Origin of the sequence: Vibrio aerogenes (genome assembly GCF_024346755.1) — a bacterium.
In the GTDB taxonomy this organism is placed as follows: Bacteria; Pseudomonadota; Gammaproteobacteria; order Enterobacterales; family Vibrionaceae; genus Vibrio; species Vibrio aerogenes.
This window is the reverse complement of record NZ_AP024862.1, coordinates 922,746-980,416: the sequence shown is the minus strand read 5'-3', so window position 1 is coordinate 980,416 and position 57,671 is coordinate 922,746. Positions and strand designations below refer to the sequence as shown.

General features: G+C 43.8%; 47 protein-coding genes, 2 tRNA genes and 1 pseudogene (2 of these 50 cut by a window edge). 27 read left to right on the top strand and 23 right to left on the bottom strand.

From position 1 onward, the window contains the following. Positions 1–1,000, top strand: partial view of a sugar porter family MFS transporter gene (locus OCV29_RS21865; protein ID WP_073604930.1) — the 3' portion only. It extends 395 nt beyond the left edge of the window; 1,000 of the gene's 1,395 nt are visible here — the last part of the coding sequence; the start codon falls outside the window, past its left edge; it ends in the stop codon at positions 998–1,000. A gap of 58 nt (positions 1,001–1,058) precedes the next feature. On the opposite strand, the gene OCV29_RS21860 is transcribed toward OCV29_RS21865, so the two are convergent. Next, entirely contained in the window at positions 1,059–1,277 is a 219-nt protein-coding gene (locus tag OCV29_RS21860; protein WP_073604929.1) for a hypothetical protein, read from the bottom strand. Between the two features lie 295 nt (positions 1,278–1,572). Here OCV29_RS21860 and OCV29_RS21855 point away from each other — a divergent pair, with 295 nt between their 5' ends. Then, entirely contained in the window at positions 1,573–2,598 is a 1,026-nt protein-coding gene (locus OCV29_RS21855) for an IS630 family transposase (protein WP_084193431.1), read from the top strand. 136 nt (positions 2,599–2,734) lie between these two features. Here the strand turns inward: OCV29_RS21855 and OCV29_RS21850 are convergent, their stop codons facing one another. From OCV29_RS21850 to ovoA, 5 genes are all read right to left on the bottom strand, one after another. Next, entirely contained in the window at positions 2,735–3,244 is a 510-nt protein-coding gene (locus OCV29_RS21850) for a hypothetical protein (RefSeq protein WP_139281644.1), read from the bottom strand. 455 nt (positions 3,245–3,699) lie between these two features. Then, the gene (locus OCV29_RS21845; protein ID WP_084193430.1) at positions 3,700–4,635 is read right to left on the bottom strand and encodes a DUF4225 domain-containing protein; all 936 of its coding nucleotides are present in this window, start codon (positions 4,633–4,635) and stop codon (positions 3,700–3,702) included. Then, positions 4,580–5,074 (bottom strand): Hcp family type VI secretion system effector, encoded by a 495-nt coding sequence (locus tag OCV29_RS21840; RefSeq protein ID WP_073604924.1) that lies wholly within the window; start codon positions 5,072–5,074, stop codon positions 4,580–4,582. The genes OCV29_RS21845 and OCV29_RS21840 overlap by 56 nt, the downstream gene beginning before the upstream one ends. A gap of 236 nt (positions 5,075–5,310) precedes the next feature. Further along, positions 5,311–7,104: a lipase family protein gene (locus OCV29_RS21835; protein WP_073604923.1), complete on the bottom strand. Its 1,794-nt coding sequence runs from the start codon at positions 7,102–7,104 to the stop codon at positions 5,311–5,313. Positions 7,105–7,157: 53 nt separating this feature from the next. Beyond that, the gene (gene ovoA / locus OCV29_RS21830) at positions 7,158–9,272 is read right to left on the bottom strand and encodes a 5-histidylcysteine sulfoxide synthase (protein WP_073604941.1); all 2,115 of its coding nucleotides are present in this window, start codon (positions 9,270–9,272) and stop codon (positions 7,158–7,160) included. 357 nt (positions 9,273–9,629) lie between these two features. Here ovoA and OCV29_RS21825 point away from each other — a divergent pair, with 357 nt between their 5' ends. Then, positions 9,630–10,940, top strand: a complete 1,311-nt coding sequence (locus OCV29_RS21825) for a ferredoxin reductase family protein (RefSeq protein ID WP_073604921.1) — start codon at positions 9,630–9,632, stop codon at positions 10,938–10,940. Positions 10,941–11,077: 137 nt separating this feature from the next. Here the strand turns inward: OCV29_RS21825 and OCV29_RS21820 are convergent, their stop codons facing one another. Beyond that, the gene (locus OCV29_RS21820; RefSeq protein WP_073604940.1) at positions 11,078–12,271 is read right to left on the bottom strand and encodes a trans-2-enoyl-CoA reductase family protein; all 1,194 of its coding nucleotides are present in this window, start codon (positions 12,269–12,271) and stop codon (positions 11,078–11,080) included. A 149-nt stretch (positions 12,272–12,420) separates the two neighbouring features. Continuing rightward, positions 12,421–13,023, bottom strand: coding sequence for a GDSL-type esterase/lipase family protein (locus OCV29_RS21815; RefSeq protein ID WP_073604920.1), 603 nt, complete (start codon positions 13,021–13,023; stop codon positions 12,421–12,423). On the opposite strand from OCV29_RS21815, the gene OCV29_RS21810 reads away from it, so the two are divergent. Next, positions 13,022–13,705, top strand: a complete 684-nt coding sequence (locus tag OCV29_RS21810) for an ABC transporter ATP-binding protein (RefSeq protein WP_073604919.1) — start codon at positions 13,022–13,024, stop codon at positions 13,703–13,705. The genes OCV29_RS21815 and OCV29_RS21810 overlap by 2 nt on opposite strands. Further along, positions 13,702–16,170 (top strand): ABC transporter permease, encoded by a 2,469-nt coding sequence (locus OCV29_RS21805; protein ID WP_073604918.1) that lies wholly within the window; start codon positions 13,702–13,704, stop codon positions 16,168–16,170. The genes OCV29_RS21810 and OCV29_RS21805 overlap by 4 nt, the downstream gene beginning before the upstream one ends. Positions 16,171–16,631: 461 nt before the next feature. Here the strand turns inward: OCV29_RS21805 and OCV29_RS21800 are convergent, their stop codons facing one another. Beyond that, a complete protein-coding gene (locus OCV29_RS21800; protein WP_073604917.1) occupies positions 16,632–18,437 on the bottom strand; it encodes a pectate lyase family protein in 1,806 nt (601 codons plus the stop codon). A gap of 409 nt (positions 18,438–18,846) precedes the next feature. Between OCV29_RS21800 and OCV29_RS21795 the strand changes: the two genes are divergently transcribed. Next, positions 18,847–20,289 carry an FAD-dependent oxidoreductase gene (locus tag OCV29_RS21795; RefSeq protein ID WP_073604916.1) on the top strand — a complete coding sequence of 481 codons (1,443 nt, stop codon included), beginning with the start codon at positions 18,847–18,849 and terminating at the stop codon, positions 20,287–20,289. An 80-nt stretch (positions 20,290–20,369) separates the two neighbouring features. Here OCV29_RS21795 and OCV29_RS21790 read toward each other — a convergent pair whose 3' ends face one another. Beyond that, complete coding sequence (locus OCV29_RS21790; RefSeq protein ID WP_073604939.1) at positions 20,370–21,116, bottom strand: TetR/AcrR family transcriptional regulator; 747 nt, start codon at positions 21,114–21,116, stop codon at positions 20,370–20,372. 194 nt (positions 21,117–21,310) lie between these two features. Then, positions 21,311–21,832, bottom strand: a complete 522-nt coding sequence (locus OCV29_RS21785; protein ID WP_073604915.1) for an NUDIX hydrolase — start codon at positions 21,830–21,832, stop codon at positions 21,311–21,313. A gap of 418 nt (positions 21,833–22,250) precedes the next feature. Between OCV29_RS21785 and OCV29_RS21780 the strand changes: the two genes are divergently transcribed. The 6 genes from OCV29_RS21780 (at position 22,251) to OCV29_RS21755 (ending at position 28,271) form a co-directional block, all read left to right on the top strand. After that, positions 22,251–23,903: an ATPase RavA domain-containing protein gene (locus tag OCV29_RS21780; RefSeq protein WP_073604913.1), complete on the top strand. Its 1,653-nt coding sequence runs from the start codon at positions 22,251–22,253 to the stop codon at positions 23,901–23,903. Between the two features lie 12 nt (positions 23,904–23,915). Beyond that, positions 23,916–25,361, top strand: coding sequence for an ATPase RavA stimulator ViaA (gene viaA, locus OCV29_RS21775; RefSeq protein WP_073604912.1), 1,446 nt, complete (start codon positions 23,916–23,918; stop codon positions 25,359–25,361). 493 nt (positions 25,362–25,854) lie between these two features. Then, a complete protein-coding gene (locus tag OCV29_RS21770; protein WP_073604911.1) occupies positions 25,855–26,664 on the top strand; it encodes an NPP1 family protein in 810 nt (269 codons plus the stop codon). A 343-nt stretch (positions 26,665–27,007) separates the two neighbouring features. Further along, positions 27,008–27,844, top strand: a complete 837-nt coding sequence (locus OCV29_RS21765) for a HEAT repeat domain-containing protein (protein WP_139281643.1) — start codon at positions 27,008–27,010, stop codon at positions 27,842–27,844. 231 nt (positions 27,845–28,075) lie between these two features. Next, positions 28,076–28,162: transfer RNA gene (locus OCV29_RS21760), tRNA-Leu, on the top strand. 35 nt (positions 28,163–28,197) lie between these two features. Further along, positions 28,198–28,271: transfer RNA gene (locus tag OCV29_RS21755), tRNA-Cys, on the top strand. A gap of 37 nt (positions 28,272–28,308) precedes the next feature. Here OCV29_RS21755 and OCV29_RS21750 read toward each other — a convergent pair. Both OCV29_RS21750 and OCV29_RS21745 read right to left on the bottom strand, forming a co-directional pair. Beyond that, positions 28,309–29,097: a lipase family protein gene (locus OCV29_RS21750; RefSeq protein ID WP_073604909.1), complete on the bottom strand. Its 789-nt coding sequence runs from the start codon at positions 29,095–29,097 to the stop codon at positions 28,309–28,311. Between the two features lie 354 nt (positions 29,098–29,451). Further along, the gene (locus tag OCV29_RS21745; RefSeq protein WP_073604908.1) at positions 29,452–29,769 is read right to left on the bottom strand and encodes a DUF496 family protein; all 318 of its coding nucleotides are present in this window, start codon (positions 29,767–29,769) and stop codon (positions 29,452–29,454) included. A gap of 297 nt (positions 29,770–30,066) precedes the next feature. Between OCV29_RS21745 and OCV29_RS21740 the strand changes: the two genes are divergently transcribed. The 5 genes from OCV29_RS21740 (at position 30,067) to OCV29_RS21720 (ending at position 35,296) form a co-directional block, all read left to right on the top strand. Beyond that, positions 30,067–30,297, top strand: coding sequence for a hypothetical protein (locus tag OCV29_RS21740; RefSeq protein WP_139281642.1), 231 nt, complete (start codon positions 30,067–30,069; stop codon positions 30,295–30,297). A 74-nt stretch (positions 30,298–30,371) separates the two neighbouring features. Beyond that, a complete protein-coding gene (locus tag OCV29_RS21735) occupies positions 30,372–31,025 on the top strand; it encodes a YceH family protein (RefSeq protein ID WP_073604906.1) in 654 nt (217 codons plus the stop codon). A 30-nt stretch (positions 31,026–31,055) separates the two neighbouring features. Next, a complete protein-coding gene (locus tag OCV29_RS21730) occupies positions 31,056–31,346 on the top strand; it encodes a GIY-YIG nuclease family protein (RefSeq protein WP_073604905.1) in 291 nt (96 codons plus the stop codon). Between the two features lie 245 nt (positions 31,347–31,591). Then, positions 31,592–32,680, top strand: a complete 1,089-nt coding sequence (locus tag OCV29_RS21725) for a substrate-binding domain-containing protein (protein WP_084193427.1) — start codon at positions 31,592–31,594, stop codon at positions 32,678–32,680. A gap of 15 nt (positions 32,681–32,695) precedes the next feature. Next, a complete protein-coding gene (locus OCV29_RS21720) occupies positions 32,696–35,296 on the top strand; it encodes a LuxQ periplasmic sensor domain-containing protein (protein WP_073604903.1) in 2,601 nt (866 codons plus the stop codon). 146 nt (positions 35,297–35,442) lie between these two features. Here OCV29_RS21720 and OCV29_RS21715 read toward each other — a convergent pair whose 3' ends face one another. The 4 genes from OCV29_RS21715 to yccS form a co-directional block, all read right to left on the bottom strand. Further along, the gene (locus OCV29_RS21715; protein WP_073604938.1) at positions 35,443–35,967 is read right to left on the bottom strand and encodes a hypothetical protein; all 525 of its coding nucleotides are present in this window, start codon (positions 35,965–35,967) and stop codon (positions 35,443–35,445) included. 337 nt (positions 35,968–36,304) lie between these two features. Next, positions 36,305–36,601: a hypothetical protein gene (locus OCV29_RS21710; RefSeq protein WP_084193426.1), complete on the bottom strand. Its 297-nt coding sequence runs from the start codon at positions 36,599–36,601 to the stop codon at positions 36,305–36,307. A gap of 83 nt (positions 36,602–36,684) precedes the next feature. Beyond that, positions 36,685–36,903: a COMM domain-containing protein gene (locus OCV29_RS21705; RefSeq protein WP_245796937.1), complete on the bottom strand. Its 219-nt coding sequence runs from the start codon at positions 36,901–36,903 to the stop codon at positions 36,685–36,687. 214 nt (positions 36,904–37,117) lie between these two features. Next, positions 37,118–39,277 carry a YccS family putative transporter gene (gene yccS / locus OCV29_RS21700; RefSeq protein WP_073604902.1) on the bottom strand — a complete coding sequence of 720 codons (2,160 nt, stop codon included), beginning with the start codon at positions 39,275–39,277 and terminating at the stop codon, positions 37,118–37,120. Between the two features lie 283 nt (positions 39,278–39,560). Here yccS and helD point away from each other — a divergent pair, with 283 nt between their 5' ends. Next, on the top strand, positions 39,561–41,624 hold the full coding sequence (gene helD, locus OCV29_RS21695) for a DNA helicase IV (protein WP_073604936.1): 2,064 nt from the start codon (positions 39,561–39,563) through the stop codon (positions 41,622–41,624). Positions 41,625–41,631: 7 nt separating this feature from the next. On the opposite strand, the gene OCV29_RS21690 is transcribed toward helD, so the two are convergent. Both OCV29_RS21690 and glgC read right to left on the bottom strand, forming a co-directional pair. After that, positions 41,632–42,087: a methylglyoxal synthase gene (locus OCV29_RS21690; RefSeq protein ID WP_073604901.1), complete on the bottom strand. Its 456-nt coding sequence runs from the start codon at positions 42,085–42,087 to the stop codon at positions 41,632–41,634. A gap of 277 nt (positions 42,088–42,364) precedes the next feature. Continuing rightward, positions 42,365–43,579 carry a glucose-1-phosphate adenylyltransferase gene (gene glgC / locus OCV29_RS21685; RefSeq protein ID WP_073604900.1) on the bottom strand — a complete coding sequence of 405 codons (1,215 nt, stop codon included), beginning with the start codon at positions 43,577–43,579 and terminating at the stop codon, positions 42,365–42,367. Between the two features lie 402 nt (positions 43,580–43,981). Between glgC and OCV29_RS21680 the strand changes: the two genes are divergently transcribed. The 6 genes from OCV29_RS21680 to ylqF all read left to right on the top strand — a co-directional run bounded on the left by OCV29_RS21680 (position 43,982) and on the right by ylqF (position 50,543). Further along, positions 43,982–44,638, top strand: coding sequence for an SH3 domain-containing protein (locus OCV29_RS21680; protein WP_073604899.1), 657 nt, complete (start codon positions 43,982–43,984; stop codon positions 44,636–44,638). A 443-nt stretch (positions 44,639–45,081) separates the two neighbouring features. Further along, positions 45,082–45,822 carry an SDR family oxidoreductase gene (locus OCV29_RS21675; protein ID WP_073604898.1) on the top strand — a complete coding sequence of 247 codons (741 nt, stop codon included), beginning with the start codon at positions 45,082–45,084 and terminating at the stop codon, positions 45,820–45,822. 20 nt (positions 45,823–45,842) lie between these two features. Further along, positions 45,843–47,051: an acetyl-CoA C-acetyltransferase gene (locus tag OCV29_RS21670; RefSeq protein WP_073604897.1), complete on the top strand. Its 1,209-nt coding sequence runs from the start codon at positions 45,843–45,845 to the stop codon at positions 47,049–47,051. A 41-nt stretch (positions 47,052–47,092) separates the two neighbouring features. Further along, positions 47,093–47,440, top strand: coding sequence for a phasin family protein (locus OCV29_RS21665; RefSeq protein WP_073604896.1), 348 nt, complete (start codon positions 47,093–47,095; stop codon positions 47,438–47,440). Positions 47,441–47,502: 62 nt separating this feature from the next. Beyond that, positions 47,503–49,293, top strand: coding sequence for a class I poly(R)-hydroxyalkanoic acid synthase (gene phaC / locus OCV29_RS21660; RefSeq protein ID WP_073604895.1), 1,791 nt, complete (start codon positions 47,503–47,505; stop codon positions 49,291–49,293). A gap of 305 nt (positions 49,294–49,598) precedes the next feature. Next, the gene (gene ylqF / locus OCV29_RS21655; RefSeq protein WP_073604894.1) at positions 49,599–50,543 is read left to right on the top strand and encodes a ribosome biogenesis GTPase YlqF; all 945 of its coding nucleotides are present in this window, start codon (positions 49,599–49,601) and stop codon (positions 50,541–50,543) included. Positions 50,544–50,661: 118 nt separating this feature from the next. Here the strand turns inward: ylqF and OCV29_RS21650 are convergent, their stop codons facing one another. Beyond that, on the bottom strand, positions 50,662–51,654 hold the full coding sequence (locus OCV29_RS21650) for a CobW family GTP-binding protein (RefSeq protein ID WP_073604935.1): 993 nt from the start codon (positions 51,652–51,654) through the stop codon (positions 50,662–50,664). Positions 51,655–52,116: 462 nt separating this feature from the next. Here OCV29_RS21650 and clcA point away from each other — a divergent pair, with 462 nt between their 5' ends. Then, positions 52,117–53,529, top strand: a complete 1,413-nt coding sequence (gene clcA / locus OCV29_RS21645) for a H(+)/Cl(-) exchange transporter ClcA (RefSeq protein ID WP_073604893.1) — start codon at positions 52,117–52,119, stop codon at positions 53,527–53,529. Between the two features lie 49 nt (positions 53,530–53,578). Here clcA and OCV29_RS21640 read toward each other — a convergent pair whose 3' ends face one another. Continuing rightward, positions 53,579–54,415 carry a phosphate ABC transporter substrate-binding protein gene (locus tag OCV29_RS21640; protein WP_073604892.1) on the bottom strand — a complete coding sequence of 279 codons (837 nt, stop codon included), beginning with the start codon at positions 54,413–54,415 and terminating at the stop codon, positions 53,579–53,581. A gap of 285 nt (positions 54,416–54,700) precedes the next feature. Here OCV29_RS21640 and OCV29_RS21635 point away from each other — a divergent pair, with 285 nt between their 5' ends. Continuing rightward, positions 54,701–55,054, top strand: a complete 354-nt coding sequence (locus OCV29_RS21635; protein ID WP_073604891.1) for a DUF3024 domain-containing protein — start codon at positions 54,701–54,703, stop codon at positions 55,052–55,054. A 583-nt stretch (positions 55,055–55,637) separates the two neighbouring features. On the opposite strand, the gene OCV29_RS21630 is transcribed toward OCV29_RS21635, so the two are convergent. Next, a complete protein-coding gene (locus OCV29_RS21630; RefSeq protein ID WP_073604890.1) occupies positions 55,638–56,516 on the bottom strand; it encodes a HEPN domain-containing protein in 879 nt (292 codons plus the stop codon). Continuing rightward, positions 56,500–56,748 (bottom strand): annotated as a pseudogene (locus OCV29_RS21625) (hypothetical protein); the annotation flags it as partial. The gene OCV29_RS21630 and the pseudogene OCV29_RS21625, both read right to left, overlap by 17 nt. 237 nt (positions 56,749–56,985) lie before the next feature. Here OCV29_RS21625 and OCV29_RS21620 point away from each other — a divergent pair. Further along, a protein-coding gene (locus OCV29_RS21620) for an acyl-homoserine-lactone synthase (RefSeq protein ID WP_073604888.1) crosses the window boundary here: on the top strand, positions 56,986–57,671 show its 5' portion. Its footprint extends 508 nt past the window's final position; only the first 686 of its 1,194 coding nucleotides appear in the window; its start codon is at positions 56,986–56,988; its stop codon lies off the right edge, out of view.

Genomic DNA, 57,671 nt, shown 5'->3' with positions numbered 1-57,671 from the left:
CGGATTGGTTGCCTGTAACCAGTTCGCAATTATTTTTGGCATGCTGGTTGTTTATTTTGTCAACTATGGTATTGCTCTGATGGGATCAGATAACTGGCTTTGGTCATTGGGCTGGCGTTATATGTTTGCCTCAGAAGCCATTCCGGCCACCGTATTTTTATGCCTGTTGTTCACGGTTCCGGAAACACCGCGCTGGCTGGCATTAACAGGACGTGATGAAGAGGCTTTTGCGTTGCTCAAAGCGATTAATCAGCATGAATCAGTCACCGGCCAGTGGCAGGAGATTAAGCAGTCACTGGCAGTCAGAGAACATCCGGGCATTATTGCCAGTGGCTTTTGGGCTGTCCTGGTCATCGGTATTATGCTAAGTGTATTACAACAAGTGACCGGTATTAATGTGTTTCTTTATTATGCGCCGGTGATTCTGAAGGGATTCAGTGAATCGACCACCGATATCGCACTGCTGCAAACGATTCTGGTGGGCGCGGTGAATTTAAGCTTTACTGTGATGGCAATTTATACAGTCGATAAATTTGGTCGCAGGCCTTTAATGATGATCGGTGCAGGTCTGATGGGGGTGAGTATGCTGGCCATCGGTACGGCAGCATATCTGGATGCCATCGGCGGTTATTTGCTGATCTTTATGTTGTTATACATTGCTGCTTTTGCACTGTCGCTTGGCCCGGTGACCTGGGTACTGCTGGCTGAGATTTTCCCGAATCATATCCGCTCTAAAGCACTTTCCATTGCTGTATTTGCTCAGTGGGCTGCGAATTTCGCGGTCTCGCAAACTTTCCCGATGATGAATGATAAGCACAGCCTGATTTATCAGCAATTTAATGGCGGATTTCCATTCTGGCTCTACGGTGTGATGGGGATTTTCACCGTTTACTTTATTTACCGCTGGGTACCGGAAACGAAAGGTAAATCGCTGGAGCAGCTGGAAAAGCTATGGCACAGCAAAAATAAACGCTCAGAGGCAGCAGTATTATCCCATTAAATGAAATATCAGATCGGATGCGCCTTCATCGGAAGGGGCATCTCAACAGCCACAGATTTTAGTGGTATTCAATGTTCAGCTCTCTGGCCGGCTCTTGTGCGGTTTCCTGTGGGGTGACCGGAAATGCCGGTGCCGGCAGCAAGGGGATCAGCAACTGTTCAATCTCCGGCCAAAGCTCTTGTTTGCTGATCGAGTGTGAGTACAGCGCAAAATACGGCAAACTGCCCGGTGTGAGGTGGCGGTGATGGGTTGAAATGAACAACAGGGACAGGCACATGGCCATTCTTTCATGCTAAACTGATGATTATCATCGACTTCATCATATTATTTTGCGATATTAGGTAGTTTATTAAATAGAACATATCGAGATAAAGCCAAGTCAACAGTATAATAGGTTAAATTTCCTACGTGTTCCCTTGGTATGTTCTGATATATAATCTTTAATGACTCGTCTTTTGACGTCCAGTTAAAAAAATAAAAATATTCAGAATGTGTCTAACTTCGTTAATATCTATACCCGTGATCATTGAAGATGCTTGATTTTCCGAGAAATCAGGATCATGCTACGCACTATGAAAATAATACTGACTTCTCAACAGAAACAGCAACTCGAACAGATGCACGATTCAACTCGTGATGGTCGAGTGCGCGATCGCATCAAAGCAGTTTTACTCGCTTCTGAAGGTTGGAGTCAGAGCATGATTTCTCAAGCACTTCGTATTCACGAATCCACCGTTGCTCGCCATCTCAGTGATTATGTCCTTTCTGAAAAACTGAAGCCTGAAAATGGTGGTAGTCAAAGTCGACTTTCTGCGCCCCAAACCATGCAGCTTATCGAACATCTGGCTGAGAAGACTTACTTTCATACCTACCAAATTGTCGCTTATGTAGATGCTGAGTTTGGTATTCGCTATACCGTTGCTGGTATGAACAAGTGGCTACATCACAATGGATTCTCATATAAGAAGCCTAAAGGTGTTCCTCACAAGTTTAGCGCCGAGCTACAACAGGCTTTTGTTGAGTATTACCAAGCTCTAAAACAGAGTAATGCTCCCATTTTATTTATGGATGCGGTTCATCCAACTCAGTCAACTAAGTTGAGTTATGGCTGGATCTGTAAGGGCCAGGACAAACTAATAGAAACAACAGGTAGCCGTACTCGCCTTAATATTATCGGAGCCTTATCGCTGGAAGATGTTGGTGCAACAGTGACTGAAAACCACGACACGATCAACAGCGAAAGCATTGTTCGGTTTTTCTGGAAGCTGAAGAAAGAGCACTATCCATTAGAGCAGAAAGTTCACCTCATTTTGGATGGTGCGGCCTATCACCGAACCGAATTGGTGATAAATGCGGCAAAAGTACTCAATATCGAGCTTCATTACCTACCACCATACAGTCCAAATTTAAATCCGATAGAACGACTGTGGAAAGTGATGAACGAACATGTTCGAAATAATATTTACTTTTCCTCGAAGAGGAAATTTATATCGGCTATCAAAGAATTTTTCGATGTAACATTACCTGAGATTGCAGGTTCATTGACGTCCAGAATTACGGATAATTTTCAGTTATTGAAACCTGCATCTTCAAGTTAAACGGGTATATAAGTAATTTGATCCTGAATGAGCTATTCGCTGATATTTAATTAATGTAATTCCGGAAATTTAGTTACTATTGACCAAGCATCTTCAATGATCACGGATATAATTTATAGAACATGAAATTTTAATATTATTCATTAATTATAACTAATTGATTATGTTTATTTGGTCTCAGTTTAAATCGTTCTTTTGCACTAAATATATAATTGTAATCACATTTATTTTGGCATATCTTTATAATTTCTGTCATTAATTTTTTACCATTTTTTAAATGTTGAATGTCTAGTGGAAGGTATGTATTTTCCTCTAGCTTAATTATGATTGTACCATCATTTATAGCTGGTGTTTTTTGTTTTTTTATGAACGTCTTTCTATAGGTAAATAAAATGTGATACCACCTAAGTATTGGGCGACCAATGATTATTTTTGATATATTATTAAGGTTGATTTTTACTTTAACAGGATCCCCACCTAATAACGTTTTTTTATCCAGAGACCAAACTTCAGTGGTTTTATACTTATGATATCTTCTATGTATAAAAAAGATGGGATATATTAAAATAATCAGTACATATATCGCCATCAAGAGAGTTTGATGTTGGAAATTTTCAATTTTAGTATCTATTACCCACAATAACAATGATAATAACCCGGAAAATAAAACTAAAAAAAAACATAGTGTTATAGTTAACTCTATAAAGAAGTTAATTATGTTCGAGAGCTTTAATTTTGTATTAATAAGATGTTGGGTCTTCATTATATTATATGTCATATAGGTTTTTAATCATTAGGTATATTAAAAAAACTTATCTTTTTGTTTTAATTTTGGAATCGTAAAAATAAAAAAGTAAATAGTAAAAAACAAGCATGAAGCTCGTACAGACTTTGTTATTTCATGTTTTTCTAATATGCTTGACAGTAAAAAAGTGGCTTGTTTTTTATCCAATATATATATATACTGTGTGACAGTTACCATCCAAAATATACTGTAAATGGACCAGATAGCTCTATTTGTGAATCCGCGCTTAGCTATTATTCTAAATATAATAGCCAATATAATAGAAACTATAAATAAAATAGTTACTGTTGTTGTCATTATTTTTTCTCATGTTTTATATGATCTATTTCACTGTCGATAGAAAACATATTAAAAATATCGGACATACCTTCAGCAAAGAATGCGTGATTTGCCATCGTTTTGTAGCCACGAATAAAATCAGATGAAATATTTTTTTCTAATTTGAACACGTGATTAGTCTCAAAAGCTACTGATGCCTTATTTAATACTTGATTCTTCGCAGGATTACCCATGACGAACTTTCCACTCATACCATATACAGATAATGCAATATCAGCAGAGTAATATGCTATATTTCCATAGTATTTATATTTAGATTTTTCTATATCTGGATCAATATAATGAGCAATTGAAGTTAAAGGAAAAGCTATAACTTGGTAAGCAAATTTGACAGGGCCAACAGCATCTTCATTTCCATTATAAAAATATACTAAACTCTCATATACATTATTAACACCATGTGCTGCTAGTCCGGCCGCAAATACTGTTGCTATTCCACCTGATTGAACCTCCGCGTAAACCCCTCCAGCTATCTGTAAAAGTCCCAATGGTATTGCTGCACCTTTTTTTATTTCTACAGGCATTTCGTCATAATAATCAGCAACTTCTCCCAAACTTGGGACATCAGGAAGTTCGTTATAAAAGTTCTCTGCTTGATTAACTAAATTCTTAGCTTCAGCTTCCAGTTCCTCAAGTGCTTTTTCAGCAGTCTTTAATCCATTATCCACTTCCTGTGAAATAGAATCTACAACTTCAGATATTTTCCACACCAGTAATGATTGAAAGCTTAAATCATCTGCATGTTGATGTGAAAGAGTTGAAGCCTGAGTAACTAAATTTTTAGAGGCTTCTTCAACTTCCCATCTTTTATGTAAATCAATTTTTTTTTCTTTGATATTATTCAAGCCAGCCACCTTCATCCCAGTGATCGTAACCCATGGTTCCGCAGACATTGTGATTCCAGATAATTTCTTTATAACTCAACTGGATGCTTTCATGCATTTCCTGATGATTCGCATTTGTTGTGTGTGGGAGGGTAAAATTGATTTTTGATATTACGGCTTTTTTTAGCTCAATTGAATAGTATTTTTCGTTATAGCCTTGCTCGTTTGTACGATAAAAATTAATGGTGCAGTCAAGGTGTTCCTGTTTCGCAAATGCTGTGGCAAGAAGCGGTGAAGACTTATCGATATTTTTTACAATATGAAGTGGTGCATGAGCCTTGCTATGTTGCTGCGGCCCTTTTGCCATCACGTGATTACAAGCCAGCACAGTAATCTCATCCGCGTGAGTTTCCTGATACTTATTTCCCATTGAATCTTTGGTGTTACAGCCGCTGGAGATCATGCCTTGTTTTTCACCATTAATGGTGATGTATGCTACGTGTGCCATCTGATGTTTGTCTCATAGTTTGGAAAATGGCTCCATTCTATTTATCAATAAGTTTTATGTCTATCTTTTCCTTATGAAATTATGCTGTAAATTGATACCCACCCCAAAAGTTTTGTATACGTTACATGTGTGAACTGTCAGTATTGGCCTGAAGGTTCTGTTGAAATTCGCCGGTTTGATTCCCGGGGCATGATGCCAAGACTTCACTGTCTGATTTTTGGTGATGTTGATTGCTCCTATTCGGTGTGTTCATATTCAAGGGTCCGCGCTTGCGCGGGTTCTGATTGTGTCACGGGCATGGTGACCGGAAATGCCGGTGCCGGCAGTAAGGGGATCAGCAACTGTTCAATCTCCGGCCAAAGCTCTTGTTTGCTGACCGAGTGTGAGTACAGCGCAAAATACGGCAAACTGCCCGGTGTGAGGTGGCGGTGATGGGTTGCTTTTTGCTTTTCAACCGGGTTTAACAACCTGATATGACATTCACTGATAATTTGCGAGTAGGTTTGCATCAGCGGTAGCAGTTGTACCGCTGCCTGATACGCGGGTTTGATACTTTGCCGGCATGTCAGAGCCGAGCTGATAATTCGCCGGAAGCTGTGCGGGCGGGCGCCAATATATTTTGTGAGCAGTTCAGTTGCTTGCGTGAGTCCTTTCAGTAGTGGCGTTACTTCACTTTGTGATGCGATCAGGGAAAATAGCAGTTTCAACAGATTTCTCTGGCTGGATTGTTCTTCAAAATCAGCTTCTGCCTGTATCAGTTGTTTCGTTAATTGATTAAAACGAATCAAATGTTCCCGGCTGAAGTAAGGATCTTCGGGTGTGACATCCACATGATGCAGTCTTTCTGCGAATTCATAATCCAGTTGGTGTCTCGGAGAAGTCCGGGTATTGTCGAAAGATTCAATCTGATTCAGCATCAGTGCACAGATAAAATCAGACAACGGTCCGCTGGCTGTTTGTCTGTCAATTGAGATGATCGCCATGAGCTGAATCAGAGATGGGCTCAGGTCATTGAGCAGTGGAATCAGCCGGTAGTTTCGTTTGAGATGATAGGTCATCAGTGTTTTCTTCATCCGGATGATATGACGCAGCAGGGCCATGATCAGCTCATTTGCCTGTTCAAACAACTGATCGGTAATGAAGTAACGGCTTTTCCCCGGAGAAAGCTCAAGCAGGTCAGGTGCAGATGGATAATAAAGGCAGGCATGCAGTCTGGAAACGGTTTTCTGAATGTCGTAGAGCGCCTCTTCAATATGTTCCAGAACATTGATCGCTTCCTGAAAGATTGTGTGTCCGTCTTGTGGGCGCAGACAGTAATTCTCCGGATGCAACAGAAGTTGTGATGGTTTGAAGCGGCTAAATACGGCTTTCAGCTTTGGCCAGCAGAACGGAAGCGGTGAATCTTGAATATACTTGAGATGCGCTTTCAGGCCGGGGGTTTCCTGCTGCATCTCTTTGATGGCAGTCATGAAATCATACATGGCAAAGTCAGCAATGACCCGTTGAGTCAGGTCAAAATCATTGGTCACATTAATGATGGCACAATCCTGATGGAGCCGGGTGGTATCCAGTTGATGCTGGTACTTGAAGAATGGGGTTGAAAGGTAAATGATACTTTTTATTTCCCAGTGAGAAGGCCACTGGCACGCTTTGGCCGCGCGTTTTGTCATCTCATTCAGCACATTACCCCCATGGGAATGGCCAATCAGGTGGAAGGCGACTCTTTTGCCGAGGTAAGCTTCATAACAGGCTTTTTTACCGTTGCTGCCGCATAACCGATCCGCAAGATAAGCACCGGCAATTTCACGATTGGCCTGGGTGTTATCCCCGCTCCAGCGATGCTCACCGAAGATGAACAGATTGGGCCGTTCTGCACAAAGACGTCTTAATCCTTTGATTAATTTTGGATAATCTTCCCATTCTTGAGACTGACGATCGTTTTGAACCACATTTTCAGCCTCGGAACTGGAAAAAACAGGGCCTGTGGCACCGGGAATAAGAATAAAAATGTGTTGTGTTTCCTGATTCATCGTGATGATCCGTTCGCCTGATAATTGATCGGAGTGATAGGTACAGCCCGATATCACAGTGATGTTTTTCGTTCCCAAATCGTGACTTCAGAGAGTGTATGCTGAAATTTATGGCTGGTTTCCCGGATCACAAACGGCACAGGATCCGGTGTCTGCAACAAACGGAAGTGAGGGCTGAGAATCATTTTCAACCCGTCCAGTGTGGTGAAGTTTTCTCCGTCTTTTTTAAATCCGCCGATCCATTCATGTTTTCTGGTGTGTTCTTCCAGCCAGGTGTATGGTGAGGCAATAATCAAGATGCCATTGGGGTTGATACGCTGATAAAATGTGGTCAATAACTGCTGCGGACTGTAGAGGCGATCAATCAGGTTAGCGGCAAGCACTAAATCATATCCCCGGTAATGGGGTTTCAGATTACAGGCATCGCCCTGAAGAAAAGTAACCCGGCTGGCTGTTTGATCTAAACCGAGCGCGGCCAGAGTGCGCTCGCGCAAGACCACCAGCTCACCTTCATCAACCAGGCTGTAACGCAAAATGCCGCTGTTCCTGAACTGATTGGCGAGGTCGATAAACCGGGCAGAAAAATCAATACCGGTCACCTGTTCAAAATCCCGCGCCAGCTCAAACGATGCACGACCCACAGAACAACCTAAATCCAGTGCATGTCTGGTTTGGCGGCCAGACATTACCTGCCGTGCCAGTGTCGTCAATGTCTGATGGAAGTTGGCAACACCGAAGTAACTGTCCCCATAATGAAACTCCGCATATTCAGACAGCAGTTTGTCGGTTTCATAGTGGGAGACAGCCTGTTCGGGAATATCGCCGCCAACCACATAACGAAATCCGGCATGCTGGAAAAAGTGACGTCTGAACGCATAGCGTGACCAGGGCAGCGCTTCATTGCCCGTTGAGATCCACGATCCGCCCTTCATCAGGTTATGCTGATCATCGAAGGTTGGGGTTGTAAAATCATCATAAAGCGGATGGACATCAAATCCTTCATAGGGATAAGTCGGTGTTTCCGTCCATTGCCAGACATTGCCGGCAACATCATAAAAGTCACCGTGCCTGAAATAGTCTACCGGGCAGCTGGATGCCCAGTGATGTAAATGCAGGTTCGCCTTGTCAGGCTGGTCTGTCAGTAAATGCTGATAATTGCTGTGGGCAAGAATACGGTGCCATTCATCTTCTGTTGGCAGACGCACCGGTTGATTGAGTTGTTTCGCTTTCCAGTTACAGAAAGCTTTGGCCTCATGATAGTTGACTTCTGCGGGCCAGTTCATGGGCAGTGGAATTTCGCGGGTCATCAGCCTGAGTTTCCAGCCATTCTCCGTGGTCCCCCAAAACTCCGGACAGTTTGCCTGAGCGTATTCACGCCACGCCCATCCTTCCTGCTCCCAGTATGCCTGGGTCTGGTAGCCCTGAGCTTCAACAAAGCAGAGAAATTCCTGATTGGAGACCAGATAAGTGCTGGCCAGAAATTCATCCACTTCAGCTTTGTGCTGGCCGTATTCGTTGTCCCAGCCGTAAATGGGATCGTCATAGGCTTTGCCAAGGCAAACAGAACCGGCCGGAACCTGCGTCAGCTCATTGTCCGGTGCATTTCCGGATATTTCACACACAGGCCAGTCCGGACTGTCTTTGACCAGAGATAACTGATGCTGTCTGATCAGAACAGAAGACGTTTCCAGATGGATTCTCTCGTGCTCGATGCCCATCACGACAGCCCAGAATGGGTTAGCCCAGTTGATAGGTAAACTCAGTGGTGCAGTGCGGATAATATGATCGACCAACTGGCGAACCTGTGCCCGGTATGCCCGGACATCAGCCACATCCGGCCAGTGATAATGTGTGTCATCCAGGTCATCCCAGCTCATTTCATCCACACCGACAGCAAACATGGATTCCATGTCCGGGTTAATTCTTTCATCTGCCAGGCCTGCCAGTAACAACTTGTTGATGAAAAATGTTGCGGTGTGTCCGTAGTAAAAAATCAGCGGATGGCGCAGAGCAATGGGCTTTTGGTAAAAACTCTCCGTGGTCGCAAGCAGGGTAAATAACGATTCATATTCATCATATGTGGCGTGAAAATAGTTCAGTAACTGTTCACGGGTGTGCTGAATATCCGTTTCAGATAAGCAGAGAGAAACGGGAAGTGTGTTGTTCATGGTGTCCTCGTCATTATCCGTATAAGTGCTTTCACGCATATATATTCAAAGTGTAGACCCATTTTTGTAAAAATTGGCAGTAAAAATAAGCAGTAAAATCAGGGTGTGGTCACCTTTGAAGCTGGGGGAAGCCGCATGTTGCCAGATATTTACACTGAATAAAAAAGAGCCGGACTCATCAGCTAAATGATAAATGACCGGCTTCTTTTTTATGATCTGTGCAATACATTTATCATTGATTTTAAACAACTTGATTCATATTGATCTTTCTTAAGTTTCTCTTAAGAAAGTGCAATTAGATTCACCCCTTCACTGAAGATACATAGTTTAGATAAATCTGATGAAGGGCAGAAACTCATGCTGAAATTAACGTTATTGCTGTTTATTTTATGGTTACCAGCATTATTCACCGGGCTGGAAGATGCGGGTAATTTTTATGATTGGCGTCATCAGCTGATTATGCTGACAGGCATTCTGGGCACCGGTTATATGGGGATAGCTTCTCTGCTTGCTGTACGGTTTGAGTGGGCTGAAAAGCTGGTGAAAGGGCTGGACAAAAGTTATGCCATGCACAAAAAACTGGGGATGGGGGCTGCAGTGACCCTGACTGCGCACTGGTTGTTGATCAAAAGTGCCAAATGGCTTATTGCTGCGGGATGGATTGCAAAACGGGTGCATCATCATCACATCGTTGAGGGAATCAACTGGCATTCACTGGCGAAAGATACGGGGGAGTACGCATTTTATATCCTGCTGGTTTTTGTTTTGATCAGCCTGATGAGTCTCATCAGTTACCGGCAATTTAAATCCATCCATAAACTGGGCGGTTTACTGATGATTGCTGCGGTCTTCCATTCGTTGTTGCTTCTGGACTGGCATATGCCGTCTTTCGCCATTGATGCTGTGGTCATCATGATTTGTGTCGCGGGCGTGGTGGGTGCACTGCTTTCACTGAGCGGAAAAATCGGTCGCCGTAAAAAAGTGCCGGGTCTGCTGGTATCGGCTGAACCTCTGGCAGCTGATGGCGGTGAAAAGCAGATCGTGCGTTTTGTGGTGCAGCTTAACGCGCCTATTCAATACCGTGAAGGGCAATTCTGTTATCTGGATTTTCATGATGGTGAGTCACCTCATCCTTTTTCTGTCCTGAATTATGATCCGCAAAACAACCGACTGGAATTCGCTGTAAAAGATTTGGGTGATTATACCCACAAGATGGTTCAGTTCCTGAAAACCGGACAGGCAGTCACCGTTGAAGGTGGCTACGGCCATTTCCAGATTCCGGCAGCAGATCATCAGGTCTGGATTGGTGCCGGTATTGGCATTGTTCCGTTTATCTCCCGTTTATACTGGTTGAACCGACAGGCAGGGCAGCAAAGTAAACCAGAACTTGTCCATCTGTTTTACTGTTTCAGATCAGAAAGAGAAGCCTTTTTTGCTCAGGAAATCAAACGACTGACAGCGCGGCTGGATTATATTCAGATGCATCTGTTTGATGCGGAGCAGGGCGCATTGTTGTCAGCATCGGATATTACCGGAAAAATGTCCGGAAAATCATTTAATGTCAGCTTTTGCGGCCCGGACCTGTTCGGCAGGCAGCTGGCAAAATCGTTGCAACAGTGGGGATTACCGCCAGCTGCTTTTCAGCGGGAACTATTTAAAATGCGCTGAATACTCTGTTATCAGGGATAACAATTATCTCGCCCTCCGAATATATATAGCCGGAGGGCGTTTGTTTCAGAGTGCGTTATTTTATCTTAAAAGCCGGAACATCAGTCCCGGCTTTGTGAACGAAAGCGGATGTGCTTTCAGTGTGTCTCTTCTGTCAGTGTATCTTCAGACGATGCACTGTCGGATTGAGGAAAGCCAAATCCGTTCAGCCGCATAAATTCTGCTTTGATTTTATGGTAATAGCTCTGTTGTGGTAAGTTTTCCGGCGTGATTTCCTGTAAAAGAACCCGGACGCAGTCCTGTACCTGTGGCGATAACTCATATTCATCCAGACGGATGAGTCGTTCACTGTCAACCTGAACTTCCTGCGGCCCATAGAGTTTATCAGTAAATAATCGCTGCATTTGTGCATTGCAGTCTTCATTCGTTCCCCGTTGGTCAAGGACTTTACTGAGCATCATCAGATAGGGGAGTAATCCCGGAATACAAACACTGGCCCGGGTCATCAGTGCCTTACAGACAACGGCATAAGCACCACCGTCAAAATTGGCCAGTTTCAGGTTTAAAGCGTGGCTGGTCTGGTGAAGGTCCACTTTGGCTAAACCAAGTGTCCCGTTGAGATAGACTGGATAGGTCAGGGGAGAGCCGACATAAGAGAAAGCGATGGTTTGGCAGCCCGGTGCAATCGATTCAGAATTAATCAGCGTATCGACCCAGCTTTCCCATACTTCCCCTCCCATCACCTTCAGTGTGGCGCTGATTTCGGCTTCGGTTGCGGGGTCAATCCTGGTTTCATGGCATTCATCTGTGGCAAAGTCTATGGCCGGGCAGGTGACCGCCTGAGTCGTCGGTTTGAGCACGGCACGCCAGTATTCATCGCTATCCGGCTGTTTTCGTTTGCCGGAGGCAATACTGTAGATAATCAGATCAACTTCACCATCAAAATAGGTTTCGATGGCTTCTACAACCTCATCTTTGGTGGTCTGGGAGAATACATCGCCCTGAATATTAATGGCTTCATAACCGGATTTTTCAGCATATTGTCTGAAATAAAGGTTGTTGTAATAACCGGCATTGCCACATTGTTCTTCTTTGGGGGGCGTATCGAGAGAAACACCGATGGTTTTCGCGCCTGCACCACCAAAAGTCAGTGCAATCCGTGCAGCGAGTCCCAGACCAGAAGATGATCCAAGAATTAAAACCCGTTTCGGCCCATGCTTAATCTGAGACGCTGAGCGGGCATACTGAATTTGCCGGAGAATAAACTGCTCACATCCGGCCGGGTGAGCATGTTTTGCAACAACTCCCTCAATCAATGAATTTGTGTGCATCATTTGGTTTACCTGCTGGTGGTGAAACTTTATTCACGTTATCGTAAACCGTATGGATATTTTTTGAGTTAGGGCATTAAACGATCAATTTATGCACTCAGACGTGATCTGTGTACCGGCTGAGCATGAACTGAATGGAGCCGGATCGTCTATTTCAGTAAAGGAGAAATTTGCCGGGCGACTGTCTCTGCAATCCATGGTTGTGCCTCGGCTTTGGGATGCAGGCCATCCTCTTTCATCCACTCGGGCCGGATAATCACCTGCTCCAGAAAAAACGGAATGAGAGGAATTCGCTTTTTATCTGATATATTAGGATAAATCGCAGAGAACAACCGGCTGTAACGTTGCCCGTAATTCGGAGGAATACGGATTTGCATCAGGATAGGTTTGCCGCCGGACTGAATAATCAGGTCGATAATTTTGATCAGATTCTGTTTGGGGATGTCGGGTGAGAAGCCACGAAGTCCATCATTTGCGCCCAGCTCAATCAGAACATATGACGGCTTGTGTTGTTTGAGTAATGCAGGCAACCGGGCCAGAGCATTGCCGGTGGTATCCCCGGATACACTGCCGTTAATCACGCTGACGGTCTGGTGATGTTTCTCTAAGGCCTCTGGCAATAAGCCCGGCCATGCCTGCTCAATGGGCATCTGGTAACCGGCGCTGAGACTGTCACCGAGAACAAGTAACTGTGTACAAAGTGCCTGAGATGAAAAAAGAATCAGCCATAAAAAGGATAACCAACGTATCATGAAAAACGCCCCTGTAATTTCTGCCCGTTCACTGGTGAAGACAGTGTCCACGAATCAGCAATCTTTGACAATCGTTAAAGATGTGAGTTTTGATGTTTTTCCCGGAGAAAGTGTTGCGATTGTTGGTGCTTCCGGTGCCGGTAAATCAACCCTGATGGCCATTCTCTCCGGGCTGGATATGCCGGTTTCCGGCGAAGTGAAATTATTTGGCCGTCCTTTACAGAGCTTAACGGATGAAGAACGCGCAGTGATTCGCAGTGAATCGGTCGGGTTTATCTTTCAAAACTTTTTGCTGATTCCCAGTCTGTCCGCACTGGAGAATGTCACTTTACCCTGTTTGTTACGCGGAGAAAATGAAGATACGGAGCGGGCGAAAAGGCTGCTTGATGCGGTAGGTTTATCCGGGCGGCTTCATCATACGCCTGCACAGCTGTCTGGTGGTGAGCAACAGCGGGTTGCCATCGCCAGAGCATTTATGCTTAAACCGGCGCTGCTGTTTGCTGATGAGCCCACAGGAAATCTTGATCAAACCACAGCGGCAAAGGTGATTGATTTGCTGTTTCAACTCAATGAAGATGCAGGAACAACACTAATGCTGGTGACACATGATTTACAACTGGCAGCGAGATGTCAGCGCCGGCTGAAAATGCATGCCGGACAAGTGGAGGAGATGGTCTCATGAAGGAATCATCTTCTTTTAACCGCTCTTTGATTCGCTGGAGCCTGAAAGAAATCCGGCACGGGCAGTTGTGGCTGGTGATTCTTGCGCTGGCATTGATTACAACCAGCATCTTTGCTTTATCTGCTGTGGCAACCCGTATGGAACAGGCGATTGTCAATCAGAGCAAAGATACGCTGATGGCTGATACGGTTTTTATTTCACCGGCACCGGTCCCGGAAAGCCTGATTGTCAAAGCGGAACACCGCGGCGGGAAAACATCACTGATGACCCGGTTCTCCAGCATGTTGTTTGGGACAGATTCATCCGGTGGGGAAGGGATGAAGCTGGTGTTTGTGAAAGCGGTGGACGAGGCATTTCCGCTTCGGGGTCAGCTCAGACTGTCTGACGGAAAATCAGAACATGCACACGTCCGGCCCGGAGAAGTCTGGCTTGATCCACAGATTCTGACAGATTTGGGTATGAAGATTGGTGATTCGGTTTTTATCGGTGATCTGGAACGACGGATCACCGGAGAGATTATTGAAGAGCCGGGGCTGAACTTTAATCCTTTCAGGCAGTTGCCGACGGTACTGATTCATCAGTCTGATGTGAATGCAACCGGAACGGTCACTGTGGGAAGCCGGGTACAATACCGGCTGTTTATTAACGGTTCCGAGCAGGATATTACATGGCTGAAGTCAGTTACAACGCTCAACCCTTCTGAGCGCTGGCGGGATGTCAGTGGTTCAGGCCGATCTTCAGAGATCTTTGACAATGCTTTACGGTATTTATCACTGGTTGTGGTGGTCACGGTACTGATTGCCATGATTACCCTGTTATTTACCTGCCAGAATTATGTCGTTTCCCGCAAACAGACCGTAGCGATGCTGAAAAGTTTGGGGGCGACCCGGAAATGGGTCCGGCATTGGTTGTTGGTGCAGATGGCATTACTGTTGTGTATTGCTTTATTCATTGGTGTGCCTGCCGGTTATCTGCTGGAGCTGCTGTTACATATTCCGCTGCGCGGTGTGTTACCTTCACCCTTACCTGCGCTGGGATTCGGGCCATTGATGACCACGCTAACGGTTTTACTGCTGGTGGCGGTGCCCGGTTTCGGTATTTCGCTTTATCAGCTGGTACATGTCAGGGCCGGGGAAGTGCTGCAAAGTGGTGTATCTCCGGCATTATCTGCATTTATGCGCTGGGGTTTTTTCCTGATTCCTTTGTGTGGTGTCGCTGTCTTCTTTGGTAAAAATACTTTTCTGTGGGTGGTGCTGGCCGGAATTGCGTTGGTTTTGATGCTGAGTGCCGGTGCCGGAATTCTGTTACTCAGGGCATTCGGGAAATTTCCCTTATCCGCTTCTTTTAAACTGGCATTACGCAGGATGAGCCGGGCTCCGTTAATGACGGGTGTACAACTGAGTGCGCTGGCTTTATCACTGATGCTGTTTGCTGTTTTATGGATTGTCAGGACCGATTTACTTGCGGACTGGACCGGCATTTTTCCGGAAGATGCGCCGAATGTATTTTCTATTAATATCAGTACCGGGGAAAAAGATCGCTATCTTGAGCAGCTTGAAGCCATGAATATTGAACATTCACCGTTGTTTCCGATGGTCAGGGGCCGGTTGTTTAAAATCAACGGTATTGATGCGAAGGTCTTTGCCGGGGGAGAGCAGGCCAGCGATATTTTCCGCCGGGAGGTTAATTTTACCTGGGCGAAGGCTTTGCCTGATTACAATCCGGTTGTTGCGGGTCAGTGGGTACCGGAAAAGGGCGTTTCTGTTGAGTCAGGTGTGGCTGAAGATATTGGAATACAGGTTGGGGATACTCTGGAGTTCCGGATTAATAATCAAGCCATCATTGCCAGAGTGAACTCGATCCGCCACGTTGACTGGCGGGATTTAAAGCCAAACTTCTATTTTATTTTATCCCCTGATCTGACAACCAATCTCGCCCGTAGCTGGCTTTTGAGTTTCCGGACCGGGAAAGATTCTGTCAGGCAAATGTCGGTGCTTGCTCATGAATTTCCAACGGTCAGTCTGATCGACCTGCGCCAGATTACCTCGAAGATCCAGCAGATTCTGAACCAGATTATCTGGGCGATTTCTGTGCTGACCGGCATGAGCCTGTTTGCGGGGCTATTACTGATTTATACCTTATTGCGGCTGAGCCTGGATCAGCGTCGCGGTGAAATGAAATTATACCGGACGCTGGGAATGAGCGACAGACGGTTGCGATGGACGCTTTGGGCTGAATTTGGGCTGTTAGCATTCACCGCCGGGATGATTTCGGGTGTCAGCGCGGATGGTGTGGTTGCAGTGCTGGTTTCTTATGGATTTGATTTATCACCCCGGCCGCATTTCTTACTCTGGATCCTGCAGCCGGTGATTGCGTGTGTGATGGTGATGCTGGTCGTTTTTCATTTATTCCACTATTTGAATAATAAGAGTCATCAACAGAACACTTTCCCCAATAGTGAGTAACTTACTCACTTATCCACAGAATCGGTGGATAAATGATGGGATAAGTTGCGTTTTTATCCAGGCTGAACTGAACATCAGCCTATAATCTTCAATATGTTAGGGAATATATGCGTCCTGTTTTTTCGGTATTTCTGAATTGTGAGTATACTCAGTCAAGTATTTTTTTCGAAAATTTCCCGCTTTTTTTTCGGTGAAAAAATAGACAATCATGGCGGGGGTAAATGGTTAAATTGACAGGTTTTTATCGGGTGTCGCTGTTACATCAAATGTTGTGATTTTCAGCGCAAAACATCAGATAACCTGAAAAAACCCTGTGAGCTATACAGCTGCACAGGGTTGGAGAAAGTGGTTTTTTCAAACCGTCAGTGCTGTTAATTATTTAAGCACTATCTGTTATTTACGTACTATCTGTTATTTACGTACTATCTGTTAGTTAAGTACATCTATTGATTGAGGACTGTTTACTGTGGTCCTGCACAGCTTGTCACCAGTGATGGTACATCTTTTGCTGCATCCAGATGGTACTGATATGGTGGATTAGTCCAGGCTTTAGGTGGGTTGCTGCCGCTACCACCTGCGCCGGTATCTTTTTTACCGGTTGTGTGATCATAGATATTACCACGCGCTGTAATATAGGATGGATTTGAATCCTGGAAGCGGTGTGGGCTATTAATATCTTTAAAGTAGTTATTTTCTACTAACAATGATGCCCATGAACCAGAGCCGATCGCATAAGAGTTACCCGGTGCATTGTAGTAGTTGTTGTAGATATGGCCTTTACCGAACAACAGACGAGGCATTCTTTGATCAAGGTTCTTACCAAACCAGTTATGGTGAATGGTGTGGTTGTTTTTGCCAGTGTCAGTATCGCCGTGGGTTGAACCACCACCGAACAACAGTGCCAGACGGTGAGAGCGATTTTTGGTGGTGTAATAGAACTTAGACCAGGACACGGTCACATGGTCGGTGCCTTTGGTCAGGTCGAGAATACCATCAGGGCCATCGGTAACCGTCAGGTGATCAAACCAGATGTTATGAGAGCCCCGAACTCCGATTGAATCGACAGGACGGCCGGTGTTGTTACCCAGAATACTCATATTACGGATAATAATATTTTTATCACCTTTAATCCGGATGCCGCCTTTAATCGTGGTATTTTTACCAATGCCGACCAGTGTTTTGTTACTGCTGACCCAGATTGGTTCATCACCGGTTGTAAAAGTACCGGATAGTTCCAGAACGCGCGGCTGGCTGTCTTTGGCCAGTTTTCTCAGTTCTGACAGAGAAGTGACACGCTGCGGTGTTACATTACCACCACCGGTTGTACCGCCATCAACTGTTGCCCAGCCATATAGTTTGACCGGACAGGTGCCTGAACCGGTATCTCCGCCACCGTTGTTCCCGCTATCATCTTCTTTGGGGCCGTAATAACATTCTTTGGCTGTGCCGTAGATAGGATCGCCGAACGTGTTGTTGTCACAGCTGATACTGTTCGTGGCAAGCTGATAGTTGAATTTTCCGCTGGCACCGTATGCAACTTTTCGTGTGCCTGAGAATTGACAGGTTTCTCCTTCTTTTGCACAAGGTGTATAACCTGACGGGCCATTTGACGGGGCTTGATCCTGCTGGTAGTAACAGGCTTTTTTCGAACCATAAATCGGGTCACCAAATGTGCTGTTGTCGCAGCTGACACTATTGGTTGCCGTTTCATAATTAAACTTACCGCTGGCGCCATATGCAACTTTTTTTGTACCGGAAAACTGACAGGATTCACCTTCATTCGCACAGAAAGTATATCCGTCCGGTCCGCCGGATGAAGTGGCCTGCGGGCTGTTACCCGATGAGGCGTTACCAGACGAGGAGTCTGTCGTATCATTCTGCGAAGAACCAGATGAAGCCTGACTTAAAGTACATGAGGGGGCGGCAGCATTCCCTGAACCATTTCCCTGGATGTAAAAAGAAGTACTTTCTCCGGCAGGCACATTGCCATTCCAGTCCAGATTTGATGCGGTTACCAGTGAGCCTTTGACAGACAATTTGGCATTCCAGCTATTGACAATATCGGGCGCCTGAGTGAAATCCAGAGACGCTTGCCAGTTTTGCAGATTATTACCTTCACTATTGATTGTTACCTCCATTTGGTAACCATTGCTCCATTGATCACTGATTTTGGCTGAGCAGCTGGCAGCAGCTGCTTCAGGTATGCTCAGTGCATAGCAGGATGCAATGGTGGCCGGGATAACAAGCAGACGTGTTACGTGTTTCATAAGTCACCATAAAAATTAATATTTATTTAAACTGGTTATTACTGAACAAAACACACAATTTTATTTTCATTCAGCTAACCTATTAGATTGATTGCAAAGATTAATTAGCAATCGGTTACATAATAATTGACTAAAATATATCAATCTATAAGCATATTGTAATGTTTGAACGGCATTCATATATTAAAGAAATTTATATGTGCCTGATCCAAAGATAATCTTCATCCGTATATATGCTCCTAAGCGTATAGATTTTATCTAAGTAACTTAGCGCATATATGATTGGTCTGAATTGCGAACCTTATGTAAAGGTTTTGTTAAAATTGGTATCTCCTTAGTAAAAATGTGATTTTCATTCTGTTTCCAGACCGATAGAATGAGCGCATCCAACGAGTAGAGATGAGTTGCAATGAAAACGTCAGAAAAACATGTTTCCCGGGTTGCTATCATCGGTGGGGGAGTCGCCGGAGCGACAGCCGCGGTTCACCTTGGAGAGCTGGGTATTGAAGTCTTCTTACTGGAGCGGGGTGACGGATTAGTCAATGGTCCTCCGATATGTCATCTCCATGCCGGCGGGAATCTGTATCGTGAGATCTCTGAATCACAGTGCCTGCAATTGCTCAGACAGTCGGTAGAAACGGTTCGCCTTTATCCGCATACATTGAATAAACGGCCCACGATCATCGCGACACCGGTTGAAGATCCACATGAGCCAGGCTTATTGCTATCGCGTCTGAAAGTGATTAAACAAGCTTATCAGCAGCTGGTGGATGAGGATCCGCGTAATCAGGTGTTGGGTGATCCCGGTATGTACTATCAACTGTATTCCCGCGAAGAGCTTGAACGGCTGAAGCACTCTGCCCAGCCAGAATTGCCACAATCGTTCGATGACTGGGTGATTCCCTTTGCCAGACATACGGACTTAGATCGGCTGAAATATCCGGTTGTGGCTGTTCAGGAGTATGGATGGAGCGTCTTCCGGCTTGCCGCTTCGGCTACTTTAACTTTATCCCGTCTTCCCGGCTGCCATTTAATGACCCGATCTACCTTGGTTGATTCTGTGTTTAAAGACAATCAGTGGCGGCTGAAATATATTGATGGTCAGGGACAGCTATCCGACCTGAATGTCGATTACATGATTAATGCCTGTGGTTATCAAACCGGAAAAATTGATGATTTAACACGTCATCACTGTGAACGAATGGTCGAGTTTAAAGCTGCGTATGTGACCCGGTGGGCTGAAACGCAATTTGTCTGGCCGGAAGTGATTTTTCATGGACAACGCGGAACTCCGCTGGGGATGGCTCAGTTAACGCCTTATGCTGATGGGGTATTCCAGCTGCATGGTATGACCACAGATATCACTTTGTTTAAGGATGGTCTGGTTAAGAGTTCATCTGACTCGTCTCAGCCCGACTTGCCGGGCTATTTGCAGATGAAACTGGATAAGGGTTGGGAGCCAGAGATGACCGAACTGCGAACAAAACGGGCGATTGAACATGTCGGACAGTTTATTCCTGATTACTATCAGGCAGAAGTTTTAGGCAAACCTTTGTATGGCGCGCAACAAATTCCGGGTCAGGATGCATCGTTACGGGCGGCTGATGTGTCTTTCAGCAGTCAGCATTATGCAAGAATGGAAATTGTGAAAGGGTCATCTGCTCTTGAGGCCGCCCGAAAAATTGTTGATCGCTGGCAACTTGTTCCTGACAGCACACCAGAGGTATTTTCTGTGGAGGAACAACATCCTGTATGTACTTCCCTTCATGCTGATGAAGTTGAAAAACTGGCGGTTGAAATGGCTGAAGCCAGAAATTATCCGGTTGGGCTGGCGAAAGTCGCTGGTGTCTGAGAAGGGATTGATATTTCCCGTCTGCTGACGGGAAATAAGAACCGTATAATACGCTGAATGGCTTTCAGGTCCGGGGGATCTCAGAGATTTTCCCCCGGGTAACATGATAAAGACTGGTACGGACAGCAGAACCCATCCTTAATAATCAACTCATCCAGCGATGCAGGATTCAGGCGTGACCGGGCGGGAATCCGGAACTGTTCTGCCATCAGGTTATTATACATTTGCCAGTGCTTCATCAGACAACCCGCTTCGGTTTCGCACTCGTTTCCCCAGGTTTTCATCAGAAAAGGACTGAGAGACGCAGCGCCGTGAGCAAACATGATCATCTGCCATTTAATTTCCCAGAATTTTACCTGATTATCCGGGTATTTTTGGTTGTACAGGGTTGTCAGTTTATTGATGGAGTGCTCAACTTCTCCGGTCCGATCGACAAAGTAGTCAAATCTTTCCCCTTCGTGGCGAACGACGTCGGCCATCAGCTGAATTGGCTTCTTGTAAACCAAAGTGAATGCCAGAATTCGTACCATGAACTGATAGATTCTTTCATCAACTTTGAGTGATTCCGGTAGTGAATCGAGAATATTGAGCCCGTACTGGTCGATACATTCATGGAGAATATCACTGATGCTGTACCAGATTTGTTCTTTACTGCCAAAGTGATGGCGGATCAAGCTGTGAGAAATTTGAGCTTTTTCGCTGATCATTCTCAGTGATACTCTTGCATAACCAAATTCACAAAACAAATCGGTTGCGACTTGCATAATTTGCTGGCGGGTATTTTCGGCAGCTTCTGCGCTTCGGCGCCCTTGTTTTTTTCCTGTCATGTTTGAGTGCGGCTGTTTTGTTTGTAGTAGGTCATCGGCATTTGTCTGTACCGGAAAGTGTTTAACCTGGCCGGCAAGATACAAATCAGTTGGTATAATTTTACAGAAGATGTCTGATTATCGCCAGTGATGCTGGACAATCGGCCGACTTATTCCGTTCATTCAGTTAATTCCGTTCATTCAGTTAATTCCATTCATTCAGATAAATAGCCGCACAGTTTTGCTCTGCTCAGGCAGGCAATCGTTTTTGCATCAGTGATTTCATTGCTGATGATTTTCTGTTCCAGTGCCGCTAAAGAAAAGGTTTCGACTTCAATCACTTCATCTTCATCCTGTTGAAAAGCATCTGTTTCTATTAAATCTTTCGCCAAAAATAAATGTTGGACTTCATTACAAAAACCAGCCAGTGGCGTTATCTGGCCTAACGCTGTCCACGTTTTTGCTGTCAGTCCGGCTTCTTCACCTAATTCTCTTTGTGCACATTCAAGTGGTGATTCACCTGTTTCCATCGTGCCGGCAGGTAATTCATAGAGCCATGCGGCAATAGAAGGCCGGTACTGGCGCAGAATGATAATCTGGTTTTCCCGGTTCACCGGCAGGATGACAGTTGCCCCCGGGTGGGTAATGGTCGTGTGCTTGAGTGTCGCACCTGTAGGAAGTGTCACGTCTTGCTCTACAAGTGAAATTTTTTTCCAGGAATGGATGATTCTGCTCATGTATGTTTTTTACATTTGTTATTGTTAATTTTTTGATCTTAAGAAATATCACCGTATCAGGCAAGCCGGGAATGAAGACAATATTTCAGCGGGATAAAGATGCTGCTTTCATAAAGAATTCTCTGCATCTGAAGCAAGGTGCTGATTACAGCTCCGGCTATTCTGCACCGGGGAAACCGGGCGATAAGTACCTGTATATAAATCCATATTCAATTGGTGATCAAAGTCTCATTTTCGGGAACATAGATTTCAACTAAACACCCAATTTATAGATCTGTTATAAGAATAGATTGAGGTATGGCGAAATTATAACGACATAACAATAAATATTGAGCAATATATAAATTACATAAATGAAAGGAATTTTCATTTATGACCACATTTTCATTTCTGGTGAGAAGTTAAACGGGTGAAAGGTATGTCTTCGAATTTTTCGCAGCAAGCATTACTCTCTGAACGTATCAATCATCTGGCAAGTGCGCTGGCAGAAGGTGTTTATGAACGTGAGCATACGATCAAAATCTGCCTGCTGGCAGCATTGGCCGGTGAAAGTGTGTTCCTGTTGGGCCCGCCGGGAATTGCCAAGAGTTTGATTGCGAAACGGCTGATTCAGGCATTTGATCACAGCTCATATTTTGAATACTTAATGACTCGTTTTTCGACTCCGGAAGAAGTTTTTGGACCGCTGAGTATTCAGGAACTGAAAGATAACGGGCGTTACCTTCGTCTGACTCAGGGCTACCTGCCGACGGCTCAGGTTGTTTTTCTGGATGAAATCTGGAAAGCCGGTCCGGCCATCCTGAATACGCTGCTGACAGTCGTGAATGAAAAAACATTCAAAAATGGCAGTGATATTGAGAAAGTTCCTATGAGGCTGCTGGTTTCAGCATCCAACGAGCTGCCTGATGCAGATAGCGGACTTGAAGCGCTTTATGATCGGATTCTCGTGCGGGTATATGTCAACAGAATTCAGGATAAACGCAATTTTAAATCGATGCTGACGGTTGGAACACCGCAGGAAGCTCATATTCCGGACGGTCTGGCGATCACTGATGAAGAATACCATGCCTGGCAGATACAGCTTGATAAATTAGAGCTCGATAATGACGTTTTTGAGAAATTATATCAGCTGAAAATGCTACTGGAGCAGGCTGCCCGGAAACGTTTCCCTTCTGACCCGGAAGCGATGTATGTCTCTGACCGTCGCTGGAAAAAAGCGGTCAAACTGTTGAAAGCAAGTGCTTTCTTTAATGGTCGTGATGCCATTAACCCTTTAGATCTTCTCTTATTACAAGACTGTTTGTGGAACAGTCCTGAGTCTTATGCTGTCGTTAACGATGTTATCCGCGAGTTTGCATTGCGTTATGCATTTGACCAGCAACAGGTTGAAAACCAGATTGAGATCGCACAGGACACGCTCAGAGATATTCAGGGTTCTCTGGAAGAGCGTTTTGCCATGACACTTTCTCAGGAGACTTCGGCAGGGCTGATCAAGAAAAAAGTGTCACATTATGATTTGAGTGGCGCGAAAACGTTTCAGGTCGGAAATCAGTTTGGGTTTGTGAAGCTGGTTTTGCTGCAAGACAACGTGACTGTTTCAGAAATGGAAAACATGGATAAAAACTGTCGCTGGATTTATGTTGCGGTTCATGAACTGGAAAAGCTGATTCGTGATGGGGGTGGCGAAGTTTTCGGTTATACCAATGAAAACGCGAAGCTGTGCGCATTGAACTTAGATGTAGATTCAGAAAGTCGCCTGGTGATCAAAGATATTGCAAATCGTTCCGTTTTCCTTTGCCTGGTGACAGAGCATAAACAGGATTTGTCTTTCCTCGAGCGATGGTGTGATTTAGTTGCTCAGACTAAAACTGAACTTGATCAGGCAGTTTTACACCTGCGCCAGCTTCACCGGCAGTTTCATGATGCACTGCCACATAATTTTATTGATCCGGATATGCCCGTCGCGATGGAAAATACATTGCAGCAGCTACAGCAGCAGCTTGATACAACGATGGAGAAGTGTGCCGGATACGAACAGCGTTTAAGTCATCTCAGTCAGTATTTTATGTAGCAGGAGCAGCCGATGTTAGGGGCCGATAGTATAAACCTGGCGATGATGATTGCCGATTCCGGAGTTGTTGATTCTGCGGTGAATGAATTGATGATGAATACTCAGCTGATGCTGGTTGTGGAAAATCAGGGCGTTCACTCCTCGGTAAAAAATCATTTGATGAAGTGGCAGAATCAGGTGAAAGCCAGAATGACACGTGTCTGCGAGGCTGAGCGTTTCCAGCAAGAGCTGGCTTTATATCAGCAAGTGATCCACTGGGATGAAGTCACATTTTTTCAGCGTATACAAGATGTGGTTCACCAACTTGAATGGCACTCTTCATTTTATACTCAGGCGCGCCAGTTGACTGAGAAGAAGATAAATTTCAGTAATCCGATGTTTCCCCGGTATTTTTGTGATCAGTGGTATCGCAGTTTATCAGATGCTTTAGAGCAGGCTCAGCTGACAGAACTTGAAGCCAATAAAGAGAAAGCGCTGAAAGATTTATATCAGCGTATTGAAACCCTGCGTCACATGGATACAGTGACAGACACGGATGACGAGCAGAGTGCTCGTCGTTTGTGGAACATGGCATCTGCAAAATTAAGCCGTGGTGATATTTCGGTGATGAAAAAACATGCTGAGTTCCTGAAAAAACACAAGGATATTCAGGATATTGCAAAAAGCCTGGGACGGATGGCCAGTCTGGTCGATGATGATGATTTATGTCGGATGCCGGAAGAGACGTTATCGTTGGTTGAAGAAAAGTCAGATGAAGCCACTGATGATATCGTTGGTATTCGTCAGGGAGATGATCTGAATAAATTGCTGCCGAATGAGACTTTATTTCTGGCGCACCCTGAACTTGAAGTTATTTTTTATAAGCACCTGATTGATAAGCGGTTACTGAATTATCATATGCAGGGCAAATCAAGAACACTGTCGAAAGTGATGACATCGCAAGCATCCGCTGGTCAGGCGGATATTGAGAAAGGTCCTTTTGTGGTTTGTATTGATGCATCGGGTTCGATGAATGGTTTTCCTGAGCAGTGTGCAAAGGCAGTCGCCTATGCATTGATGCAAATTGCTTTGGCTGAAAACCGGGAATGTTATGTCATCATTTTTTCAACTCAGGTCATTACCTATGAACTCAGTAAGCAGGATGGGTTGCGTGAGGTTTGTGATTTTCTCAGTTATACCTTTAAAGGTGGTACTGATTTGAATCTTGCGATTAACGAAGCTGTGAAAAAAATGCAGGATGGTATTTACAAAAATGCTGATTTAGTCGTCATTTCTGATTTTATGGCACCGAAGCAATCTCAGGATGTGATTGAAAAAGTGAATACCCTGAAAGAAAAAAGCAACCGGTTTCATTCAATCTCTCTGTCGAAATATGGTAACCCTCAGGTGATGGGGATGTTCGATCATTGTTGGTCTTATCATCCTGGTCTTATGGGCCGGTTGGTGAAACACCGTTAAATCTTCCTGTCACGTTGTTCAACGTGACATTGTGATTCTATTTCAAACCTCATTAATAAATTAATGAGGTTTCTTTATGATTCCAGCATAAAATAACTATCTCTGATCAGCACTTTGTCTTCTTGAGTGAACTTATTCCTGGCGCGGAAGGTCTGTTTATCGATATCTGCTTCACGACCAAAAGTAGCGCATATTCAGGAGCTATTTAGGTATCCCTTGTAATATTAATTCTTTGGTTGATGATCACATTTTTATTTTTTTTAATTATTTTTATGTAAAGCATTCGACATTATATGAAAAGATCTTTTCTGGATGAAAACTCATGTGTGTATATTTTGGTCATAAATCAATAATAAAAATTTTTAAATATTGTCATGAATCGTTAATTTAACTTAATTAATGTTGCATGATTTTTATATAAATTTTGTGTTAGAGAAATCAATTCATTATTGAAATAAAAGTAATAACCAAACCGAAGAAAAAGGAGCATTCAATGTCAGTTGAAGTCAGAAAAATATTATCTAAAGGATTTGTACTGAGTGTATTTTCCACACTTATTGCAGTCAATGCGCATGCTGAGTTTTACAAAGGGTTACCAGAGACCAAACCAATACATAGTTATGCGATTTGGTTTGCTCCCCATTTTGACTTTGATACGGATGGGTGTCTGCCGGATGCCGGTATATCAGTCAATGGTCAACAAAATAATGGCCTGAAAAATTCCGGTTCGATCACTGGCGGCTGTCGTCACGGCGATTTCATGAACTTATCAAACACCTATCACCGGTATGTTTGTAAAAGGACCAACGCAACTTATTGTGCACATGTTTATGCGCTTTACTTTCAAAAAGATCAGGCTGTCGCTGGCGTTGATGCCTTTGGCCACCGCCATGACTGGGAATATACCGTAGTATGGACCCGCAATGGGCAACCAACTCATTTCAGTACAAGTGCTCATGGCAAGCTTTCTACCAAGGCATGGAAAGATGTGCCTAAAGACGGAAATCATCCAAAGGCTGTTTACCACAAAGATGGTGGTTTAACACATGCGTTCCGGATGGCAGACTGGGGAGAAAACAAGGCTGAAAACCCAACAGGAAAATGGGTTCGTCCGCCACTTGCCAGTTTTTACACCATGAAGGGAAATGTCGGTAATAAAATTCTGACTGAAAACCTGAGCCGGTTTGATTATGTGCGTGCAAATGTGCCGGTCACACATGACCATATGTTAAGTGCCGTCAACCGCTTTAAACCGTCAGGTTATCCAACCTGGTCATCACAGGATATGTGGGATTCTCAATAAACAGTCCTCATAACAGACAGGATATGATGAAGAGTTCAATACTCTTCATCATTTTATGGTCTTATAATTGTTGATATATCAGTTTATGGATTATGTTATTTAAATATAATTTTCATGGTTTTTTATTATTACAATGAAAACAAATATTCCTATGAGGATGATCGTGTTTAGAATAAAGTATCATGTACTCTTTATTGTCAGCTTTTTAGTTAATGGATTATTAATATTTATTATTATATCTCCTGGCTTGACTGAAAAGCTATCAGGAATGTATCCGGGAGTTGGGCCAGAACAGACAAAAGAGTCATATCAGAAAAAAACTGATCCTGATGAACAAGTCTTAATGGCGCTCATGAACAATGAAGTCCGGAGAAAAGACAGGGGACAGGCGTTACCAGCTGTCTCGCCTGAGGTGAACCCTGTTTATAAGGGCTCTTCGTTTCGTCAGGTATTACAGGGATTCATCGGACAGCTGGAAAAAGGACAGTTTTCACAAAATGAACTGGAAGCGATTCAAAACAGTATTCAGGCGAATGAGGAAGCCGCTGGTTTAGTAATGGAAGCCATTTTAGCTTCCGGTACTTCATATGATACAAAGTCCGTTTTGGTCGAAATGTTATCTTTACGGAACGATAGTCTGACTATGAATTTCGCCATGGAATTGCTGCAGAATCCTGATCATCCGATGCAGGCGCTTGGTGGCGATCTGGCGAGTCGTATCATCAGAAATGGCAGGGCTTCACAGATGCTGGAATCGGTGATTTGGGGAAACTATCCGCCGGAAACGCAGCAAATTGTTCAGTCAGTCATTCAAAGTGTGGGAAATATATCCGTTGATGATCATGACAAGGAACAGGTAGCCCATCTGCTCGATGATTACATGATTAATGGCGGAGAATCATTCAGGCCTGCAGCTTTAACCAGCCTTGCCGCTCTGGAGGCCAATGATCCGGAGGCGCTCAATCAGCTGGCAGATCGTTATCTTGATGATAAAAATGAAGATATTCGGCTGGCAGCTATTCAGACACTCTATAATATGGAAAATGGGCAATTATCTGCGGATGTACAAAGTAAATTACTGGAGATATCAAACGATACGAATCAATCCTATTATATCCGGAGTGCTGCACTCCAGATTCTTGGAGATTTTGTTGAATCTCACCGGAAGAATTTACAATAAATCTGAAGGCGTATGATGCCGGCAGCAGTCCGGGAAAGTATACAGAATATTCAAAGTGTGTTTTTTCTCATCAGCAGCGCATGCTTTTTAATCATCTGATAAAAAAAGTGAAAATTATAGTTGACTCAATTTTTCATTTGGGTAGAGTACGCATCGTTCTCTGAGCAATGAGAGAGCAAATCACCTCGTCTTAATGAAGACAATGATGGTGCTACCATCGCATTATGCGTTGCCCTGGTGGTGGAATTGGTAGACACAAGGGATTTAAAATCCCTCGGCGTTCGCGCTGTGCCGGTTCAAGTCCGGCCCGGGGCACCATCCTTTTTTTATCAGTGTTTCTGTAATAAAGATCTGGCGTGTTGGCAGAGTGGCTATGCAGCGGATTGCAAATCCGTGGACCTCGGTTCGACTCCGGGACGCGCCTCCATTTCCCCCCGTATCACAACATTCATTTTATGATGCATTTATCTGTCATCAAAAAAATCTTTGTTTCTGATGTATTTGCTCATCAGATGATATGAAAATGGTCTGATGAGCCAGCTGATGAATGAACGGCCCAACCGAAAAATTGTGGGCGTATTTTCATAAATTTTTCCGTTATACAGCCAGAGCACCTTGCCAACATGCCAGTAAACGAAAGGAAATGGCGGCAGAAAAGTAACGATATCTAAATCACAGCAGATTCTGTAGGTTTTGTGTTTGAGGCGGTAATTTTTATGAAAGCGCCAGTTACCGACAGCTGGCTGACCAAAGGTAACTACTCGTTTGACCGATTTGGGAAACTGATGTTCAACATAGTCAGCAAAGACACAGGCCAGTGCTCCGCCGGATGAATGGCCGGTAAAGGAGACCCGTTTTCCTTCACGAATCAGGGGGAAGAGAATATTTTCCAGACGTGTCATCACGTTGACCCCCAGCTTGTCTTCGTTTCTGGCCGGCTGGCTTTCCTGCAGGAGCAGCGCATGTATCCCGGCATGAATGCTGTAGTTCAGTCCAAAGCCTTGGCAGTTTTTCTGCCATACCGCAAGATTCAGGAGCCAGTCTGAGAGTGAGTGTGATCCCTTAAAAACCACAATGACTTCTTCTTCATGCTTACTCCAGAGCACTCTGATGATAATTTTTCCGGAACGGTTTGTGATGACTCTTTGTCCTCCGGGATCAAAACCATATCGGGTATGCCTGAAAACTCTGGGATAAGCCAGCTTACACAGAACGGCATAGCGTTCATACTGGTAGCGTTTGAGTGGTTTCACTGTGCCGGAACAGATGATCGATGAGGGAACTGTCTTTTGAAATTAGTCTGACAATGTGAAGGTTTGATGAATCATCGTTGTAAACGATTGACGATTCGATCCGGCAATAATATCACTCTAAGTAATTTTCTGATCTGGATATAGCTGATTCCGCAAACCGCTCAAGCCATCCCTTTTCGTTGATAAGAAAGGCGCTTAAACAAGGACATCCATGCCCTTGTCTATTTGCTCCAACAGACACATCCAGATGATCAGTTTATTTGCCAGATTGGTATAACCACGCCCTTGGACCATCAGATCAAAAAATGCCCACAATTGAGTGGGCACTGAATGAAAACAGGTAAACCGGGACAGTTATTTTTTACCTTGAGTTTGTTGTTTGTCCTGTTCTGTCAGCTCTTTAATCCGGCGGCTGATATCACGACGTTCTTTTGATATTTCTGCGCTCTTGATGATGTGATCATCAACGCGATCTTCATAATCACCCTTCATATTTTTCACGATGGAAATGATTTCTTCCTGACTCATATCAGCCTTGATGTAGTCCATCAGATTTTCCAGCAAGTCAACACGTTTACGGTTATCGCGAACCTTTTTCTCATTATCAACCAGTTCACGTTTCAGTTTGTTTTTACGACGTGCTAATGAAACGATTTCAAATACGCTGCTCATAAGTTTATTTCTCACTAAGTTGTTAAGATAAAGTTGTTAAGATAATACATAGACAAGATATCTTTTGCATACCTGAATGTGTATCTCCGGAATATCTGTTATTGCATCGGATCATTTGCCTCTCATCACTTCTGAGACAACTGCTTTCCTTTATCCTCTTCGGGAACAGGATTCTATCGTGCGATTAAATCATATCAGCGGCTCCACTGACAGTCCTGAGATCAATCTAAGGTCTGCTTGCATAACAATTGAACGAACAGAGAGTAATAATTTGTGTTCTGACAAAGACGCTATATTATGTTGAGACGTTTATCAACCTGGTATGTGTTAATGCCTTCCTCTATACGTGATCAGTCTGAAAATATACAGTTATCAGAGGTGAAAAAGTCCAGGGAAAAACTAAAACGGTCTTACCTCCGGGCCAGAAAAATGGCGATCAGAATCAGGATTGAACTGAATCGTTCCCGGGTTATCATACTTGATGAAGACGGGCAGATGGTTCAGCCTGAATTGTTGCGTGATCATTAAGGGCTGTTTGGTCTGAGTATTGTTCATCCTGAACACACTCAAGGGAGATACCCTCTGAGTTGGGAGTACGAATCATGAAATATGAATTAAATACAGTTGAAGCACGGGTGATTGGGTGTTTGCTGGAAAAGTCAGTCACCACACCAGATTATTACCCACTGACCTTAAATAGTCTGACAACTGCATGTAATCAAAAAAGTAACCGTGAACCTGTCATGAGTTTGTCTGAAGCTGAAGTGCTTGATGCTGTTGAAAGTTTAACCGAACGCCGCTTAGTGAGTGATGAGAGTGGTTTTAATCAGCGCACAAGTAAGTATCAGCACCGCTTTTGTAATACTGAGTTTGGTGATTTACAGCTCGATGATCAGGAACTGGGTTTTATCTGTTGTTTGTTATTACGTGGCGCGCAGACTCCCGGCGAACTGCGGACCCGGACGAACCGGATGTGTTCACTTTCGGATGTTAAAGAGGCGGAGTCTGTACTGGAACGTTTGATCGAAAAAGGGTTTGTTGTGTCTTTGCCCCGGGAAGCCGGAAAAAGAGAAATCCGTTACCGGCAGACGTTTACTCCGGATGACGGGAACTCTTCCTCCGGTGAGGCCATGCATTCGCTTGCTTTGGATGCGGAACCGGGCCGTCTTGAGTTGCTTGAGCAGGAAGTCAGTGATTTAAGAGCCGAACTTCAGGCTTTAAAAGAAGTCGTCAACAGATTAATTGATTCAAACTGATATGAATCAAACTAACGGGGTGAAACCAGAGTGACTCAACAAAACAACTGGTGGATATACCTGATCAGAACTCCTCATCATGCTTTGTATTGTGGCATTACGACGAATGTTGAGCGTCGTTTTGCCGAGCATCAATCCGGCCGGGGTGCAAAAGCGTTAAGGGGAAAATCTCCTCTGCAACTGGTGTGGTTTCAGCCAGCGGCTTCCCGGCAGGAAGCGCTTCGTCTTGAAGCCAAAATAAAAAAATTACCTAAAGTGAAAAAAGAACAGATTGTCTCTGAAAACCTGGGTATACCACAAGTTTTCCCTCTCTATACATAGGGGATCCTGAAGTTTGGTTGTCAGATTCTGTTCAGATGAACCCTTCGGTTAACATTTGCTGCTAAAGCCATTTCCAAAGTTCAACGGGCCCTGCGCCGTTATTCAACGACTTGTTCATTTTTATACTAACCTTAAATTGATTGCCTATCGTAAAAAATAGGTTGCTATTCGTGTGATGTGAATGCAGAGAGAAAGTTGTGACTGCTTCATCATGTATGAAAGACATAATGATATAGAGAGTGGCTATGGCTAAGTTTTTCCGGCTTATGTGTGTTATGACAGGTTTATTGGCTGTATCCGGTGTTGGAGCACAGGGTAATTATTGGCAATACAATGAATATCTTAACGCATATCCTCATCAGAAAGTATTGACACAGAAGCTTGAGCATGAGGTAGGAAACCCACCAGTGCATCTGAATTTTATTCAGACTGATCCTGTTTCTGTTTCAGTGATTTATCCGGGGCAACAGATTTCGGATTACTGGAGCAGGAATATTAAAGCGTTTGAACTCCGGTTGAAAGAACTGGGGATTCAATACCATCTTCATCAGTTATTTACACGTCCGAATATGGATATCAGGCAGCAGAGTCAATCCTTGATGGAGGCATTAAGAAGTAAATCTGATTACTTAATATTCACACTGGATACAGCCAGACACCGGAAGTTTATTGAACATGTGTTAGGTTCATCGAAAACAAAGCTGATTTTACAGAATATCACCACACCGGTAAGAAGCTGGAAAGAGCGTCAACCCCTGCTGTATGTTGGCTTTGATCACCAAACCGGCACATTAAAGCTGGCGCATTATTTTAAGAAAAAATTAAAACCCGGCGCGCATTACTCGATGCTCTACTTCTCTCCGGGGTATATCAGTGAAGCCAGAGGTGACACTTTTATTCAGGCAATGGGGAAACATTATCAGCTGGTCTCATCTTTTTATACTCAGGCGAATCAGCAAAGTAGCTATAATATTACTCTGGAGAATATCAAGCAGAATCCGGATATTGATTTGTTATATGCCTGCTCAACGGATGTCGCGTTAGGGGCGGTGAAAGCATTGGATAAGGCCGGCAGAAAAAAAGATGTGCTTGTGAATGGCTGGGGGGGTGGTTCTGCTGAACTGGATGCCATTTTACGGGGAGATCTTGATGTGACTGTGATGAGAATGAACGATGATACCGGGATTGCGATGGCTGAAGCAATTAAGTGGGATCTTGAAGGAAAAGAAGTGCCGACCGTTTACTCCGGGAGCTTTGAACTGGTCTCCCGCGATGATTCTCCCGAAAAAATTGAACAGTTAAAAAAACGAGCATTTCGTTATTCTGATCGTTAACAGCAAGAGAAAGATATGGTGAACGAAAAAGTCCGCTCCAGCTCCGTCAGGAAGAAGCAAAACATTGCGACCTATTTTACCCGCGCGATAATTATTGTGATTGGTATTCTCACATTTGGTGTTTTGTTTCAAAGCTATCAGTTCAGCAGTGAGTTGATAGCCCGTGAGGTCAATCGGGTTAACAGTCAAACTTCTGCGTTTATTCAGGAAATCCTGGATTTTCAGCTTTCTCTTATCAGGGTTCATCAGGATAGTAATGCCACCAATACAGGACTACTGGAAGCAGTCAGCCAGCATGCCGATGCTGATATCAGACAATATTTTGCCGCTGTTGATCAGCTTGATCCGGATAATACGCCAGATATCCGTTTTATCAGTGGGCTTAATAATCAACTGTGGGATGACGGGAATGCGGAATTTTATGGAATTTCTCTGGCAAATTTGCAGCACTTGTCCGGACAGATGAATCTGAATGGCAGCTGGCGGCTGGTGAGCATTCCTTCAGTGCTTGAAACTATCTATGCTTTTGCCCGCAAGATCCCGTTGATTAGTCTCCAAAACGGTGAAGTTATGGGGTATTTTTATGTGCTTTCTGTTGTGAACAATAACTATGTTTTATCTGAACATATCAGAGAAAGCAGTCACTTGCAGGATCTTATTTTTGTCGTTGGGGCTGATGTTCTGTCGTCCACTTTAGACGGTACGGAATCCTATACAGAATTTGATTTACTGCATACGGAAAACTTCTCTGGCCTGAAAGATTTATATACCGTGAGCCAGACAACACTGTTGGTCAATCATGTGCCGACTCAGCTGGTTGTGTATGCAGTCAATGATAATCAAAATATTGTCGAGCTAAAGAGAAACTTTTATTTCAGCATTATTTTTATTGTTGTTGCGATGGTGATGCTGTCATTCGTGCTGTGGCGCTGGCTTAATAAAAGTATTCGTTTTGAAATTGATAAGCTTGTCCAGTTTATTCACAGTATTGTGGATAAAGGTGTGAAGCATACTTTTCATGGTTCGAAGATTGAAGAGTTTGATCTGTTTGGCCGGGCTTTAGAGCACACATTTAAGCGGTTTTCTGAACAGGAAAAGCAGTTTGAAAACTTATTCAATTATTCGGTTTCTCCAACCATTTTATGGGGGATGAACGGCCATCTCATTCGTATGAATCCTGCCGCTTTTTCTCATTTTTCTGAAGCCCGGCACTCGACCCGGTTTAAATCGCTGAAAGAGTTATTGCTGCCGGAAGTTGAAAAAATCCTTTATACGGAAAAACATCAGTTAGATGAAATCACTACAGAAATTGAGAACAGGATTTTTCGCTGGACCATCTCTCCGATTATTCATGATGGCCGGGTTGAGTCTGTACTCACTCAGGGCCAGGATGTGACAAGTATTGCCGAAGCAGAGAAAGAAAGTCATCAGGCCCGGAGTGAAGCAGAGCGTGCTGCAAATGCAAGAGCTGACTTTCTGGCAAGAATGAGTCATGAAGTCAGAACACCGCTGAATGGGATTTTAGGTGTTGCGCAGTTACTGAAAGATAATGTGACTGATGTCAAGCAAAGTGAGCAGGTGGGCGTGCTGTGCTTATGTAGTGAACATTTATTAGCGGTTCTTAATGATATTCTTGATTTCTCAAAAATTGAACAGAATAAGTTTAAAATCAGTAACGCGCGGTTTTATCTGATGGACACCATTCATGTCGTTGACCGGATTTACCGGCCACTTTGTGAAGAGAAATCTGTTGAATTCCATATTGCAACAAATATTCATCACAATCTTGTTGTATGCAGTGATCAGGTCCGGCTCAATCAAATCATCTTTAATTTACTGAACAATGCGGTGAAATTTACCCATCACGGAAGAATCAGTATTTCACTGAACTTGTTCAGTACAGCAAGTGAGGATAAAGAGCACTTTCATGTTTGTGTTCAGGATACGGGTGTTGGTATTAAAAAAGAAGATATCAGCCTGATTTTTGAGCCTTTTATCCAAAGTGAAACGACGTCAATCCGGGAATACGGCGGGAGTGGTTTAGGCCTGGCGATTGTCAAAAATCTGGTTGAACTGATGCAGGGTACAATCACTGTGAGTTCTAAGCTGGAGGAAGGTAGCTGTTTCGAATTTACGATTCCGATTGAAGTTGAACATCATTCAGAACGAAATAACGATGAAGACTTACTGGCTGGTAACTCACGACTTCTTTTTGATAAAACCCTGGATGTCCTGCTGGTTGAGGATAACCATACAAATGCGTATATTGCGAAAGCTTTTTGTGACAAATTTGGGTTGAATGTGACATGGGTTGAAGATGGTCAGAAAGCGCTGGATACGGTGAAGCGTCGACACTTTGACCTGATTTTGATGGATAATCAGCTGCCTAAAATGGATGGTATTGAAGTGACCCGCCGAATCAGGAATCAGCTCAATATGAATGTGCCTGTTTATGCCTGTACTGCGGATGATTCAGCGGAAACACAACAAGCTTTTCTGGATGTTGGTGCACAATATGTATTGGTGAAACCCATCCGGGAAGAGAATCTTTACTCTGCACTGGTTCATTTTAAAGAAAACCTCAAATACAGGGAAACCCATCCGGTTCAGCGTTAAAGGTAGCTTATCTCTGGTTTGTGGGTGTATGAAAGCATTGCCGTGGAAGCGGTGTCGTGGAAGCATTGCTCTGAAGGCTGTGCTTTTATATAACCCGGAACAGTGAATACACCCTCTTTGCCCAAGGCATCCGTTCTCCCGGTAAATCAGTATTGATACCTGACGCCAAGGATAATTTGTGGCCCCCATACACCATTGTTTGAGGTTTCCATATTCATAGAAAGTTGTCCGGTGGAGTGGAACCTCACACCTGCACCGACTACCGAATGACGATCCATTCTGCCGATTTTTCCGTACCCTTCGACTTTATCGTCGATCCATGTGCGTATCCCAATGCTTAATTCAATTAATGTCTCTGAATCTCCGCCATCGTCTTTGGGGTACTTAATCTCATGTAAAAGCAGGTGACCAAACATATCGGTTGTCGGGGCAACCGGCCCGTTAAAACCAATCCCCCCTGCGAGATTCCAGTCATGATCTATCTGGCTGTCTGCTGAAGCCAGAATATGGAAGTTGTCCGTAATATTCATGCTGAATTCACTGCCGAAGGATTGGGGACTGCTACCGGTTCTGAATTCAAAATAGTTATAGTTAAAGTCTGCGGCTGACGCCCATGACGATGCCATGAGTAACAGGGTGGCAGAAATTGTTCTGGAGAAACGGTTTGTCATGAATTTACCTTTCAATGAATCCTGTGTGACTGAAATATGAGACAGGCCTTGATTGTTCTGTTTTGATAGCAAAAATACAAGCAAATGGTGTGCCTGAAATATAATTTGCTGAAAAAGCGACCATAAAAATTGAATCTATGCCTGAATTGACAGAAACAACTTCAATTTAAACGATTAACACGAATATTCAAGTTTTCACACACATATCCCTTTCACGGATTGAAATTATTGGAATATGTGTCATTGAAATAAGCGGAGTGCGGGCCAGGCAGCGAAGAACGGATGAATTAAACCCGGACATCCAACAGGGTGCCGATCATATCTTGATCCCGCTGAATCATGTTTGTCCCGATTTTTGCGTATTGATTCGCCTGATTGAGTTGGTAGATTGCATTGATTTTATCCGGGGGGGCGACGAATACAGCGCTGATGGCTTGTTGATATCCGGCTGGTTTTTTGTATTCAGATTGTTTGTATCCGGAAAAGCTTCAATAGAAGGGAGCTCAGGTTTGTTCTGATCAACGTTCGGATAATCTTTTAACTGAGCCTGATTAATTTCACGACTGCTGTTATCAGCGATCCGGGATGATTGCTGAAGTATTTGATAACCTGACTGAACAGCTGAAACCGGCATAATATAATATCACCCACAATACGACTACTATCTGAGTATAGCAGTTTTTCCCGGTATTTCACTGGACAGATAGCCGGGACAGATTACCGAAACAGGCTATGAAGCATTTCCAGCTCTTCACGGGTCAGCACCGGCTGAGAGACAGGTTGAAGCGACTCATTAATCTCTGACTGCAATGATTTCAGCTGAGACGTTGTCATCAGTTTCAGCTGTGCTTTGACTGACTCAAATTGATTCTGGGAAAGTGACTTTGTCCGGTGAACAAGAAACATATGCTTATTTTGATAAGTAGCTGCGTGCATAACTTTTTCCATCAACCAACGATAACGATGGTTAAATCTTAGAAAGATCAACCGGTGGTATTGTCCATAAAATGTCAGGTAAATGACAAAATTATGAGTTATCCCTGAGTGGTATCAAGACGCATCTTTTTGTGGGGTTTGTCTGGAGGCTGTTGAACTTTCACTGCCTGATCTGTAGTGCCTGAACAATTGCTCAATCAACACGCTCCAGGCCTTACCCGGATGGTGCCAGTAATTTATCGGTTAAAATATGTAATTCAGGCAGGATTCTGTGTATCAGGTCAAGCTGCTGCAGTACGAGTTTGACGGAGCTTCCATCTTCCTCTCTCCATGCTTCAAGCCTTGCTTTTAATTCTGTTTCTTCAGGAATGGAAATCTCAGCTGACCGGTGATGACCAAGTAATTTTTCTGATAAAACGTCCAGATGTTGATGAATCGTTCTGTGAGCATCCACAATCAGCCTGTGTGTGACGTGATTGTCCAGCCGGGTTCTGTGTGCACCTAAAGCCGATATATAACTTAGCAGCGCATGGTTGAGCGTGAGAAAACGGAAACTTTCTTCCTCTGCCTTTTTGTACTTATCAGGCTCTGCCAGCATATTATTGATTGCGGTTGTTAAGGCGGCATCCTGATCGTGTGCATTCCGTCGGGCGATCCGGTAGCGAAGTGTATCCTGTTTTCCGATCCGGTATTGGGCGATGATTTGGTCGAGATAATTTTTATTGGTCTGCATTGCTTCCGCCATCACCTGAGGTAATCTGTTTGCCTGCCAGTCGGGAAGAATATAAGTCACGGCAATCACAGCCAGACCACAGCCAATCAGTGTATCGGTCAAACGGGGCAGAATAATTTCCATGCCTGTGCCACTCTGATTAAAGCAGAACAGCACTAACATTGTGATAAATCCGGTGGCATAGCCATATTTATTCAACCGGAAAATGAAAAACATCACGCCTGAAAAAACAATAAATGCCAGCTGGGTTTCATAAGAAGAGAAAAGAGGCATCAGAACGCCGCCGGCAATGAGTCCCGAAATTGTACCAATCACCCGTAATTTGATTCTTTTCCTTGTTGCAGAAAAGTTTGGCTGACAAACAAATAAGGTTGTCAGTAATATCCAGTATCCAAGCGCCAGATGAAAGCTGTGCAGAATCATATATCCGGTGGTTAAGGCCAGTGACATTCTGACAGCATGACGAAACAGGAGTGACTCAGGGTTCAGGCTGGTCCGGACTCTTTGCCACATATTTCTCAGGGTACGTGGATCCGTATCAGATAATTCTCCTTCCATAAACTGGTGAGCATCCGGGCTGTCAATGTTGCACAGCTGTTTTTCAATCGTGGTCAGATTATTAAATAGGTAATTAATTTGAGTGATTAAAGTATCCGGGATGGTCTTTGCCTGATGGTTGAGATACTGGATAGATGATTGCAGTTCGTCCAGTGCCAGTGCGGAGGACTTCTGGTGTTGATAGTTTTCATTTGCCGTGATGACCCGGGCGATATCGCGGCAAGCTTTTGCCTGCTCCGCAAGCAAATATTTGAAACGAAACAGAATATCAGAACGACTGAAATGATCAGTCAGGTCATGATAACGGGAGTGCGTTGAGCTGATCCGTTCATGAATATCCTGAGCCAGAAAATAAATATTCAGAAAATGATCACTGGTTGTCTGCAAATGACCTTTCCGGCAGTGGGCAAGCAGCGTCGCTTTACACTGATTCAGGGTCAGAACAATCGCCGTGTTTAAATTTGCTTCACGAATCCGGTAAGGCTGAATTTGTAGTCCGGATACCGGATGGAACATCTCACTTTTCAGGTCAAAATAGTCTGCCAGATTCAGAAATACATCACTCAGGCTTTGCTGGATTGACTGGCTGGGAAACAGAATCAGCCAGATAAGAGAAAGCAGATAATACCAGCAGGCACCGGTGAGCAGTAATGCAGGTTGCAACCAGAAGCTGGTACTTTGTGCGGCAGAAGTGCCGATCATGGTATAAACAGCGATGAGCAGTGAGCCAAATGCAATTGTTGCATATCTTGAGCTGATCGCGCCTAACATAATGAAGCCAAACGTTGATATAGCGATTCCGCAGGCGAATAACCACGGATAGTCAAATAAAAGTTCAACAGACAGTGTTGCAATCAGGAAACACAGCAGCGTCAAACCAATGGCTTTCACTCGTCCGGGTAAATTGTCGTTCTGCTCTGTTAAGGCGGCAGCAATGATGCCAAGAATGAATGGGTTGATCCAGGTTATCTGTCCATATGACCATGCCGGAATAATCGCGCCTAAAAATGCAATCAGAATCAAAACAGCATGACGAAGCGTTTTTTTCACCCGGTGCTCCGGGAATTGTTTGAATAATTTCACTTTATTTTTTGATACCGGACAAAACTGCGACCTTGAGTGAGGATACTACGGAATGAATAGATATCAAAGAATGAACCCAATTAATGACGATGACGACAGGTTATGCGTGAAAGATCAAGAAATCCTGAATTCTATGTTTACAGCTTGTATGGTATATACCTAAGCTACCGTAAAATTCAGGGGTCACTTTAAGATAAACATGCTCTGGGGTGATTCAGGTATATATCCAGGGTCAACAGACCCTGCGAAAAGCCTTTACAGAGAACAGGATAGTTTTTATATGATGCTGCTACAGGCTGGCAGGGCTGCACGATATTTTATTCATGATGAATTTTGTCAGGTCGAGGTCAAAGATGCCTCCCTGGTGATACGCTCGTCTGATGTCGAAGAAACAATCCCTTTTATGGTATGGGATGGCTCTGTTCAGATAAACAGAGGAATTATCTGGGGACAGATTCAGTTTTTTTCCCATGAGAAAGAGGGGGTTCGCTACAGTTGGCTTGTTCAGGGATTGCCCTGGCAAGATTGTCGTCCTTTTGCTGAAAAAGCACTGGCAGCCTATTCTGAGTGGTATCAGCAGCAATCTGACCGGTTTTCTGCTGTGATTCCTGAGTGGGATTATGAATTATTAAAACTGATTTCATCACCCTGTTTTGTGTCTCACAACATGCTGAATCAGTGGCAGCAGCGGGTTGCCCGTGACCTTCAGTCTCTGGAGGTTACTTTTGAAGAGCTTGTCGAACAAATGCCTGCAATTCCGGAGATGATTATTAACTGGTTTAAAGATGGTGAAAATTATCTGGAGGAGCGGAATGAACATTGGATTGAGTCTGAGCGAATACATTGGGCAGAATTATTTTCGTGTCTGGAATCATCCCCTCTCAATGAATCCCAGCAATCTGCTGTGTTATTAAACGACAACTACAATCTGGTTCTGGCCGGTGCGGGTTCTGGAAAAACCAGCGTGCTTTCTGCCCGGGTTGCCTATTTATTGAAGAGTCAGCTGGCAGAGGCAGCTCAGATTCTTATGCTTTCCTTTGGACGGGATGCTGCTGAAGAAATGCGGGCCAGACTCCGCTCGCGGCTCGGCCATGAAGCACAGGCGGTGACCATCAATACATTTCATCAGCTGGGTCTTTACATTATCAGGGAAGCTGAAGGTCAGGACGTTCAGCTATCACCGGTTGCCGCAGAAGATGAACAGAAAGCAGCCTGGATGGCGGAATGGCTGAAAAAACACTGGATGACGCCAACGCATTATAAACGTTGGCAAAAGCATCTGAATCAATGGCCGGTCGCATATATTAAAGGGGATGATGATCTGGGAAGCCATGCTGAAAGTCCTCAGCTGATTGCCTGGCTCATCCGGCAGGTTGATCAACTGGCTTTATCCGGTTTGAGCAAGAGAAATATTCAGCAGAAAATTATTTCGCTGGATGATTATTCCCGCTTAAACAGTGAATTGTCGCTTTGCTGGCCATGTTATCAGGCGTGGACTCAAATGCTGAAAGAGTCGGGGCAAATTGATTTCAATCTGATGATTACCCGGGCGACTGAGCATGTGCAGAAAAAGCGCTTTAAGTCACCATGGCGGTTTATGATGGTGGACGAATATCAGGATATTTCACCACCGAGACTGGCATTGCTTGAGGCGCTGTGTGCGCAGCAAAAGGATCAGGGCAATCTGTATGCCGTCGGGGATGACTGGCAGTCCATTTACCAGTTTACCGGTTCTGATGTAGATTTAACGACGGGCTTCCGGCAACGTTTCGCAAACTCTTCGATCATATATCTCGATACCACCTATCGCTTTAATCAAAAGATTGGTGAGGTTGCAAATCAGTTCGTGCAGATGAATCCGAATCAGATCGGAAAATCGCTGAATAGCCAGAAACAAAGTGATGATGATGCCGTCTTTATCATGCCTGCTCACAGGATCGAAGCGACTCTGGAATCACTAAACAGGGCCGCCACAGAAAATAAATCCGTCCTGATGCTTGGCAGAAATCATTACCACCAGCCTGAGTTGTTGAAGGACTGGCAAAAAAGCTATTCCCGGCTCGATATTGAGTTTATGACCTGTCATGCCAGCAAAGGGAAAGAAGCCGATTATGTGATCATTATTGGTGTTGATGAAGGGCAGTTTCCGGCCAGAGTAAAAATGAGCCATCTGGATTCGGCATTGAGTGCGTCAGATGACTCATTTCCTGATGCTGAAGAGCGCCGTCTTTTCTATGTGGCAATGACCAGAGCAAAAGAAAAAGTATGGATTACTTACAATTCCAGTGGTTCAGGGTTTATCCGGGAACTGGCAGAAGGTCCATACGCTGTGGTCATTGAAAAATAATCAGGGATCAGATTCTTTCCCGGAGGTAAGCATCATAGTCAGGAATATCTATGTCTGACTTTTGAGATATTTGCCCGGATGAGAAAATAAAGTTGGCGCTGGCGCGGTTAATTGCCACAGGAATATTCCACACGGTTGCAATTCTGAGCAGAGCTTTGACATCCGGATCATGCGGAACAGCATTGAGCGGATCCCAGAAGAAGACTAACACATCAATTTCGCATTCAGAGATCATCGCACCAATTTGCTGGTCACCGCCCATCGGACCGCTAATCATTGGTTCAATTTCAAGTCCGGTTTCTTTGGCGAGTAAATGCCCGGTAGTTCCGGTTGCATATAATTTATGGTTGGATAATTGTTCCCGGTTTTCTTTTACCCATGACAGAAGACTTGCTTTGCAATGGTCATGAGCAACAAGTGCGATATTTTTGTTTGCTTCAAGGGTTCTTTGAATTGTTTGCATGAATGAAATCTCATGTGAGTGAACTGCTTTATCCAGCTAACCAACATCTTAAATTATCTGGATATATATAAAAATATATATAATAGGATTTAGATAAATGAATCAATAATTTTTCATGAGAAGTGCGAATCGGGTCTGCTCGTTATCAGACTGGCGTTTGTATCAGATGAGTTTTCCGGGAATATGCTGAGGTTTTTGACATTCTGATCACTTTTTTACCCAAACCCGTCTCTGGCAGAGGTTTGGGTAAAAAATACAGTTTTTCAGCGTTTCATGCTTAAAACTGATAGCCTTCAGGCACAACAACAATGCCTTTTTCTGAAATTCTGAAGGTTTTACTGTCTTCGGCCAGATTGACGCCAATCTTGGTATATGGCGGAATAGTCACATGTTTGTCGATAATACACTTGCGCAACTGGCATCCTTCGCCGACATCGACATCATCAAAAATAATACTGTCAACAATGGTTGCACCATCGTGAATTTTTACGTCTGATGAAATGATCGAGTGTTGGACTGAGCCGCCGGAATTAATCACTCCGTTTGCGATAATAGAATTAATAAAGATCCCTTCATTCCCGGTTGCCGAAGAAACAGTACGGGCTGGTGGAAACTGTGGTTCATAAGTCCGGATAGCCCAGTCTTTTTGGTAAAGATTCATCGGGGGCATTGGTTCGAGTAAATCCATGTTGGCGTCATAGTAAGAGTCAATGGTGCCAACATCCCGCCAGTATAAATCTTTGGCAACCCGTCCTTTGTCACCACAGAAGTGATAGGCATAAACCCGGTTGCTCTGGATTAACTCCGGAATAATGTCATTTCCGAAATCATGGCTGGAACTATTTTTCTGGGAATCTTCTGTTAAAGCACTTTTCAGTGTTTCCATGTTAAAAATATAAATCCCCATAGACACCAGGCTGCGGGTTGGATCTGAAGGCATCGAAGGCGGATCTGCCGGTTTTTCTATAAATTCTGAAATTTGCCCGTTCGCTTCTGTTTTAATGACGCCAAATGGCATGGCTTCTTCCCGTGGGACGCTCATACAGGCGATGGTTAGTGCGGCTTCTTTAGCAATATGCTGCTCAAGCATGGGGGCGTAATCCATCCGGTAGATATGATCTCCGGAAAGCACAACCACATACTCTGCGTCACTCCTCGTTAAAAGCCACATGTTATGAAAAATCGCATCCGCAGTCCCTTCATACCACTTGCCGCCTTTACGCATTTGAGGCGGAACTGCGGTGATATAGTCTCCCAGTTCAGGGTTAAACACTGACCAGCCATCCCGTAAATGTTTTTGCAAAGAGTGAGATTTGTACTGTGTCAGAACAAGAATTTGTCTTAACCCTGAGTGTAAACAATTGGTCAGTGTAAAGTCGATGATCCGGTATTTACCACCAAATGGAACCGCTGGTTTAGCACGATCATCAGTGAGGGGGGAAAGCCTGGAACCAACACCGCCGGCAAGAATGACGGTTAATGTCTTTTGCATCTGTTTATCTCCCTGAAGTATATGTGTGCTTGTTATCTAAGCTGACTTCATGCTGTATCCTGAGGTCACTTGTGTATATTTCAGTATAGAGTGCATATTCCGGGTTTCGCCAGAACAGAAATTGTAATGAGTTTAGATATTTATCACTCAACCCGGGTGACTTCAGGATACATGTTCAGAGGAGGTTATTTTGTGAGCAAAGCATGCCTTCTTTACAGAAAAAGAGGGGAAACAGAGTCATTCTGCGTTGAACATGCATCTTCCGGAGACTCCGGTATACTAACAAAATATGCCGTGACTCCTTGATGACTGTATGCTGAAGCCACTGGTTTAAGTTGCTGTGGTTAAGTCATCTGTCTGGCTGCCGATAAAAGTTAAAAGTATTCAGGAATTGAGAATAATATGAAAAAAGCACTAATGATTTTGATTTTACTTTTGGGGATAGGTGGTGCGGCGGCTGGTTATTATCTGTTTTTCATGAAGACACCGGAGAAACCAGCTGATGCAATGTCGATAGAGGAACCTGCACCAACAGAAGAAATGAATGCTGAGCCGGAACCGGAAAAGCCTGTAAATACTAAATTTTTTGTGAATGAGCACAAATTACCCGTGCGTAATGAACGCAGTGAGTCAGCTTATCCGGTCCGGTATTTATATAAAGGTAATCAGATTATTGTGCTGGAACAAAAAGACGGATGGGGCCGGATTTCAAGGTATTTTGTCTATAAAGAAGGCGGGCCGGAAGTCGCTGAGTGGGTCTCGATGCAGGGATTGAGTGAAACCAAGCCTGTGATAACAAAAGAAGAAAAAGAAGAAATATTAACAGCCTATATTAATAAATCTGATGATCTGAAATTGTATAAAGAAAAATTTCTGCAAGTCACAGGCAAATTAATTGATGAAAAGATATGTTCCCCTGAAGATTTTGATGAATTAAAAGGGTGGGTTCGTTCAGTAAAATATAAGAACAGAAATGTGTATTTTATTTATTGTGGTGGATTGAAAGTGGCAGATAAAATATATCTAGATGTCAATAGTGGAGAAATTTTTTACCAATAATCAACATTTTTCCACAATAAGAAATATATAACAGACAGAATCATTTAATGATTAAAATTATCATTAGATGATTCTTTTTTTTGTGATTTTTTTATGAATGTGAAACCGGTTCCTTTTTAACTCATTGATTTTATAGTGTTTGTCGATATTTGCCCTTTTTGTTGATATGAAAAAACCATATATAAAACAATGGGTTAAATTTTAGTTGTTAATTTCATCTATTTATATTGTCTGATTTTGAGATTTTGATCATGTTTGAAAAATAATGTCCGTGATTAATTTGAAAAGTCCCGATCTTGAATTAGCTTAAATGTTGACGGCAATAATCTTTTTATTTCAAGCGCTTTTAAAAAAACTAATTATTTTGTCGGTTGGTGATCAAATGTATTTGACACCTTTCATTATAAAAACTATTGAATTTGTAAAATGAAATGGAGTCTTGAATGGACAAAATCGCTTTAATTACCGGATCAGAAGGTGGTATTGGCTCAGCAATTACCAGTCAGCTTGTAAAAGACGGTTTTCGCGTTATTGCGGCTTATTACACGGGGTGCTATGAGATCGCTTTAAAAATATTCAATGAAAATGAATTCACAGATAAACAAGTTCGTTTATTTGAAATAGATGTAACAAACACCACGGAATGCTTTGAAAAACTGGGCGCACTGCTTGAAGAAGAAGGCCATATTGATGTCGTTGTGAATAATGCTGGAATTACCCGTGATGGTTTGTTTAAAAAAATGCCGGCAGAGAACTGGCTGGATGTCATCAATACAAATTTGAATAGTGTCTACAACGTGACTCGTCCATTATTTGCGGCGATGTGTGAGCGTAAATTTGGCCGGGTCATTAATATTTCTTCAGTCAATGGCTTAAAAGGACAGTTTGGTCAGGCGAACTATTCAGCGGCTAAAGCAGGCATGATTGGTTTTTCAAAAGCGCTTGCAGCCGAAGGCGCAAGAGATGGTGTGACGGTCAATGTTATTGCTCCAGGATATACAGGCACACCAATGGTTGAAAAGATGAAACCAGAGGTCCTTGAATCCATTGTTGCTCAGGTTCCGATGAAACGTCTTGCCAAACCAGAAGAAATTGCGAAAGCAATCAGCTTCCTGGCGAGTGAAGATGCGGCGTACATTACAGGTGCGACTCTGTCCGTTAACGGCGGCTTGTACATGAGCTAAATGGAGAGAGGCATTTTCTGATGGAAAAAGTATATATCGTTGCGGCAAAACGCTCCGCACTGGGTTCTTTTGGCGGCAGTCTGAAAGGTGTTGGTGTCGGAGAGCTCGCATCAACTGTGATCAAAGGGGCACTTGAAGCGGCCAAATTAGATCCCGAAACTGTTGATGAAGTCATTCTTGGCAATGTTGTGAGTGCAGGCCAGGGGATGGGCGTTGCCCGTCAGGCCTCATTGTATGCAGGGATTCCACATACAGTCCCGGCTTATGCTATCAACATGGTCTGTGGCAGCGGCATGCGATCCGTGATGGATGGTGTGAATCATATCAAAGTTGGTGATGCTCAGGTTGTGGTTGCCGCTGGTGCTGAGGTGATGTCTCAAATCCCTTATGCCATTCCGGCTGGGGTCCGTGACGGACACAAAATGGGGAATATGAATTGTGTTGACTTGCTGATTAACGATGGTCTTACAGACATATTCAATCACTACCATATGGGGGTCACCGCTGAAAATATTGCGAAAGAATATTCAATTTCCCGTCAGGAACAAGATGAATTCGCACTGTCCAGCCAGAAAAAAGCAGTTGCTGCGATAGAAAGCGGAAGATTTGTTGATGAAATTGTTCCGGTTGAGATCAAAGTGAAACGGGAAACCCGCCAGTTTGATACGGACGAGTACCCTAAAGCAAATACGTCGATGGAAGCTTTGGCAAAACTAAGACCTGCTTTTGATAAAGAAGGTACGGTAACTGCCGGAAATGCATCAGGTATTAATGATGGGGCAAGTGCAGTGATTCTTGCTTCTGAAAGTGCAGTGAAGAAATTTAATCTGGTGCCAATTGCTGAAATTGTCAGTTGTGCACAAGGCGGGGTGGATCCAAAAGTCATGGGACTGGGACCGGTTCCAGCTGTCACAAAAGCGCTCAAACAAGCTGATATGTCATTAAAAGACATGGATGTGCTTGAATTAAATGAAGCTTTTGCGGCCCAGGCTTTGGGGGTTGTGAAAGGTTTGTCAAAAGAATTCTCTGTTTCTGAAGAAGAGATTCTGAGCAAAGCAAATCTGAATGGCGGTGCGATTGCACTGGGCCATCCTCTTGGGGCATCAGGTAACAGAATATTGGTCTCTCTGGTTCATGAATTGAGAAAGAGAGGTGATCAGTATGGAGTGGCATCACTATGTATCGGCGGTGGAATGGGAGCCGCAGTCATAGTGAAGGCCGTTGGCTAGTTGAAAGGAATAAAAGTTTACAATTTTTAGGAGATACATTTATGTATACGGACTTTTTTAAATCATTTACAGATCAAACAGAAAAAACTTTAGAACCATTTTTTAAATTTAACAAAATTCTAACAAAAAATGTTGAAGTATTAACCGAGCTTCAACTTGGTTCAATGCGTGCTTACAGTGATATTGGCCTGAGCCAGATGAAAGCCGCAAGCGACGTGAAAGATGCTGCGACAATGGCAGCTTACAGTACACAGCAGTTAACAACATTATCTAAGTTGTCTCAGCAAATGATCGATGACAGTAACCGTCTGCAAGCGATCGCAAAAGAGTTTAAAGATGATGTTGAAAAATTGACAACAGATAACCTTTCAACAGTCACTCCTGCATAACTCCGTGTATTTTGGCCGCCTTGGGGGGAGGCGGCTCTTTTTTTTAACTAAGGAGTAGGTTTATGTTTCAACACTTCTTTTCGGACTATCTCGTAAAGATTCAGGAAACGAACCAAAAATGGTGGGAAGATCTGGAAAATCAGCGGGAAGTCTTTAATTCGCCCTTAAATAAAGCGATGCAGGAAGTGAACTTTGAAGACACTGCAAAACTATTTGAGAGGGCTGCTAACAAGCCAGCTGCACTGTTAAATCTGCAGATGGAATGGTGGCAAAAACAACTAGAAATCTGGCAAAATGTCGTTTTAGCCGGACAAAAAGAGCAGCTGGTAGAAGCTGAGCACGGTGATAAGCGTTTTTCGGATGATGCATGGAAGGATGAAGCACTCTATAACTTTATCATGCAATCCTATTTGTTATTCGGTAAAACATATCTCGACACAATTGATTCTATCGACGGTGTCGATGAAAAAGTGAAAGAGCGGATTCGCTTTTTCTCCCGTCAGACCATTAATGCACTTTCACCCAGTAATTTTATCGCCACAAACCCTGAATTACTGAAATTAACGTTGGACAGTAACGGTCAAAACCTGATCGATGGGATGGAAGCGCTTAAGGAAGATGTTGCGTCTAGTGCGGATATTTTGAAAGTTCGCATGACAAATAACAATGCATTTCGTGTCGGACATAATGTTGCAACTACGCCGGGTAAAGTTGTTTTCAAAAACGACTTATTTGAGCTGATTCAATATACGCCGATGACTGAACAGGTGCATAGTACACCTCTGTTAATTGTTCCGCCGTTTATCAACAAATACTATATTCTTGACCTTCGGGAAAAGAACTCCATGGTCCGTTGGTTACTGGAACAGGGACATAGTGTGTTTATGATGTCCTGGAGAAATCCCGGGCCTGAACAAGCTGAATCAGGTTATGAAGAGTATGTCCTTGACGGTGTTGCCAAGGCTGTGACTGCGGTTGGGGATATCACGAAACAAGAGCAAATTAATGCGGTAGGCTATTGTATCGGGGGCACCTTACTGGCAACGACCATGGCTTATTTTGCTGCGAAGCGCATGAAAAAGCGGATTAAATCAGCGTCATTCTTCACGACGTTACTTGATTTTGCTATGCCGGGTGAAGTGGGTGTTTACATCAATGATCCGGTGATCAGTGCGATTGAGATGCAAAATTCAGCCAGAGGATATATGGATGGCCGCTCCCTCAGCGTGACATTCAGTATGCTCAGGGAAAACAGCCTCTACTGGAATTATTATGTTGATAATTATCTGAAAGGGGCAAGTCCGGTCGATTTCGACTTACTTTACTGGAACAGCGACAGTACCAATGTGTCTGCAGCCTGCCATAATTTCTTGCTTCGTGAACTTTATTTAGAAAATAAACTGATCGAAGATAAAGGGGTTAAGGTTGGCGGTGTCTGGATTGATCTGAGCAAAATTAAAGTGCCCAGTTACTTTATTTCTGCCCGGGAAGACCATATTGCATTATGGGAAGGGACGTACCGCGGTGCAATGAATCTGGGCGGTGAAAAAGTCTTTGTTCTTGGTGAATCTGGTCATATTGCCGGTATTATTAACCATCCGGCGAAGAAAAAATATGGCTACTGGGTCAGTGATAAGCTGGAAGATGAACCCGGGGACTGGCTGGAACATGCGACACGTCATGATGGCTCATGGTGGACTCACTGGAATGAATGGCTGATTGGTTTTAGTGAAGACGAGCAGGTAGAGCCATTCCCTGTGGGTGGCGAAGGCTATCCCGTGATTGGGGATGCGCCGGGAGACTATGTAAAACAGGTTTTGCCGGTTAAATCTGAAGAAAAAACAGAAGCATAATGACTTTTTCATTTATGTTGACAAGATGATGCCGCCTTAACTGGCGGCTTTTTTATGTCCCGGAGACTGAATTTTTATATCAATCCGGAAAATAAACGGATCATCTGAACAACATTTTCTTTCTGAGATCTCTCTTTCTGTCCGGCTGATAAATCAAGCCACTTCAGGTTATACAGGGATAATGATAAACTCCCGCTCCTGATTTTTCTGTTTGCCTTTCATGGCGCTATAGTATTTGTAATCAGTCTGTCTGATGACTTCTGGTAGCTGAGATAAAATACGATCGATTCAGGGTTATAATTCAAATGGTTAACAATACAATTCAATGGTTTCCAGGCCATATGCATAAAGCGCGGAAAGAAATAGAAGAAGTGATTCCGCAAATTGATGTCATTATTGAAGTGCTGGACGCCCGCATTCCTTTCAGCAGTGAGAATCCGATGATTGCAGACCTGAGAGGAGACAAACCTTGTGTGAAGGTTTTGAACAAACGCGATCTGGCTGATCCTGAAGTCACTGAGTTGTGGATTAATCATTTTGAAAAGGAAAGGGGGGTGAAAGCATTAGCGATTACAACCCAACACCCGCAGGAAGTCCACAAAATCATGGAATTATGCCGTAAGCTGGCTCCTCACCGTGAAGAAGTTGGCAAGAATATTCGCACCATGATTATGGGTATTCCCAATGTCGGTAAATCAACAATTATTAATACCCTGGCAGGCCGGACAATCGCACAGACCGGAAACCAGCCGGCGGTGACACGACGCCAGCAGCGGATTAATCTGCAAAATGGCATCGTCTTGTCCGATACGCCGGGAATTCTGTGGCCAAAGGTGTCTAACCCGCACTCTGGTTTTCGTCTGGCAGCAACCGGTGCGATTAAAGATACGGCGATGGAGTACGAAGACGTTGCATTTTATACGGTCGAGTATCTTGCCGCCGCTTATCCTGAATTATTAACCAGCCGTTATCTGATTGAGGAAACACCGCAAAGTGATATTGAGTGGCTTGAAGCGATAGGAAGAAAACGAGGCGCATTGCGGGCCGGTGGGCGGATTGACCTGCATAAAGCTTCAGAAATTCTGTTGCATGAACTGCGCTCCGGAACCATAGGTCATATGACGCTGGAACGGCCTGAAATGATTGATCAGGAACTGATTGATGCAGAGCGGGAAGCACTGCGGAAAGCAGAGGAAAAAGCACAAAGAAAAGAAGAAAGAAGAAAACGTTACCTAAAGAATAAACGCTGAGGCTGTTGCTTTCGTATGTGTTCCGGAGAAAAGCTATGCCTTCTCCGGAATCTCATCTGATCTGAACTGTACCTTTGCGCTGGCACTGAATGATACATGTTCAGGTTGTTTGGGTATATCAGGCCGGGATTTGTGCAATTTTTAACAGAATTTGTTCAAGTTCATCCCATGGCATCAGTTGTGAATCAATCACTTCGATTCGTGATTCAAATCCTTCCAGACTCATTTCATTCACAGAAATCATTTGTTGATGAACATTAAATGCGTAGCACCCTTTATCGGTATTGATGACAGCTTTGACCCGTTCCGCAGTCAGTTCACTGAGCATAGAAAATAACACATCAAAAGAGAAAACAAATTCTGCACCGAATAGCCAGCCACAGCTGAAATAACCCTCTCCCTGATTTTCTTTCCGGATAAATTTTTGAGTGGGAGCGAGTGAGAATCCGGGTTCCATGAGGTGGTGGTTATGATGATGGTGATGATGTAAATCCTGATTGTCTTTGTCAGGTAACGTTCTGTCGAGATCCAGCAGCTGCGGAGAAATTTGCCCGTTTTTCACCAGCTGAGCATGAATTTTTTGCGGGGTTTGTTGCGCTATCCAGTGATTGAAATTGTCACGGTCTGCTGTTTCACACAGATCATCTTTATTGCCGATGACAATATCAGCACAGTCAAGTTGATCATTAAAATTTTGGTGAGATGTATACCGGGGATCACTGAAACGGCGTGGATCGACTAATGCAATGGTTGCTTTCAGATCAATGTAAGGCTGATACTGTTCAGAGCGCAGCACTGAAATGACTTCTTCCGGATGGCCTAATCCGGTGGGCTCTATCAGCAACCGGTCCGGCTTTTGACGTAATAAGGCTGTCAGGCCTACTGACATAGGAACTCCTGCCGTGCAACACATGCAGCCACCCGGGACCTCTCTGACGATTGCATCCTGTCCGGAAAGCAGTGCGCCATCGATACCAATTTCACCAAATTCATTGACTAAAACAGCCCAGCGTTCATGAGCTGGTTTGTCGTTGAGCAGATGAAGGATTGCAGTTGTTTTTCCTGTGCCCAGAAATCCCGTAATGATGTTAGCAGGGATGCGTTGAGTCATGACGCTGGCTCCGAATGTCTGAAAATTGCCAGCAGTATATACCGGAAAGAACTGAAAATGCAGTGACACAATGAATTTCTGTCCGCGGATATGTAAAAGGCGTGCTATCATAGCACGCCAGTTTTTCCCGCGACTCATTTCGTAAGCTTGCGTTTGGATTGTCTTCTGACACCAACTGATTGCGGGAACGATCTTCAGTATCACACTGTAACCTGATTGTGTGTAAGGCGATTTTTTCCTCCGTTATGAGATGTTTTACCTTACACGTTAATTATGGTACAGAATCAGAATAAAACAAGTGACGGGTTTTCGGTATAAGAGTAAGTTGTTAATACCATTACCCATTAAATGTGAAATACAACATTTCAATAATGAATCTTTGGCTTGTCTGACGGATGCGTATAATCACGCTCGTCGAGATGTCACTTTTTCCTGTATTTCCTGTCTGTGAGGCCCGTTTTTATGACCAAAAGAGAGAATTTTAAACCTTCTATGCTTGCCAAAGTTCCAAAAGATGCAATTAATCAATTTCTCTCTAAGGATAAAACGCCGGTTTCTGTGCTTTGTCTGTCTGTTCTTGTTGGTATTTTTGCCGGTTTTGTTGGCACCTATTTCGAGCTGGGGGTTCATTTTGTTTCCGAAACCCGGACCAAATGGCTGATTAGTGAAATCAGCCATGTTCTTCCTCTATGGCTGGCTGCTTTTTTGATCAGTGCCGCTCTTGCTTTTGTCGGCTACTATCTGGTGCACCGGTTTGCCCCGGAAGCAGCCGGGTCAGGCATTCCTGAAATCGAAGGTGCGATGGATGGCATGCGTCCTGTGCGGTGGTGGCGGGTTTTGCCGGTGAAGTTTATCGGTGGTCTGGGAGCGCTTGGTTCCGGAATGGTACTCGGCAGAGAAGGTCCGACTGTACAGATGGGCGGCGCAATTGGCCGGATGGTTTCTGATATATTTAAAGTTAAAAACAACGATACAAGACATACCTTATTGGCATCGGGTGCCGCAGGTGGGCTGGCAGCCGCGTTTAATGCTCCCCTGGCCGGAATTTTATTTGTTGTGGAAGAGATGCGCCCGCAGTTTCGCTATTCTCTGATCTCGATTAAGGCTGTGATTATCGCTTCTGTCTCTTCTAATATCGTCTTCAGGCTTATCAATGGACAAGATGCCGTGATTTCAATGCCTCAGTATGATGCCCCTGAAGTTAAAACATTGTGGTTATTCTTATTACTTGGGGTGTTATTTGGTATTTTTGGGGTGTTTTTCAATCGTCTGGTGACTTTTTTCCAGGATATTTTTGTCAAAATCCACAAGAATGACCGCAAACGTTATTTAATCGTTGGCTCCATGCTGGGCGGATGTTTTGGGATGGCACTGCTTTATGCACCTGAGTTAACCAGTGGCGGTATTTTTCTGATTCCGATTATTACCAAAGGTGGCTACTCAGCTGAAATTTTACTGTTGCTGTTTCTTGGCCGGATTCTGACTACGATGCTTTGTTTTGGCTCGGGCGCACCGGGCGGGATTTTTGCGCCAATGCTTGGGTTGGGAACGCTGTTTGGATACGCATTTGGCCTTATTGCTGCCAGCTTATTTCCTGAGTTATCGATTGATCCGGGTACTTTTGCGATTGCAGGGATGGGAGCTTTGTTTGCAGCGACGGTCCGGGCACCGATTACCGGGATTATTTTGGTCATTGAGATGACGAATAATTACTACCTGATTTTACCTTTGATTATTACGGCGCTTGGCGCGGTTATTTTTGCTCAGTTGCTGGGTGGGCAGCCGATATACAGTCAGTTGCTGCACCGGACCCTGAAAAACGATAAATTGCGGCAGCAGGATCTGCCACAGCAGGAAAATGCTGTCACTTCTTAAGAAAAATCCGCCGGAATGGCGGATTTTTTTACAAAGCAAAACGGACACACTACATCTTTTTGATGGATGGAATATACCCGTATTCCAGCACCAGATTTCTGACATGATCAGACTTCAGATACTCAGTGAACTGGTTGGTTTCCTTGCTGACCTTGCCAGGGTAGTGCAGGATAAGAAAAGGCCTGGATAACTGGTATTTTCCGTTGGAAATATTGTCGGGCGTCGCTTTGATACCCTCGAATGTCAGGGCTTTAACGGAACGATCAACCGAACCGGTGGAAATAAAACCAACTGCCTGTGCATTGTGTGTGACCAGTGACTTTACCATACTGTTACTGTTGACGACGAGGTTGTTCGGACTGATATCAGACACCAGCCGGTTATTCACTACCCGGGTTAAGCCCAGTAAACTTTCAAAACTGAAGCGTGAACCTGAAGCGGCCTCACGGGTAACAACAGCAATTTTTTGATCATTCCCACCAACTTCTTTCCAGTTGGTAATTTTGCCTTTATATATTTTGTAAATCTGTTCGCGGGTCAGGTTTTTGACCGGATTCGCCAGATTGACAACAATGGCCAGTCCGTCATAAGCCAGTAGCTGAACGTCCAGCTGGCTGTCCAGCTCAATCTCAGTCATATAGCGTGAAGACATTGCCACATCAGCAACACCCTTTTTAATCAGGGTAATGCCTGCCGTTGAACCGATGCCCTGAACTGCGATATAAGTGTCAGGGTGGGTTGCGTTATAATCCTCTGCAAGCACATCCATGATTCGGGCGACAGACGTTGAACCCGAAACAGTAATTTCTTTTGCGGTAGCCTGAGATGTTACAGCTGTGATGATCATTAAAGTGCTGAGCAAGAGATTGAATAGCAAACGCAGCATATTTCACTCCATAGATAAATAGAAAAAAGCATATTATGGGCATTTGATGACACTTTTGTGACGAAGGATGTGTCATGTATGTATTTTTAAACAGATTATCAGGATTGCTTATCGAGTTCACTCATCAGATCGTTTATACTCATTTTATTGACTATTATGCATTTTTTGTGGTTTTCTTTCTGGCGTGGTTCAGGATCTGGTGATCTTTGATATGTGTAACCAAATCAGGTGTAAATTGCTGAAATCATCATGGTATACAACGGGTAATCAGAGGATGATGAAAGAATGACGGTCGTCGTTAATTTATTGCAACGTCAAATTGAACACCGGGCAACACTTGTGTGTGAAAACCGCAACAAAGGGTTACCGGTCGGGATTGGTAAAGCCGGCTTTGAACCAGTAACAAATGGTGTAAAGTTTATTTTTTCTCATTATAAACTGGATTCCAGTCACTGTGATTATGCTGTTCCCGTTGCCAGAATTCAGTGGGAAGATGCCTCAAGCCATTGGGTGCTTTCTGTCCCGGATGAAGCCGATAATAATATCTGGATTCCCTATCCTTATCTTGAAAGAAGTGTTGACCTGACTGCACTTATCCGTGAAATCGAAAAAGATCCCAAATCGTTTTTCTGGTCTTAATTTCCATTCTCTTCAATGTACAGGGCTCATGTGGCTGACAAGGCGGCACATTTAGATAATAGCAATCTATATTTAACATTTGCTAACGCGGTCAGGGTAAAAAATGGTCTCAGCCCTTTGGGTAGTGCCTGAAAATCACTCACTCTGTGTTGCTCAAAGCGCATTTAGAATCACTAAACCACACTTTTCGTGCCTTGGTTGCGCAGGCCACAAGTATCATTATTCTGTAAAACCAACTCCTTTGAAGAAAGAAACGACTAAATACTCATTAGGTGAAGTGAAAGTTAATTTAACCTGATGTATCACACGATGTAACCGTTTTTCAGAATGACAATAAGTTAGCAAGATTTGGAAAAGATCACTAAACAACAGCGTATGGATTCCTTGAAGATACAGCTGTAACTTTAGAAATCGCAGCATTCACATGGGATGAAGAAGATGAACCCAGAGATGTTGCTTTGATCTCCAGTTTGATTGTCAGAGATCTGGCGGGATTGGGCCAGTAGTGATGAATTCTGTTGGGGATGAACGGTCGCCCTACCCACACAGCCGCCCGGAAATCCGGGCGACAGCTCCCATAAATTCACTCCCCAATCCGGGCCAAACACACCCGTTCCACCAGTCCTTTCAGCTTCAAAACTTCGTCAGCCAGATAATCTAATTCATCCTCGGTAATTTGATAATGCTCTGAATAACGGGCCTCGATATAAGCACGTTGCAGGCGGCGGAAGCTGCGGCGGTGAAACTTGCTGTCCAGTGGCAGAATGGTTTTAAATTCCGGGTCGATTTGTGCGCAGAGCTTGCCAAGTTTTTCAATATTGTGGGATTTTGGCAGGTAATTGGTGCAGGTGAGCAGGGTACAGGCGTATAAACGTTCTGTTGCCTGATGAAGATTAAATGCTGCTTCTTTTATCATAAATTCTGCAAAGGTATATCGATATACCTTTAAACTCCCAGCCGCATTTTCAATCCACTGTTTATAGTGCTTTCTCGCAATGGCCTTTTTTTCTTCTTCAGTTAGTTTTCCCGGCAGGGAGAGTTCTTTCGGTATTGCCGAGAAAACCTCAATGCCTTCTTCGCGGATATCTTTAAAAAAATAATGACCTTGCTGGAGTCGCTCGTTGACATCATGGAGCGAATGCACAATCAGGCCAAGGGGCGCAGACGTCACTTTTCGGTCAATCTCTTCTCTTGCCCGCTGCCAGATAATATCTTCTTCCACGGCATCATCATGATTCACAACCACCAGAATATCGTAATCCGACACATAGCCATTTTCCGGGTCATTGACCTGCGTACCTTTGGCGTGGCTGCCAAACAGGATGATTTTTAAGATCCGGAACTCCCGCTTGCTCCCTTGTTTATGTTTCACGAACTCATCCATGGTATTGCGAAAAATGACAGACATCGTCCGGAGTTCGTGCTGTTTGAGTTCAGGGAGGTGTTCAAGGCTTTTCTTCATGATACGGGTGACGGATGTATAAACAGACAATTGAGTCAGTGTGGCCGGTTATGAGGAAAATGTCTATAGGTTTCAGGGTGATTGGGGATGCAGGGCGCCTCAGATAATCGAATGGAACAAGCCCGTTTGCTTTGGCTGTTTCCGTCAGACTGTCAAGAACAGCGCTGCTTTCTGCTCCACGGGTTGTATGACTGAACAGCCAGTTCTTGCGACCAATCACGAACGGTTTAATCCGTTATTGAGCCTGAGTCATCCCTGATTGTTGACAAGATTGTATATGCTGAGTCCAGATAACGGGGGAAAGGAACGCCATTGAATTGATTCTCTATTCATCATGTCGGCAGACATGATGCGGCGTCCTGTTTCACAATTGAAGTATGTGGAGTATTAATCGCTTACATTCTAGAGTCAATTGCATATTGATGATAAAGTTATAAAAAATAAGATTAGTAACGCTAGGATAAAATTAATGAGTATACATTTATTATATAAATGTCATAGAGAGAACCCATCCTTTATCATTACAAAGAATGATTTATTTTTTACTTTGAAAGAGCATGGAATAGATCAATCTCGTCATTTGCTAAAGATCATTCTCAATGTTCGGCTTAACCAACTTCGGAACAATTTTCCTGAAATGGAACATCTAAACATTGCCTCTAAAATCAATAGTGAAGAGTACAAGAATATTTTGGGCACACCTCCTGGCTTTTTGCTAGACGAGTGTTACTATATTGAGCAACTAGTTTTATATTTATATGATGATTTTGCTGAGTTTTGGTGTGATTTCGAAATATTTTGTATAAAAAGCAGGTATAGGACTGATGAAGTGGTGGCCCGGCAGTCTTTTTTCGCTTCCTATGATGAAAGCATTTACAAAAGTAGGCTGGTTATGGATATAGAGAAAATAGAGAGTAAGTACTTAACAGTTTATCATCATATTCCTGTATCTTTGCCCGATGCTATCGTACTGTGTAATTTATGTACTTTTATAAAAAAAAGAAAATGGTACGAAATGTTATATCTGCTGGATGAGTCGACGAATGGATGCCATTTCCTGTTAACTATAGATAGTCCTATATCTGGTGTTGACTTAATCGTGTCTACAGCAAAAATACAATACTGGGATCAATGTCAGTGGCTTTATTTTTCTCC

What these genes read in the sequence shown, in the direction of transcription:
- OCV29_RS21860 (WP_073604929.1), bottom strand. Translation starts at nt 1,277, where the DNA reads ATGTGCCTGTCCCTGTTGTTCATTTCAACCCATCACCGCCACCTCACA.
- OCV29_RS21855 (WP_084193431.1), top strand. Translation starts at nt 1,573, where the DNA reads ATGAAAATAATACTGACTTCTCAACAGAAACAGCAACTCGAACAGATG.
- OCV29_RS21845 (WP_084193430.1), bottom strand. Translation starts at nt 4,635, where the DNA reads ATGTCTGCGGAACCATGGGTTACGATCACTGGGATGAAGGTGGCTGGC.
- OCV29_RS21840 (WP_073604924.1), bottom strand. Translation starts at nt 5,074, where the DNA reads ATGGCACACGTAGCATACATCACCATTAATGGTGAAAAACAAGGCATG.
- OCV29_RS21835 (WP_073604923.1), bottom strand. Translation starts at nt 7,104, where the DNA reads ATGAATCAGGAAACACAACACATTTTTATTCTTATTCCCGGTGCCACA.
- ovoA (WP_073604941.1), bottom strand. Translation starts at nt 9,272, where the DNA reads ATGAACAACACACTTCCCGTTTCTCTCTGCTTATCTGAAACGGATATT.
- OCV29_RS21825 (WP_073604921.1), top strand. Translation starts at nt 9,630, where the DNA reads ATGCTGAAATTAACGTTATTGCTGTTTATTTTATGGTTACCAGCATTA.
- OCV29_RS21820 (WP_073604940.1), bottom strand. Translation starts at nt 12,271, where the DNA reads ATGCACACAAATTCATTGATTGAGGGAGTTGTTGCAAAACATGCTCAC.
- OCV29_RS21810 (WP_073604919.1), top strand. Translation starts at nt 13,022, where the DNA reads ATGAAAAACGCCCCTGTAATTTCTGCCCGTTCACTGGTGAAGACAGTG.
- OCV29_RS21815 (WP_073604920.1), bottom strand. Translation starts at nt 13,023, where the DNA reads ATGATACGTTGGTTATCCTTTTTATGGCTGATTCTTTTTTCATCTCAG.
- OCV29_RS21805 (WP_073604918.1), top strand. Translation starts at nt 13,702, where the DNA reads ATGAAGGAATCATCTTCTTTTAACCGCTCTTTGATTCGCTGGAGCCTG.
- OCV29_RS21800 (WP_073604917.1), bottom strand. Translation starts at nt 18,437, where the DNA reads ATGAAACACGTAACACGTCTGCTTGTTATCCCGGCCACCATTGCATCC.
- OCV29_RS21795 (WP_073604916.1), top strand. Translation starts at nt 18,847, where the DNA reads ATGAAAACGTCAGAAAAACATGTTTCCCGGGTTGCTATCATCGGTGGG.
- OCV29_RS21790 (WP_073604939.1), bottom strand. Translation starts at nt 21,116, where the DNA reads ATGACAGGAAAAAAACAAGGGCGCCGAAGCGCAGAAGCTGCCGAAAAT.
- OCV29_RS21785 (WP_073604915.1), bottom strand. Translation starts at nt 21,832, where the DNA reads ATGAGCAGAATCATCCATTCCTGGAAAAAAATTTCACTTGTAGAGCAA.
- OCV29_RS21780 (WP_073604913.1), top strand. Translation starts at nt 22,251, where the DNA reads ATGTCTTCGAATTTTTCGCAGCAAGCATTACTCTCTGAACGTATCAAT.
- viaA (WP_073604912.1), top strand. Translation starts at nt 23,916, where the DNA reads ATGTTAGGGGCCGATAGTATAAACCTGGCGATGATGATTGCCGATTCC.
- OCV29_RS21770 (WP_073604911.1), top strand. Translation starts at nt 25,855, where the DNA reads ATGTCAGTTGAAGTCAGAAAAATATTATCTAAAGGATTTGTACTGAGT.
- OCV29_RS21765 (WP_139281643.1), top strand. Translation starts at nt 27,008, where the DNA reads ATGGCGCTCATGAACAATGAAGTCCGGAGAAAAGACAGGGGACAGGCG.
- OCV29_RS21745 (WP_073604908.1), bottom strand. Translation starts at nt 29,769, where the DNA reads ATGAGCAGCGTATTTGAAATCGTTTCATTAGCACGTCGTAAAAACAAA.
- OCV29_RS21740 (WP_139281642.1), top strand. Translation starts at nt 30,067, where the DNA reads ATGTTGAGACGTTTATCAACCTGGTATGTGTTAATGCCTTCCTCTATA.
- OCV29_RS21735 (WP_073604906.1), top strand. Translation starts at nt 30,372, where the DNA reads ATGAAATATGAATTAAATACAGTTGAAGCACGGGTGATTGGGTGTTTG.
- OCV29_RS21725 (WP_084193427.1), top strand. Translation starts at nt 31,592, where the DNA reads ATGGCTAAGTTTTTCCGGCTTATGTGTGTTATGACAGGTTTATTGGCT.
- OCV29_RS21720 (WP_073604903.1), top strand. Translation starts at nt 32,696, where the DNA reads ATGGTGAACGAAAAAGTCCGCTCCAGCTCCGTCAGGAAGAAGCAAAAC.
- OCV29_RS21715 (WP_073604938.1), bottom strand. Translation starts at nt 35,967, where the DNA reads ATGACAAACCGTTTCTCCAGAACAATTTCTGCCACCCTGTTACTCATG.
- OCV29_RS21710 (WP_084193426.1), bottom strand. Translation starts at nt 36,601, where the DNA reads ATGCCGGTTTCAGCTGTTCAGTCAGGTTATCAAATACTTCAGCAATCA.
- OCV29_RS21705 (WP_245796937.1), bottom strand. Translation starts at nt 36,903, where the DNA reads ATGCACGCAGCTACTTATCAAAATAAGCATATGTTTCTTGTTCACCGG.
- helD (WP_073604936.1), top strand. Translation starts at nt 39,561, where the DNA reads ATGCTGCTACAGGCTGGCAGGGCTGCACGATATTTTATTCATGATGAA.
- OCV29_RS21690 (WP_073604901.1), bottom strand. Translation starts at nt 42,087, where the DNA reads ATGCAAACAATTCAAAGAACCCTTGAAGCAAACAAAAATATCGCACTT.
- glgC (WP_073604900.1), bottom strand. Translation starts at nt 43,579, where the DNA reads ATGCAAAAGACATTAACCGTCATTCTTGCCGGCGGTGTTGGTTCCAGG.
- OCV29_RS21680 (WP_073604899.1), top strand. Translation starts at nt 43,982, where the DNA reads ATGAAAAAAGCACTAATGATTTTGATTTTACTTTTGGGGATAGGTGGT.
- OCV29_RS21675 (WP_073604898.1), top strand. Translation starts at nt 45,082, where the DNA reads ATGGACAAAATCGCTTTAATTACCGGATCAGAAGGTGGTATTGGCTCA.
- OCV29_RS21670 (WP_073604897.1), top strand. Translation starts at nt 45,843, where the DNA reads ATGGAAAAAGTATATATCGTTGCGGCAAAACGCTCCGCACTGGGTTCT.
- OCV29_RS21665 (WP_073604896.1), top strand. Translation starts at nt 47,093, where the DNA reads ATGTATACGGACTTTTTTAAATCATTTACAGATCAAACAGAAAAAACT.
- phaC (WP_073604895.1), top strand. Translation starts at nt 47,503, where the DNA reads ATGTTTCAACACTTCTTTTCGGACTATCTCGTAAAGATTCAGGAAACG.
- ylqF (WP_073604894.1), top strand. Translation starts at nt 49,599, where the DNA reads ATGGTTAACAATACAATTCAATGGTTTCCAGGCCATATGCATAAAGCG.
- OCV29_RS21650 (WP_073604935.1), bottom strand. Translation starts at nt 51,654, where the DNA reads ATGACTCAACGCATCCCTGCTAACATCATTACGGGATTTCTGGGCACA.
- clcA (WP_073604893.1), top strand. Translation starts at nt 52,117, where the DNA reads ATGACCAAAAGAGAGAATTTTAAACCTTCTATGCTTGCCAAAGTTCCA.
- OCV29_RS21640 (WP_073604892.1), bottom strand. Translation starts at nt 54,415, where the DNA reads ATGCTGCGTTTGCTATTCAATCTCTTGCTCAGCACTTTAATGATCATC.
- OCV29_RS21635 (WP_073604891.1), top strand. Translation starts at nt 54,701, where the DNA reads ATGACGGTCGTCGTTAATTTATTGCAACGTCAAATTGAACACCGGGCA.
- OCV29_RS21630 (WP_073604890.1), bottom strand. Translation starts at nt 56,516, where the DNA reads ATGAAGAAAAGCCTTGAACACCTCCCTGAACTCAAACAGCACGAACTC.